Raw genomic sequence first — 57,671 nt, 5'->3', positions numbered from 1 at the left:
CAGCAGGCGGCCGAGTCCAAGCAGAACTCCAAGACCGGTCAGGGCGAGGCCGGTGGCACCACGGGAACCACCCACACCTCTGTCACGTCCAAGGCCACGTCGTCACCGAAGCCATCGTCGACGCCGTCGAAGTCCCCGAGCCCGAACCCGTCCGCGACCACCGCCACTCCCAGCCCCGGCCCCAGCCTCTCGGAGGAGGAGCAGAAGGTCGTCTCGATGTGCGGTAAGCAGTAGGCAAGCCGTGAGAGGCCCCGTCACACGATGAGCAGTACTACGAACACACCGACGCACCACACGTCCACGATCGGCGCCATCGGTGCACCGAGCAGACGCAACACCGAGCTCGCCATGCTGGTGTTCGCCGTCGTCATCCCGGTGTTCGCCTACGCCAACGTGGGCCTGGCCATCGACGACAAGGTGCCGGCCGGTCTGCTCGGCTACGGTCTGGGCCTCGGTCTGCTCGCCGGCGTCGCCCATCTCGTCGTACGGAAGTTCGCCCCGTACGCGGACCCCCTGCTGCTGCCCCTGGCCACGCTCCTCAACGGACTCGGCCTCGTCGCCATCTGGCGCCTCGACCAGTCCAAGCTGCTGCAGTCCATCGGAGTCGCCGGCGGCAAGGCGACCAACCAGCTGATCTACACCGCCCTGGGCATCGCCCTGTTCGTCGTCGCGCTGATCTTCCTCAAGGACCACCGCGTCCTGCAGCGCTACACCTACATCTCCATGGCGGGCGCGCTGGTCCTGCTGCTGCTCCCACTGGTCCCGGGCCTCGGCGCCAATGTGTACGGCGCCAAGATCTGGATCCAGGTCGGCAGCTTCACCATCCAGCCCGGTGAGTTCGCAAAGATCGTGCTGGCCATCTTCTTCGCCGGCTACCTGATGGTGAAGCGGGACGCGCTCGCCCTCGCCAGCCGCCGCTTCATGGGCCTGTACCTGCCGCGTGGCCGCGACCTCGGCCCGATCATCGTCGTCTGGATGATCTCGATCCTCATCCTGGTCTTCGAGACCGACCTCGGTACGTCGCTGCTGTTCTTCGGAATGTTCGTCATCATGCTGTACGTCGCCACCGAGCGGACCAGCTGGATCGTCTTCGGTCTGCTGATGTCCGCGGTCGGCGCCGTCGGCGTGGCGAGTTTCGAGCCGCACATCCAGACCCGTGTCCAGGCCTGGCTCAACCCGCTGCACGAGTACAAGCTCAGCCAGTCCGGCAGCCACGACGGCATCCTCCACTCCGAGCAGGCCATGCAGGCCCTGTGGGCCTTCGGCTCCGGCGGCACTCTCGGCACCGGCTGGGGCCAGGGCCACTCCGAGCTGATCCGCTTCGCCGCCAACTCCGACTTCATCCTCGCCACCTTCGGCGAGGAGCTGGGCCTGGCCGGCCTCATGGCGATCCTGCTGATCTACGGCCTGATCGTGGAGCGCGGTATCCGCACCGCCCTCGCCGCCCGCGACCCCTTCGGCAAGCTGCTCGCCGTCGGCCTCTCCGGCGCCTTCGCCCTCCAGGTCTTCGTCGTCGCGGGCGGCGTCATGGGGCTGATCCCGCTGACCGGTATGACGATGCCGTTCCTGGCGTACGGAGGTTCCTCCGTCATCGCCAACTGGGCCCTCATCGGCATCCTCATCAGAATCAGCGACACCGCGCGCCGGCCGGCGCCCGCGCCCGCCATGAACCCCGACGCCGAGATGACCCAGGTGGTCCGCCCGTCATGAACAAGCCCCTGCGCCGGATCGCCATCTTCTGCGGCCTGCTCGTCCTCGCCCTGCTCGTCCGGGACAACTGGCTCCAGTACGTCAAGGCCGACAGCCTGAAGGACGACAAGCTGAACCGCCGTGTCACGATCGCCCGCTACTCCACCCCGCGCGGCGACATCATCGTCGACGGTGACCCCATCACCGGGTCCACCACGACCAGCACCAGCGGCCTCAACGACCTGAAGTACAAGCGCACCTACAAGAACGGTCCCATGTGGGCGCCGGTCACCGGGTTCGCCTCACAGGCCTTCGGCGCCACCCAGTTGGAGAGCATCGACGACGGCATCCTCTCCGGCACCGACGACCGCCTCTTCTTCCGCAACACGCTCGACATGATCACGGGCAAGGAGAAGCAGGGCGGCAACGTCGTCACCACCCTCAACGCCGCCGCGCAGAAGGCCGCCTACAACGGCCTCAAGGCCCAGGGCGGCAAGGGCGCCGTCGCCGCGATCGACCCGTCCACCGGCAAGATCCTGGCACTGGCCTCGTACCCCTCGTACGACCCCTCCACCTTCGCCGGCAACTCCACGTCCACGGACTCCAAGGCCTGGATCGCGCTCCAGAAGAAGAACAACACCAACGACCCGATGCTCAACCGGGCCCTGCGCGAGACCTACCCGCCGGGCTCCACCTTCAAGGTGGTCACCGCCGCGGCCGCGCTGGAGAACGGGCTGTACAACTCCGCCGACGAGAACACCGACTCGCCGCTGCCCTACATCATGAAGGGCACCCGGACCGAGCTGAAGAACGAGGGCAGCATCCCCTGCAAGAACGCGACGATGCGGATCGCTCTTCGCTACTCCTGCAACACCGTGTTCGGCAAGATCGGCTCCGACCTCGGCAACGCCAAGATGCTGGCCGAGGCGAAGAAGTTCGGCTTCGACGCGGAGCAGTTCACGCCGGTCCGCTCCAGTGCCTCGGTCTTCTCCGACAACATGAACCCGTCGCAGACCGCGCTGTCCTCGATCGGCCAGTTCAACACCGCCGCGACCCCGCTGCAGATGGCCATGGTCGCCTCCGCGGTCGCCAACAACGGCAAGCTGATGAAGCCGTACATGGTCGACAAGCTCCAGTCGTCCAACCTCGACACGATCTCGCAGACCGACCCCGAGGAGCTCAGCCAGCCCCTCTCCGCGAAGAACGCGCAGATCCTGCAGTCGATGATGGAGACGGTCGTCAAGGAGGGCACGGGTACGCGTGCGCAGATCGACGGTGTCACCGTGGGCGGCAAGACCGGTACCGCCCAGCACGGCGTGGAGAACAGCGCGAACCCCTATGCCTGGTTCATCTCCTACGCCAAGCTCAGCGACGGCAGCTCGCCGGTCGCCGTGGCCGTGGTCATCGAGGACGACAAGGCCAACCGCGACGACATCTCCGGCGGCGGCCTCGCCGCCCCGATCGCGAAGAGCGTGATGGAGGCGGTCATCGGCTCCAAGAAGTGACCCCGCTCACGTCGCCTTCACATCGGTGCACGTTGCGATACCGGTCCTGTATCGGCTGACGCACTTGGACAGGTCACACAAACCCAGCCGGGTACGGTAGGCCCGGACGGCAGCCTCCGACCACACACCCGTGTCGGTCGGGACCGACGGAGAGGGCTGGTAGGAAGCTATGGAAGAGCCGCGTCGCCTCGGCGGCCGGTACGAGCTGGGCCAGGTGCTCGGCCGCGGTGGCATGGCGGAGGTCTACCTCGCCCATGACACCCGGCTCGGCCGCACCGTGGCAGTGAAGACGCTGCGCGCGGACCTCGCGCGCGACCCGTCCTTCCAGGCCCGGTTCCGCCGGGAGGCCCAGTCGGCCGCCTCGCTCAACCATCCCGCGATCGTCGCGGTCTACGACACGGGCGAGGACTACATCGACGGGGTCTCGATCCCGTACATCGTCATGGAGTACGTAGACGGCTCGACGCTTCGCGAGCTGCTCCACTCCGGCCGCAAACTCCTGCCCGAGCGCGCGATGGAAATGACCATCGGCATCCTCCAGGGCCTGGAGTACGCCCACCGCAGTGGCATCGTCCACCGCGACATCAAGCCGGCCAACGTCATGCTGACCCGCAACGGCCAGGTCAAGGTCATGGACTTCGGCATCGCCCGCGCCATGGGCGACTCCGGCATGACGATGACGCAGACCTCGGCGGTCATCGGCACGGCGCAGTATCTGTCGCCGGAACAGGCCAAGGGCGAGCAGGTGGACGCCCGCTCCGACCTGTACTCGACGGGCTGCCTGCTCTATGAGCTCCTGACGGTCCGCCCGCCCTTCGTCGGCGACTCCCCGGTCGCCGTCGCGTACCAGCACGTACGCGAAGAAGCGCAGCCGCCGTCGGTCTTCGACCCCGAGATCACGCCCGAGATGGACTCCATCGTCCTCAAGGCACTGGTCAAGGACCCCAACTACCGCTACCAGTCCGCCGACGAGATGCGCGCCGACATCGAGGCCTGCCTCGACGGCCAGCCCGTCGCGGCCACCGCGGCCATGGGCTCGGTCGGCTACGGCGCCTACCCCGACGACCAGCCGACCACGGCCCTGCGCTCCACGGACGCCGGCGCCACGTCGATGCTGCCGCCGATGAACCCGGACGACGGGGGTTACGGCTACGACGACCGCGTCGACCGGCGCCGCCAGAAGAAGTCCAACACCTCCACGATCCTGCTGGTCGTGGCGGGCATCCTGGTCCTGGTCGGAGCGATCCTGATCGGCAAGTGGGCGTTCAGCGGCAACAACGCCGCCGACGACACGGTGTCGGTGCCCAACCTCGTCGGCGTGGCCCAGGCCGACGCCGAGAACCAGCTGAAGAACATCGACCTCAAGGTGGGGACGGTCAAGAAGCAGCCCTGCGAGGCCCAGACCAAGGGCAACGTCTGCTCCCAGGACCCGGGCAAGGGCACGAACCTCAAGAAGGGCGAGGCCGTCAACCTCGTGGTGTCGACCGGCGCCCCGAAGGTCCAGGTGCCCAGCGTGATCGGCCTGAGCCTCGACGACGCCAAGGCGAAGCTCGAGGGCGACGACTACCAGTTCAAGGTCGAGACGAAGACCCGTGAGTCCACGGAGACCGCGAACCAGGTCCTCGACCAGAACCCGATCGGCGGCAAGCAGGTGCAGAAGGGTTCGACGATCACCCTCACCATCGCCAAGGCCGCGGAGACGGTCGCGGTACCGGACGTCTCCGGCCAGAGCTGCGACGACGCAAAGTCCGCACTCTCGGACGTCGGCCTGACCGGCAACTGCGTCAACACGCCCACCACCGACGACTCGCAGGACGGCAAGGTCATCTCGACCAACCCGACGATCGGCACCCAGGTCAAGAAGAACACCGCGGTCCAGCTCAACATCGGCCAGAAGCAGGACACCCAGGTCCAGGTCCCGAACATCCAGGGCCAGACCCTGAAGAACGCCAAGCAGGCGCTTCAGCAGGCGGGCCTCCAGGTCGGCAACATCCAGGGCTCCCAGGACGACAACGCCATCGTCCTCAGCTCGGACCCGAGCCAGGGCAGCACGGTCAACCAGGGCACCTCGGTCAACCTCGTCGCCGTACAGAACGGCGGCAACAACGGCGGAAACAACGGCGGCACCAACTTCTTCGGAGGCGTCACCGGAACCGCGTACCGCACGGAGAACTGACCCACCACCGCCCACAACACCGAGAGCCCCGGCCCCTGTTCACACAGGGTGCCGGGGCTCTCGAATGTCTCGCCGGGGCTCTCGTATGTCTCCAAAGCTGCCCCACCGAACATCCGATGGGCGTCGCCTCGTCGTCCAGTGCAAGAGGTACGCGCTCTACCTCACCATCAGAAACGCTGGAGGAGTGGAGCGCCGGGGAGCCGCTGAAGATCCTGGAGCAGGCACCGCCTGATCGAAAGAGACCATCCCGCAAGGAGCTCAGTCACCGCAGTTCCTTGGGCAGCGTCCGTTTGCTGTCCACCTTCTGCACCCGCACCAACTCTCCCCACACCACATACCGATACCGAGACGTGTACACCGGCGTGCAGGTGGTCAGCGTGATGTAGTGGCCGGCCGTCTTCTTGCCGGACTCCTTGGGGACCTGGGACAGGACCTTCACGTTGTACTTCGAGGTCTCGTCCAGGACGTCGTAGACCTTGTAGACGTACCACTTGTCCCGCGTCTCGAAGACGATCGGGTCGCCCTTCTTCAGCTTGTCGATGTTGTGGAATTTCGCCCCGTGGCCGTCCCGGTGGGCGGCGAGAGTGAAGTTGCCCTTCTTGCCTGTCATGGGGAGCATCGCCTTGACCGGGTCCGTGTAGTAGCCGGCCACGCCCTCGTTGAGGACCTCCGTCGACGTGCCCTTCTCCACCAGGACCTCGCCGTTCTTCATGGCGGGGACGTGCAGGAAGCCGATGCCGTTCTTGGTGTTGAGCGCGCCGGGGCCGCTCGGCTCCTGGGCCCAGGTGTCACGGACCTTGTCGGCCTGTTTGTCCGCGGCCCGGTCGGCGACGACGTTCGTCCACCAGAGCGAGTAGACGACGAAGAGGCCGAGGACCAGGCCCGCCGTGATGAGGAGCTCGCCGAAGACGCTGACCGCCATGGCGATACGGCCCGTGCCACGCCGGCGGCCGGCCGGAGGCACCGTCGGCGCGTCGGTTTCCTCTTGTGTGTCGTCGGTGGTCGCTGCCACAGTCTCATCTGCCCTTACTGGACGAGCGCATCCGGCTTGCCCTTGCTGCGCGGCCGTTCCTCGACCATCTTGCCCCAGACGATCAACCGGTACTTGCTGGTGTACTCCGGCGTACAGGTGGTCAGGGTGATGTAGCGGCCCGGTCCGGTGAAACCCGACTGCGGCGGCACAGGACTGATCACGCTCGTGTTGCTCGGCGCCGTCACCGGCAGCATCGACGTCATCTTGTAGACGTAGTACTCGTCCTGCGTCTCCACGACGACCTCGTCGCCCGCCTTGAGCCTGTTGATGTACCTGAACGGCTCACCGTGCGTGTTCCGATGGCCGGCCAGCGCGAAGTTGCCCGTCTTCGCCGACGGCATCGCCGTCTTCAACTTGCCCTCGCTGTAGTGCCCGACCATGCCCTTGTCCAGAACCTTCTTGTTGCTGACGCCCTCGGCGATCGGCACGACCACGTCCAGCTTGGGAATGTGGAGGATCGCGAAGCCCTGCCCCGGCTCGAACTCCCCCGGTGCACGCTTCCCGCTCGCCCAGTCCTTCTGCAGACTGCTGGTCTCCTTGTCCGCCTGCGCGTGCGCCCGCACGTTCGTCCACCACAGCTGGTAGGAGACGAACAGCAGCATCAGCACACCGGTGGTGATGAACACCTCACCGATCGCCCGGCTCGCCAGAACACCCGCGCTGGGCTTGCGCGCACGAGCCTGCCGACGGGCCTCGACACGGGACAGCGGAGCGTCCGAGGCGGCGGAATCAGCGGATTCGGAGGCCTCGGCGGACTCCGACGCCGCGTGCGCGCCCCCATGGCGCCCATGACGGCGCTTGGCGGCCTTTCTCCGGGCCGCTCGACCACCCGTCGGGGTTCCAGTGGCAGATGTGACTCCCGATGCGTCAGACGGCGACAGGGAGGCTCCGGGCGGCGGATCCGGTATCCGCAGCGCCACCGTCTCCTCGTCGATGGGTGGCAGAAACGTCGGATCGGTCGCCTGCTGCCCGACCGCCCACTCGTCCTGCTGCCCGACCGGACCGACCTGACTCGCCTGATCAACGTGACCAACGTGCCCGACCGGGCCGCCCTGTTGCCCGACGGACCACTCACCCTGCCCGGCAGACCCGCCCGAACCGTCGGCCCACTCCTCGAACGCACCGGACGCCTCGTAGGGCTCCTGCCCGTACAAGGCGTCGGACTCGCGCTCGGGGCGCAGTGCGGTCACGCCGTGGCCCTGCCCACCACCGGGGCGAGCCCCACCGACCTCGCCACCGCACCCTCGTCCCCGCACTCCACCAGCCAGTTGGCCAGCATCCGGTGCCCATGCTCGGTCAGCACCGACTCAGGGTGGAACTGCACACCCTCGACCGGGAGTTCACGGTGCCGCAGCCCCATGATGATCCCGTCGTGCGTACGGGCGGTCACTTCGAGTTCGGCGGGAACCGTCTCCGGTTCGGCCGCGAGAGAGTGGTACCGAGTCGCCGTGAAGGGCGTCGGCAGGCCCGCGAAGACGCCCTTGCCCCCGTGCTCCACCAGCGAGGTCTTGCCGTGCAGCAGCTCCGGGGCACGGTTCACCACACCGCCGTACGCCACCTGCATCGACTGCATGCCCAGGCACACACCGAAGACCGGGACACCCGTCGCCGCGCAGTGCCGCACCATCTCGATGCAGACCCCCGCCTCCTCCGGCGTCCCCGGACCCGGCGACAGCAGCACACCGGCGAAGCCGTCCTGGGCGTGCGCCGTCGACACCTCGTCGTTGCGGAGCACCTCGCACTCGGCGCCCAGCTGGTACAGGTACTGGACCAGGTTGAAGACGAAGCTGTCGTAGTTGTCCACGACGAGAATGCGCGCGCTCACTGGTTGTTCACCGTCACATCGTTGAAGGGCAGCAGCGGTTCGGCCCACGGGAAGACGTACTGGAAGAGGACATAGACCACCAGTAGGACGAGCGCGAGCGAGATCAGCGCCCTCACCCACACGTTCCCCGGCAGATGCCGCCAGATCCAGCCGTACATGCCGTCCCTTCCGTTCCATCACGGCACCAGACTCACGCCGTACTCGCACCAGACTAGCGGCGCAACGCCGCCGGTTTGCCTTCGTCCACAGGCTGTGTGCTGTCCAGATGCCCCCACACGATGAGCCGATGGCTGTGCCCCCACTCCGGATCGCACGTGGTCAGCGTGAGATATCGACCCGCGCGCGTGTACCCCGACTTACGTGGCACGGGGTCGATCACCTCAATGTCCGTGGGAACGGTTTTGTAGGGCCCTTTGTCGATCCGATACGTGTACCAGGTCGTCCCGTCGGTCAGCACCACTGCGTCCCCCGGCCGCAGCTTCGGGAAGTCCACGAACGGATCGCCGTACGTACGCCGATGCCCCGCCACCGCGAAGTTCCCCACCTGCCCGAGCTGCGCGGTGTTGGCGTAGTGCCCGAGCCCCTTCTTCAGGGTGTTCACCGCGGTGTTCTCCAGCACCGGCTTGTTCCACGTGAAACCAAGCCGCGGGATGTACATGATCGCGAACGGCTTCCCCGCCGCGTACGGCGCCGGCATGGCCGGAGCGGCGGAACTCCTGCCCGTACCCCCACCCGTACTCCCCGCCGTACTCCCGGCCGTCGACTTCGGCGCCGCCGTCCGCTTCGCCCACTGATCGTGCAGCACATCGATCTGGTGGTTCATCGCCCCGTCCGCCCGCACCCCGGTCCAGAAGAGCACGTACACGACGAAGAGGCAGATCAGCGCCCCGACGGTGATGCACAGTTCGCTGACCGTCCTGACGACAACGCGCACCGGCAGCTCCTGAACGGCTCAGTTCACTCCACGGGCTGGGCGTAGTGCAGATCCACTGTGCCCGAGTAGCCGGGCAGAGTCACCGTCCCGTCGTGGGTCACTTTCCAGCCGAGACCGTAGACATTCACGTAGACCATGTAGTTCTGGATCGCCGTGGAGTCCGACAGAGCCTTGTTCAGCTTGTCGGGGTCGCCGATCGCCGTGATCTTGTACGGCGGCGAGTAGACCCGGCCCTGCAGGATCAGCGTGTTGCCCACGCAGCGCACGGCGCTGGTGGAGATCAGCCGCTGGTCCATGACCTTGATGCCCTTGGCACCGCCCAGCCACAGGGCGTTCACCACGGCCTGCAGGTCCTGCTGGTGGATGACCAGGTAGTCGGGCTGCGGCTCGGGATAGCCGGGGAGCTTGGCGGTGGCGTTCGGCGGGGCGTCGTTGAGTGTGACGGTGATCGCCGTGCCCTTCAGCTTCTGTGTGCCCGCCTTCTTCTCCAGCTCCGCCAGCTTCTCGTCCTGCGCCTTGCTGCTGCCGTCGTCCCGCTCGGCCAGGGCCTCCACGTCCCGGCGCAGCGACGCGCTGGAGTCGTCCAGCCCCTTGTTCTTGCGGCTGCGCTCCTGGATGAGGTCGGAAAGCTTCAGAAGCGACGTGTCCGTGCGGATATTGGTGCCCTTGGCCGTATTGAAACTGGTGAAGAAGATGAGCCCGGCGAGGGCGAAGACGGCCACCGTGAGCACCCGCACGGGCCGGAAACGGCGCCCTGGGGCAGGACTGGATCCGGCCTGGGGGGAGTCGGCAGAATTGCTCAACGTACCCTTATCTCCTTCGGCGCCGCGGAAGCACTACGCTAACGGACGCCCGGGGGAGCGCTAAGAGTCCCCTTGTACGCTGCCCCGGAGCCAGCCACAGTTCCCTGCGCGGCCACGCAGCGCATCGACAGGAGAGACCCTCGTGCCGAAGTCACGTATCCGCAAGAAGGCCGACTACACGCCGCCGCCGTCGAAGCAGGCGACCGCGATCAAGCTGAACAGCCGCGCCTGGGTCGCGCCTGTGATGCTGGCCATGTTCATCATCGGGCTCGCCTGGATCGTCGTCTTCTATGTGACCGACGGTTCACTGCCGATCGACAGCCTGGACAACTGGAACATCGTGGTCGGTTTCGGCTTCATCGCCGCCGGATTCGGTGTCTCCACGCAGTGGAAGTAAGCGCTGCGCCCCGGTGGACATAGCTCTGCCCAGGGGTATCCGCTGAGTTATCCACAGCTCGAAAAATATCCACAGAGGCCCTGGGGATAAAGAACGACGATCTGTGGATAACTAGTCGGGCGTTGACACCGGTACGACTGTCACACTCATCTTCGCAAGCCTGTTCGCCCCCTGCCTGACCTGCGGAAACACTGGTCAGTGACAGGGGGCACAGCTGTTCCCGCACGCCATGCACAAGATTCGACACCCGCTGTGGACAACCGGGTACGTCAGGTGAGCTGAGCGGTCCTGAGCAGGGTCATCACCACGACGACGACCAGGACGAGCGCGCAGGTGCCGTACTGCACGAGGGCGCGGCGCTCGCGGGGGGCGTGGACCATCGCGTAGCCGGTGACGAGGCCACCGACGAGGCCACCGATGTGGGCCTGCCAGGAGATGCCGCTCCAGCTGAAGGTGAAGATCAGGTTGATCACCAGCAGAGCGATGATCGGCCGCAGGTCGTAGTTGAGCCGGCGCATGAGGACCGCGGTGGCGCCGAACAGTCCGAAGATGGCTCCGGAGGCGCCGAGCGTGGTCGTGGTGGGAGAGGCCAGGAGGTAGACCAGGGCGCTGCCCGCGAGTCCCGAGGTGAAGTAGACCGCGAGGTAGCGGGCGCGGCCGAGGGCGGCTTCGAGGGGGCCGCCCAGCCACCAGAGGCTGAGCATGTTGAAGCCGATGTGCCAGATCTCCTGGTGGGTGAACATCGAGGTCACCATGCGGTAGTACTCGCCTGCGGCGACTCCCTGGGTGGCCTTGAAGGGGGCCGGGGGCCACTCGCCGATGAGGACGAGGTCGCTCAGAAGCGAGGGCCGGACGTGTACCGCGATGAAGACGGCGATGTTGATCCCGACGAGGATCTTGGTGAGCAGGCGCGGGTCAGCCGTGACGGTGCCGCCGGTGATGGTGCGGGGGCGGGACGCGGCCGGCGCGGGCCCGGTGGCGGAGTCGCCGCGGGCGCATTCGGGGCACTGGAAGCCGACAGAGGCGTTGACCATGCACTCGGGGCAGATCGGGCGTTCGCAGCGGGTGCAGCGGATGCCGGTCTCGCGGTCGGGGTGGCGGTAGCAGCCGGGCAGGCTCTGGGCGTCCTGCGAGCTGCCTGCCGCGTGGTCCATGACATCCCCTTGGTCGTCGTACGGGTGCCGTGCAGAAATGCACCGCCCCGCCCATCTTTACGGATGAGCGGGGCGTTTGGTTCCTGCCGTGCGGGGACTCGGCCCTTGTGGGTCCCGTCCCTCGCTGGTCTCAGCCCTCGCGGGTCTCGACGACGACCGACTCGATGACGACGTCGTTGACCGGGCGGTCGGTGCGGGGGTTGGTCTGGGTGGTGGCGATGGCGTCGATCACCTTCTGGCTGGCCGCGTCGGTGACCTCGCCGAAGATGGTGTGCTTGCGGTTCAGCCACGTCGTGGGGGCGACGGTGAGGAAGAACTGCGAGCCGTTGGTGCCCGGACCGGCGTTGGCCATGGCCAGCAGGTAGGGCTTGTTGAAGGAGAGGTCCGGGTGGAACTCGTCCTCGAACTGGTAGCCGGGGCCGCCGGTGCCGTTACCCAGCGGGTCACCGCCCTGGATCATGAATCCGCTGATCACCCGGTGGAAGACCGTGCCGTCGTAGAGCTTGTCCGTGGACTTGGCGCCCGTGGCGGGGTTGGTCCACTCACGCTCGCCCTGGGCGAGCTCGACAAAGTTCCGGACCGTCTTGGGCGCGTGGTTCGGCAGGAGCCGGACTTCGATGTCGCCGTTGTTGGTCTTCAGGGTGGCGTAAAGCTGCTCAGCCACGATCTGCCTTCCGTTGTCTTCCTGTGATCCCCCGATCCTCGCACGCTCCGCGCTCCGCGTCGCCCGGCCCCCGGTTCCCGGCGGACATCCGGCGTGTCCGCTTGCGGGAATTCCGGTCGTGTACCCCCGGGTACCGGCGCGCTGGGCGGCGATCCGTGGCATTGTCGACGACAGGCTCCTGTTGCCCCGTATTCATCCTCATGACCCGGATGCCCGCCCTCGCATGCCTGGCGATCCGTTGGCAGGCATGATCCGTAAAAGGGTGGAAAGTCGAATTACCGTACGCCACCGAGGAGGAGGAACCCGTGACCCGCATCGACAGCGTGCGCGCCGCGACCGGTTCGGCGAAGGACAGCGTGCTGCACGCCGCGGAAGTGGTGGCGCCCTACGCCGAGACGGCCAAGGACAGGACCGCGCACTACGCACATGAGGCCCGCGTACGGCTCGCGCCGAAGGTGTCGCAGGCCGCCGATCAGGCCCGCGTCCAGTACGACGCGCATGTCGCACCCCGCATCGAGCAGGCCCTCACACATGTGCCTCCGAAGGTCGACCAGGCCGCTCAGGAGGCTGCCGTACGTACACGCAAGGCGGCCCGGCAGGCCGCCGAGTACTCCCGGCCGAGGATCGAGCAGGCGGTGGCCGCGGCCGGGCCCGTCAGGGACGAGGCCGCCGCGCGCGGTGTTGCCGCACTGGCGGCGCTGCGTGGTCAGGTCTCGCCGAAGGAGATCCAGAAGCTGGTCCGTAAGCAGGAACGGCGGGCGAGGGCCGGTCGTGCCGCGAAGGTGCTGCTGGTGCTCGGCGCGCTCGCCGGCGGTGCTTTCGCCGCCTGGAAGTGGTGGGACAAGCAGGCCAACCCGGACTGGCTGGTGGAGCCGCCGGCGGCGACGGAGGTTCCGGAGTCGGGCCGGCTGACGTCGGTGGACGGCAGCGGCCAGTCGGTCCTCGACCCCGAGGTCCAGGCCAAGGAGGCCGAGGAGGAGGCTGCGCGCCACGACGAGGATCACTGACGCCCGTCGGGCCGGACCGGCCGAACTGTGCTGTGGGGCGGGAGACTTGAGAGTCTCTCGCCCCACAGCGATGTTTCACGTGGAACATCGCCGCGGATGGCACTGCGAGCACCGGCGCGAACATCGCCGTTGCAACGACCCGGGTGTCCGAGTTCCGCACAACCTCCTCTTGCGGAACATATCCTTCCGGTCGCCGTTTCGCCTTTACACCAGCTCACGCGGGGGTCGACCGTCGATGTGTGCGACCTCTGCGCCCCGCCGGGGCGCCTGGGGGACGGTTTCACGGGCCGACCCCGCTCCTCTTGTTTGCGCAAACTTATGCAACGACGCTGGGGCGGCATGCGTGATGCGCATCACCCCCGGGGCAGCTCAGGGAGGGTCGGCAGGTCACTGCGACCGGTTGGGCCCTCGGGGCATGCCTCGGGGCAGAGTTCGGGAGCGGGGCAGGCGTTCGGGCAGTTCTCCGGCAGATGCGGGTGTTGAGGAAACGGCCCTGTCCGCGGTGGCCGCTGCTCGGGTGTGCCGGGTGGTGCCGGACCGGCGCACCCTGCCGGACCGTCGACGCGGCACAGGGCGCAAAAGACCCCTCCGACCGCGTTTTCCGAGGTCGGAGGGGTTTCGGGGTGGAGCCTAGGGGAGTCGAACCCCTGACATCTGCCATGCAAAGACAGCGCTCTACCAACTGAGCTAAGGCCCCGAAGTGAGGCATCCGGCCGGAGGAACCGCGTCCCGGCGGGCGCCGGAGACCAGAGTACCGGGTCACCCCCGGGATCTCGCAAAAAGATTGGGGGTCCCCGCAGGCGACCACTCTCCGTAAGATGCTCGGCGTGGTTCGCTACAGCGAACCACAGTACTTGGGGAAGCGATGGGGAGACGCAATGGACGCCGCACAGCAGGAAGCGACCGCAAGAGCGCGGGAACTTCAGCGGAACTGGTATGGGGAGCCGCTGGGGGCGCTCTTCCGTAAGCTCATAGACGATCTTGGCCTCAACCAGGCTCGTCTGGCGGGGGTACTCGGTCTGTCGGCTCCGATGCTGTCGCAGCTGATGAGCGGTCAGCGGGCGAAGATCGGCAACCCGGCTGTCGTACAGCGGGTTCAGCTGCTGCAGGACCTGGCGGGGCAGGTCGCGGACGGCAGTGTCAGCGCGGCGGAGGCCACCGACCGCATGGACGAGATCAAGAAGTCTCAGGGGGGCTCTGTGCTCAGCAACACCACGACCACGACGAGCAGTTCGGGTGCGCCGACGGTCAAGCGGGTGGTCCGCGAGATCCAGTCGCTGCTCCGTTCCGTGGCCGCCGCGGGTGACATCATCGACGCCGCGGACACGCTCGCTCCGACCCACCCCGAACTGGCGGAGTTCCTGCGGGTGTACGGCGCCGGCCGCACCTCCGACGCGGTGGCGCACTACCAGTCCCACCAGAACTGAGGCGGTGGCCCGGTTCGCCGAAGGGGGTTCGGCGGCCGGGCCACGGTCGAGGCCGAGGGGGACCGGAACAGGGGGGCGCGAGGGGGAGTCGTATCGCTCGTCGAGGGGGAAGCAAGGGGGGTAGCCGAAGGGGGAGGAGCGACGCACAGCCATGGGTGAGGTCTTCGCCGGCCGGTACGAACTGGTCGACCCGATCGGGCGTGGTGGGGTGGGCGCCGTCTGGCGTGCCTGGGACCACCGTCGCCGCCGCTATGTGGCCGCCAAGGTGCTGCAGCAGCGGGACGCGCACTCACTGCTGCGCTTCGTGCGCGAGCAGGCCCTGCGGATCGATCACCCCCATGTGCTCGCGCCGGCCAGCTGGGCGGCCGACGACGACCAGGTGCTGTTCACCATGGACTTGGTCGCCGGCGGCTCGCTGGTCCATCTGGTCGGCGACTACGGTCCCTTGCCGCCGGCGTTCGTCTGCACGCTGCTCGACCAGTTGCTGTCGGGTCTGGCGGCGGTGCACGCGGAGGACGTGGTGCACCGGGACATCAAGCCGGCCAATGTGCTGCTGGAGGCCACCGGTACGGGTCGGCCGCGCCTCAGGCTGTCCGACTTCGGGATCGCCATGCGGCTGGGCGAGCCGCGGCTGACGGAGACCAACCTCGTGGTGGGGACGCCGGGTTATCTCGCGCCCGAGCAGATGCTGGGCGCGGAGCCGGACTTCCCGGCGGACCTGTTCGCCGTCGGCCTGGTCGCGCTGTATCTGCTGGAGGGCGCCAAGCCGGACGCCAAGGCGCTCATCCAGTACTTCGCGGCGCACGGGACGCCGGGCGCGCCCAAGGGCATTCCCGAGCCGCTCTGGCAGGTCGTCGCGTCGCTGCTGCAGCCCGATCCCGAGGCGCGGTTCCGCACGGCCACGGGGGCGCGCAAGGCGCTCGCCGCGGCGGCGGAGCTCCTGCCGGAGCCGGGCCCCGACGACGAGTCGATCGAGATCTTCGACCAACTCGGCCCACTGCCACCGGGGTTCGTCCCGGAGGGACCTCTGAAACGGGCGCCGGGGGTGGGGGTGAGGGCGAGAACGGGGCCCACCGGGACCTTGCCCACGGGCATGGGCACCGAGTCCGAGTCGGGCTCGGGTGCCGGCCCTTCCGGGAGCGCCGGGCTGGGAACGGGTGCCGGGTCGGGCGCGGGAGCCGGTTCCACTCCGGACGCCGGGGCGGGTGACGGGGCCGATGCCTCTCAGGGTGCCTGGTCGGGCACGGGTGGAGGGCCTTCGGGGAGCGCCGGGTGGGGTACGGGTGCCGGGCCTTCCGGACAAGCCGGGTCGGACAGGGGTGCAGGGTCGGGCGTGGGAGCCGCCTCCTCCGCAGGCGCCGGGTGGGGCATGGGTGCCGGGCCTTCCGAGGGGCTCGGGTCGGGTGTGGGTGCCGGTTTCACCGAGGGCTCCGGTTCGCCCCTCGACCCTGCCTCGTCCGTAGGCGCCGAGCCGCCGGAGGGCATCCAGTCGCCCAGGGGGGCCCAGCCGTCCACCGGCGCCGCGTCCTCCCCGGGGGGCCAGTACCCCATGGGCGCCGCTGCACCGCACGACCCCCACCGGGACAGCGGCCCCCTGCCGGAGCCGCACACGCCCACCCCCACGCCCAGCATGTCGGACACCGGCAGCTTCCATCTGCCCCCGCCGCAGGCCACGGCCTCCTCCCCCCGGACTCCCGCTCCACAGCCACCGCCACAGCACCCGCACTCGCAGCCGCCGTTCGCCGCCGAGCCGCGGTCGCCGTTGCATGCCGAGGCACAGCCCGAGCGGCACGCCGAGCCACGCCACCAACCACACGCCGAGGCCCAGCCCCCCGAGCAGGTCCAGGCACAGCCACGAATACAAGCCCAAGGACAGGCCCAGGCACCGATCCGGCCGCCCCGGCCCACCCAGCCTCCGCCCGCCCACGTCTCCCCCTACGACCCCACGCACGTCCTGCCCTCCCCACGGACCATGCCGCCGGTGCCCCACCACCTCGCCGAACCCTCTACTGCTTCGTACACCGCCCAGGTCCCGCAGGTTCCACATCCCGCGCAAGAAATCCCCGAAGAGGTCACGCGCCGCAACCGCCGCACCGGCCACCACGCACGCCGCCCCGGCCCCCCGGCCAAGGTGGCGATCCCCCTCCTGCTGCTGGCCCTGGCCTGCTACGCCGTGGGGTTCTGGGCACTGACCCGCATCTGAGCCGCCGCCCGACACGGCGTCACCAGCACCGGCGGGCATCTGAACCGCAGCCGCGCAACACTCACCCGGTCAGGGCCCTACCCCGAACCACCGCTCCCAGGAGTCCTCGCGAGCCGCCGCTCCCCACCTGGACCTTCAGCCGAAGCTCCAGCTGAAGCCCTCAGAACCACCGGCTGAAGCGCTCTCACACCGCCCGAGCCCGTCTCCGTGCCGCCGCCGTCCACACCCCCAGCACGGCGAGCACCACCGTCCCCGCGCCGATCCCGCCCGCGGCCAGTGCCTTCATCGCCGTCCCGTCGTCCCCGGTCCCGGTCCCGGCCTCCGCCGCGGTCTCACGGTCCTGTGCCGTGACGTGGAAGGCGTCCTGGGGAACGGACTGCCCTTTGTAGGCGGGGCCGTCCTGCGGGGCGCCCGCGACCCGTACCCGCAGAGTCAGCTCGAAGGGACCGTCGCCGAAGGTGTCGGCGATTCCGGCGGAGAGGTGTACGGCGAGGTAGTAGAAGCCGGCGAACCGCATGGCGCTGACCCTGGGGAGGGCGGCGAAACGGTTGCCGTAGTCGACCGGGGGCAGCGCGGCGAGGGGCGCGGTCAGCTGCTTGCCGTTGTAGCCGCGGCTCGCGCCCTCGACGTCACCGCGCACGGGGTTGTAGAGCGTCATGTCGAGGGCGTCGATGGCATAGCCGCTGCGGTCGCCGCCGGTGGCGCTCAGCTCGGCGGTGGCGGACAGCTGCTGGCCCCAGTCGACGGGGACCTTGTAGAAGAGCGTCCGGCCGGGCGAGAGGGGCGTGCGCCAGACGCCCTGGCCCACGGGGGCGGCCCTGGCGAACCCGCCCCCGCCCGTGCGGGTTTCTGCCTCGCCGGCGAGGGGCGTGGGGGTCGCTGAGTTCCAGGCCTGGGGGGTGTTCGTCGCGCCGTCGCCCGTCAGGCCCGGCTCGGTCGTGGTGGTGAGCTCGAGGTCCCAGTCGCCGGGAGCGGAGTCCGCCGTACCGACGCGTTCGACGACCACGTAGTACGTGCCGCCGTCCGCGCACACGGGAGTGCGCGGGGAGGTGGTGCGTGCCCCCAGTGCCGTGATGGGGTGCGGGCTGCCGGACGTGCCGAAGGTGGCGCTGTCGGTGGAGCAGGTGTGGCTCTCGGTGTTCTGGACGGTCACCTTGATGCCGTCGGCCACGGAGAGCCGGGCGTCCGTGCGCGGGACGGCGGTGACGGAGACATAGGCGTTGGAGGAGGCGTCGAGGTCGAGGCGGTAGTAGCGCTTCGCGGCGCTGGGGAGCGAGCTCCGGTAGTTCTTGCCGGCCTCGAGGAGTTCCGCGTCCGCTGCCCCCGTCGCGCCCTCGACGCCCTGGGCGTCCGGGGCGAAGGCGTAGGAGGACGAGGGGGACGAGGCGTCGGCCGCCATAGCGGGCCCGGTCGGCCCTGACAGCGGCAGCAGCGCCGATATGCACAGCAACGCCGCCTTACGCCATCTCATCTCTCGCGCCACCCCTCGTCGTCGCCCGGGCCACGGGACCGACGCCCATCCTGCCCCGCGGCGGCGCACATCATCCTTGGATCGCGCAACACGGCAACCGGAACGCGAAACCCCGACCGTACGTACGGTCGGGGTTTGTTCAGAATCGGTATCGGTGCTCAGGAACCCGTGGGCACGGAGTCGGTCGCCTCCGTCCACAGATCCTGCTCGGCGCGATCCGCCTGGATCTGGCGGTACACGAGGAGCCCGCCGATGGCGGCCAGTGCGACCAGGAGAAGCTTCTTCACCGCGCGACCTCGTCTTTCCTTGACGTAGGGGACCTCTGGCGCCCGACTATACACACCGACCGATATCGATCGGTGACCTGCGTGCGGCCCCAACTCCCGCTCCCGACAACGCAGTAGAAGCGGAAGCAGTTACTCCAAATTATCCCTTTGGCGGCTTTCTTCAGACTTTACACCCATTCGTGTGGTGTTCATCTGAAGATCGACGCGCCACGGGCGTCGGTCCACCACTTCGCGACCTCCATACACATCATGAGGAAAGTACGCAAATCGCCCAACCCGAAAGTGAGGGAACATGGCTCGCAACCAGCTGATGAAGCTCTGGACCGCCTTCGTCACCGCCCTGCTCGCGCTCTGCTCGGCGCTCGGACTCGTCACGACCACCGCCACCGCCGCCGTGGCGCAGACCGGGGCTACCGGCGACAGCACCAGCAACGCCGCGCGCCACGTGACGCCGCCGACACCCTCCCACCACTGGGTCTGGTCCCACGCCAGGGCCCTACCCCCCACGATGAAGCAGCGCATCCGCGCCGAGGCCCACGGCAAGTCCCCCAGCTGCCGGCACCGCCCCCTCGACGAGACGACGGACGACGCGACCGAGCAGTCCGACCCCGCCTGAAGGACCTCAAGTACCTGAAGTTCCTGAAGTACCTGAAGTACCCGACGTACTTGATCTACCCGATGTACCTGACACACCAAGACTTCTTCCGGAGTCCGTAGCCTGACTCCATGCACCACCGACGCATCGTCATCGTCACCGCTGTCCATGCCCCGTCGGCCGAGTTCCTGGGAGATGCGTACACGTCGTTGTGCGCGCAGGAGCTTCCCGAAGAGTGGGAGTGGCACTGGGTGATCCAGGAGGACGGCACGACGGACGCGGTCCGGCCGTACGTCCCCGAGGACGCGCGCGTGACCTTCCGGCAGGGAAGGCCGGGCGGTCCCGGAGTCGCCCGTACGTTCGCCCTGGCGCACGCGGACGGCGCGTACGTGAAGGTGCTGGACGCCGACGACCAGCTCGCGGCGGGTGTGCTGGCGCGTGACCTGGCTGCGCTCGAGGCCGACCCGACCATCGGGTGGGCGACCTCTCGGGCCCTGGATCTGATGCCGGACGGCTCGACCGTCGGCTTCCCGGGCGATCCCGAGGAGGGGCCGATCGAGCGAGGTGCCGTGCTCGACTTCTGGAAGGCGAACGACTTCCGTGCCCAGGTGCACCCGGCGACCCTCTTCGTCCGCCGGGATCTGCTGCTGGCGCTCGGTGGGTGGATGGCGCTGCCGGCCTCCGAGGACACGGGGCTGCTGCTGGCGCTGAACGCGGTGGGCCGGGGCTGGTTCTCACGCGAGACCGGGCTGCTCTACCGCAAGTGGGAGGGCCAGGCGACCGGGCAGGCGGCGCACGCGGAGACGACGGAGCGCGCGGCCCGGATGGCGGTGGTGGAGGAGCGGGCGACGGCGCTCGCTTCTTTTGCGTGGCACCACCCTGCCGGCACGACGTGACCGACCCGGACGAGACCGGCCGCAGGCCCGCAAGCCCCCTAACGCGCCCCGCCCGCAACCGCGAGCCAGTGGGCGACCCTGCGCACCGTGGTCTCGTCCAGCCGCTCCGCGAGGGCCTGTACGGCATTCCAGTCGTCCGGCCCCAGATCGTGCAGCCCCGCCTTGCCCAGACCGGCCACGAGCACCTGCCTACGGCGGCCGCCCATGCGCTCTGTGAGGCTGATGGGCTGCTCGGTGGCGCCGGCGGGAGGCTCGGGCGCCGTCGGGACGTCGGTCGCGGCGGGCGAGACGTCGTAGCGCTGCCAGGCTCCGTCCTTGGGCCCCCACAGGGCGACCTCGAAATCGCCTCCACGCGCGCGTACCGTCTGCGCCATCTCGCCGAGTGCGTACTGCACGGGAGAACGGTGGGGGGACTCGGCGCACACCTGCCAGGACATGGAGGACGGCCGATAGGCCGTGGCGACCCAGCGTGGCGCTCCTGACGGCTGCGGACTGTGGGGACGTGTCGGCACTGCACTCACCCCTTCGGAGGCTGCACGGCAGAGGGACGATAGCTGACGGTCCGTCAGATGACCAGTGCATGCCTCTGTCCTCTTCACGGCCGCCGTGGCACCCTGCCGACGGTCGTGGACGAGGAGGCGGAGATGACGGGACCCGATGGCGCGGGTACGGCAGAGACGGCTGATACGGCGCAGGTGCTCCGCGAACTCCACGGCACGCGCGCGCGTAGTGCGTACGAACGCGCCCTGGCCGCGTGCCGTCACGCCGGGGTGGACGAGTCCGCCGCCCAGGTCGTCCCGGACAGCCCCGTGGGCCGCGCCGCGCACGCCCTGCGCCTGACGGCCCGCTCGCTCGACGCCCTGGTCACTTCCGTCCCCGACCCCGCCGCGGACGCCCGCTGCGCCCGCAACGCCGCCGCCACGGCCGCCCTGGCAGCCCAGCTGGCCCAGGCGCACGACGACGGAGAAGGCCCGCGTGAAGCGCTGCGGGCCGCCCTCACCGCATCACGGGCGGCCGCGGTCGCGGCGGGCGGAGCGGCGGCCGGGAAGGACACGGCCCTGAACACCGCCGCCGACGAGGCCGAGAAACTGGCGCTGGCGGCGGCGCGCGAGGCGGGGTGGAGGTAGCGGGCGCGGCCCGTGGCGTCCGGCTCCGGTCCCTCCCCTCGTGGGGACCGGCGCCGAACGCCGCGGATCTGTCGGGCTCAGCAGAGACCGTCGCCGTCGCCCGGAGCCTCCTACGGAAGCTGGCCGAGAACGTTCGGCGCTGTGAGCTGTCTCCCCGAGTGCTGAGCCGATGGCCTGCCCGGACGTAGCGTGATGGGTTCGCTACTGGGTCGGGATCCTGCCAGCTGAGGCGCGAACCGAGGAGATTCCGGTCACCCTCCGGACCTTTAACCCGCAGGTCAGCCATATAAAGTGAGTTTTCCGGTCCGGATGTCCAAGCGCGGGGGAAGTAAGGGGTGGAGACCTTGAGTTCCGACTCAGGGGCACGCACAGCCTTCGCGGAGCGCCTTGCGCTGCTCTACAAGGAGGCCGGCAACCCTCCCCTCACGCGCGTGGCCGAGGCTGTCGTACAGCTGCAGCGGAGGGACGAGCGGGGGCGGCCCGTGCGGGTCTCCGCGCAGCGGATCAGCGACTGGCGGCGGGCCAAGAACGTGCCGGCGCAGTTCGCCGCGCTCGCCGCGGTGCTGTACATCCTGATCCCCCAGGCACGGCGGGCCCGGCCGGCTCCGGTCTCGCCGGGGCTGTACGACCTGGCCCAGTGGCAGCGCCTGTGGGAGCGCGCCGTGGCCGACCCGGCCGGCGAGCGTCCCGCGCCGGCGGCGGAGGCCGGGGAGGCGCCGGCCGAGGCCGGTGTGTGCCCGTACCGGGGGCTGGCCTCCTACCGGCAGGAGGACGCCCGCTGGTTCTTCGGCCGGGAGCGCAGCACCGAGGCCCTGGTCGAGCAGTTACGTACGGCGGAGAAGACCGGCGGCCTGGTCATGCTCGTCGGCGCCTCGGGGGCCGGGAAGTCCTCCCTGCTGAACGCCGGTCTGGTGACCGCCGTCCGCGGCGGCGCCCTGAGCGACGAGGAGGGTGTGCCGCAGGCGGTGCTGCAGTGCGTGCCGGGCGCCGATCCACTGGCCGAGTTGACCCGCCGTATTCCCGAACTCACCGAGGCCGTCGCGGGCGGCGCGGAACCGGGCGCCGTACGGGAGGCCGTCACGGCGTGGGCGCGGCGGGAATCGACGTCCACCGCCCGTCCCGTCCTGATCGTGGACCAGTTCGAGGAGGCCTTCACCCTCTGCTCGGACGAGACGAGCAGACGTACCTTCGTCGAGGTCCTGCACGCCACGTGCTCGCCGGCCGGCCCGGGCGCCCTCGCCCCGGTGCTCGTCGTCCTCGGCATCCGTGCCGACTTCTACGAGCAGTGCCTGGCCCATCCCGAGCTGGCGGACGCGCTGCAGCACCGGCACATGGTGCTCGGTCCGCTGACCGCGGCGGAGCTGCGTGAGGCGGTGACCGGTCCGGCGAAGGCCGTGGGGCTGGAACTCGAACCGGGTCTCGCGGAGTTGATCGTGCGGGAGGTGAGTGCGGACGGCCCGCGTGGGGCGCATGACGCGGGTGCGCTGCCGCTGCTGTCGCACGCCCTGCTCGCGACCTGGCAGCGCCGCAAGGCGGGCCGGCTGACGCTGGCCGGGTACCGCGCGGCGGGCGGCATCCAGGGCGCGGTCGCGGCGACCGCCGAGCGGGCCTGGTCCGGCCTGGATCCGGCGGCGCGTGCGGCGGCCCGGCTGTTGCTGCTGCGCCTGGTGCGGCTCGGCGAGGACACCCAGGCCACGCGTCGGCGGGGGACCCGGCGGCAGCTGGCGCAGGAGTCGACGGACCCCGGCAAGACCGAGGAGTCCCTGGAGGCGCTGGTCCGTGCCCGGCTGGTGACGCTGGACGCGGAGACCGTGGAGATCACCCATGAGGCGCTGCTGCACGCCTGGCCCCGGCTGCGCGACTGGATCGACGAGGACCGCGGCGATCATCTGCTGCGCCAGCGGCTCGAGGAGGACGGCCGGGCCTGGGAGGACTCGGGGCGCGACTCCTCTCTGCTGTACCGGGGTTCGCGGCTGGGGCAGGCGCACAGCTGGGCGAAGTCGGCGGGGGACAGGTTCCTGACCCGCAGCGCGGTGGAGTTCCTGGCGGCCTCGGTCCGGTTGCGCCGGCGGATGGTGTGGATCGGACGCGGTGCGGTGGCGGCGCTGGTCGTGCTGGCGGTGCTGGCGGGCGGGGCGGCCGTGGTCGCGTGGCAGCAGCGGGACGACGCCGTGTTCGAACAGGTGCTCGCGGAGGCGGACCGGGTGCAGTACACGGACCCCTCGCTGTCCGCGCAGCTCGACCTGGTCGCCCACAACCTGCGCTCCGGCGAGGCGGGCACCAACAACCGGCTGATCTCGATCGTCAACGCCCCCCTCGCCACCCCGCTCCTCGGCCACACGGGCGCCGTCTACCTGACCACCTTCAGCCCGGACGGCCGGCTTCTGGCGACCGCCAGCGCCGACCGGACCGTACGCCTGTGGGACGTACGGGACCGCACCCGCCCCAAGCCGCTGGGCAAACCCCTGACCGGGCACACCAGTTGGGTCAGCAGCGCGGTCTTCAGCCCCGACGGAAAGACCCTGGCCAGCGCCTCGGACGACGGCACGGTCCGGCTGTGGGACGTGCGCGACCCCAGCCGGCCGAAGGCCCTGGGTACGCCCCTGAACGGCCACGACGGCACGATCTACCTCATCGCCTTCAGTCCGGACGGCCACACCCTCGCCACCGCGAACGAGGACCACACCGTCCGCCTGTGGAACACGACCACCCCCAGCCGCGCGACGTCACTGGCCACGCTGACCGGCCACACGGCCGCCGTGCGCTCTCTCGCCATCAGCCCGGACGGCCGCACGATCGCCGCGGGCGGCGACGACAACACGGTCATGCTGTGGAACACGTCCGACCCGAGCCACCCGGAGCGGACCGGCCCGACCCTGACCGGCCACACGGGCACCGTGCACTCCGTGGCCTTCAGCCCCGACGGAAAGACCCTCGCAAGCGGCAGCGCGGACGACACCGTACGGCTGTGGAACGTGGCCGACCCCGCCGACGCGAAGCCCCTCGGCTCCCCGCTCACCGGCCACACCGGCCTCGTCTGGTCGGTCGCCTTCAGCCCCGACGGCACCATGCTCGCCGCCGGCAGCGCCGACAGCACGGCGAGCCTGTGGAACGTCCGCGACCCCGCCTACCCCTCCCAGGTCGGCGAGCCGCTCGCAGGCGGCAGCGGCGAGATGTACGCCCTCGGCTTCAGCCCCGACGGCAAGACCCTCGCGACCGGCAGCGGTGACAGCAAGGTCCGCCTGTGGTCACTCCCGACCTCGGACATGATCGGCGGCCGCGGCACGTTCCGCCCCGACGGCAAGGTGCTGGCCACGGCCGCGAGCGACGGACGCATGCGGCTGTGGGACGTGCGCGACGCCGCCCACCCCACGCTGATGGGCAAGCCGTTCATGAACGCCGGCGGCGGCGACCCCTCCCCGGCCTTCTCCCCCGACGGCCGCACCCTCGCCGTGCTGACCGGCCACCGCTCGGTGGCCCTGTGGAACGTCGCCGACCCGGCCCACCCGGTCCCCGCCGGCCCGGACATCACCCTGAAGACCCGCTTCATGGGCCCCGAGGCGATCTCCTACAGCCCCGACGGCCGCATCCTCGCCACCGCCTACGACGACCGCACGATCCAGCTGTGGGACGTCGCCGACCCGGCGCATGTGAAGCCCCTCGGCAAGCCCCTCACCGGCCCCAAGGGTTTCATCGACTCCCTCGCCTTCACCCCGGACGGCCGTGCGCTCGCCGCCGGCAGCGAGGAGGGCGTCGTACGCCTGTGGGACGTCACCGCTCCCGACCGCGCCCAGCCCCTCGGCAAACCGCTCACGGGCCACCTCGGCCCCGTCAACGCGCTCGCCTTCACCCCGGACGGCCACACCCTCGCCAGCGGCAGCGACGACGACACCGTCCGCCTGTGGAACACCACGGACCCCGAGCGGGCGACCTCCCTGGGCTCACCGCTCACCGGCCACTCCGAGGCGGTCGTCTCGCTGACGTTCGGCCGGGACGGCCGCACCCTGGCCAGCGGCGGCAACGACAACACGGTCCGCCTGTGGAATGTCGCCGACCCGTCCGACGCGACCCCCATCGGCCAGTCGATGAGCCCCAACGCCAGGACGGGCCACTTCCTCGCCTTCAGCCCGGCCAGCAACCTTCTCGGCGTCTCCAGCGGCTCCGACACGGTCCGCCTGTGGAACCTCGACGTCGACGTGGCGATCCGCCGTATCTGCTCGACCACCAGGGGCGTTCTGACACCGCAGAAGTGGCACGAGTACCTGCCGCGGCTCTCGTACGACCCCCCGTGCGGGACCAAGTGACAGGCGCAGTGACAGCCCCGGTGTACTGACACGCGTGAGCGGAAGCAGGTGATCCGGATCACAACTCTCGGTTCGCACGGAACAGTTGGCTCCCACCGAGCAACCGACCTTGTTACCCTTGGCCATAGCCCGACCGCTGGTGCATCCCCCGTCGCCAGCGGTCGGGTCTTTTCATGCGCCTGCCCTTGGTGTCAGCCGTGGAACGCCACTGATGTCATCCGTGGACGACGAAGACCCCCAACCGACGGTTGGGGGTCTCTTCGCTGGTGGGGCTAACAGGATTTGAACCTGTGGCCTCATCCTTATCAGGGATGCGCTCTAACCAACTGAGCTATAGCCCCGCCGCGCTCTGCGGTGTGTGTCCCGCGCGCTGACTCCTGAAGATTAGCGCACGACGTGGGCAGTCCCAAAATCGGTAATCAGGAGCTGATCAGCGACGTCCGTCACTCGTCCTCGGCGAGCGTCAACTCGATGCCACCGACGAAGCCCGCGGAAAGGTTGTAGATGAACGCGCCGAGGGTCGCCAGCGCCGTCGCGAGGACGACGTCGATGACCGCGATGATCGACGAGAACATCAGGACGTGCGGCAGGGACAGGAAGGACTGCAGGTCGAAGCCGTTCGACTCGTTCGAGCCGGTGGCCTCGGAGATGGTGCCGCCGACCGTCGAGAAGACGCCCATTGCGTCCATGACCATCCACAGCACCGCCGAGGCGACGATCGTGCAGATGCCCAGCGCGATGGAGAGCAGGAAGCTCACCTTCATCACCGACCACGGGTCGGCCTTCGCCACGCGCAGACGTGCCTTGCGGATACGGGGCGTGGTGCGCGCGCCGGTGCGGGGGCGGCGTACCGCGCCCGTCGGTGCGGGGGCGGCGGCCGCCTGGGCCGCCGGGTTCGGGTAGGCCTGCGGCGGGTGGTACGGCCCGGCCGGCTGCTGCGGCTGCCGCTCGCCGGGCAGCGGGGAGGCCGTCGGCGGCGGGGTGGGCTGGGCCGGGGGCTGCGGCCTCGACTGCGCCGAAGGCTGCGCCTGCGGTTGTGCCTTCGGCGGGGCGGCCGGGCCCGCCCCCGTCTGCTGCGGACCTCGCGTGTCCGTCACGGTTCCCCCCTGCGATCCCTCGGAGTCGGTCGAGGGCGGACTGGTCGGGTCCACCTCGACCTTGCGAAGTTGGGTCGTGTGCGGATCCGCCGCACGCGCGGCGGAGCCACGGCCGCCGCCGTCCGACTCCGTACCGGTGGAATTACCGGTGGAGGTACCGGCCGATCCGGCGCCCGTGGCTCCGCTCACGATGACTCACTCCTCGTCCTACTCGGCCGAGGGCGACTCACCCTCGTCCGTGCCGGTGGTCGCGACATCCTCGGCGGTCTCGTCCACGGCATCGTCACCGTCGACCTCCTCCGCCTCGCGCCCCGCCTCGGCGTTACGTGCGATGCCGACCACGGCATCGCGCTTGCCCAGGTTGATCAGTTGGACGCCCATGGTGTCACGGCCCGTCTCCCTGACCTCGCTGACTCGCGTACGAATCACACCGCCCGACAGCGTGATGGCGAGGATCTCGTCGCTCTCCTCGACCACCAGCGCGCCGACGAGCGAGCCGCGATCCTCCACGATCTTGGCGGCCTTGATACCCAGGCCACCGCGACCCTGGACGCGGTACTCGTCGACGGCGGTCCGCTTCGCGTACCCGCCGTCTGTGGCAGTGAACACGAACGTACCGGGTCGAACAACATTCATCGACAGAAGTTCATCGCCCTCGCGGAAACTCATACCCTTGACACCGGACGTCGCACGCCCCATGGGGCGCAGTGCCTCGTCCGTGGCGGTGAACCTGATCGACTGTGCCTTCTTGCTGATCAGAAGCAGATCATCATCGGCCGAAACGAGCTCGGCTCCGATCAGTTCGTCGTCCGAACCGTCCTCCGTCTCCCGGAGGTTGATGGCGATGACACCGCCGGAACGGGGCGAATCGTAATCCTTCAGAGGCGTCTTCTTGACCAGACCCCCCTTGGTGGCCAGGACCAGGTAGGGCACCGCCTCGTAGTCCCGGATCGCGAGGATCTCGGCGATCGCCTCGTCCGGCTGGAAGGCCAGCAGGTTCGCAACATGCTGGCCGCGCGCCTCACGGCCGGCGTCCGGAAGCTCGTACGCCTTGGCCCGGTACACCCGGCCCTTGTTGGTGAAGAACAGCAGCCAGTGGTGGGTCGTCGAGACGAAGAAGTGGTCGACGATGTCGTCCTGCTTCAGCTTCGTGCCGCGAACGCCCTTGCCGCCCCGCTTCTGCGAGCGGTAGTCCTCCGTCTTGGTGCGCTTGATGTAGCCGCCGCGCGTGATGGTGACGACGATGTCCTCCTCGGCGATCAGGTCCTCCATGGACATGTCGCCGTCGAAGGGCACCAGCATCGTCTTGCGGTCGTCGCCGTACTTCTCGACGATCGCGGTGAGTTCCTCGCTGACGATGCCGCGCTGGCGGACCGGGGAGGCGAGGATCTGGTTGTACTCGTTGATCTTCGCCTGGAGTTCGTCGTGCTCCTGGACGATCTTCTGGCGCTCCAGGGCGGCCAGTCGACGCAGCTGCATCTCGAGGATGGCGTTCGCCTGGATCTCGTCGATCTCCAGGAGCTGCATGAGGCCCGTGCGCGCGATCTCGACGGTCTCACTGGCCCGGATGAGCGCGATGACCTCGTCGATGGCGTCCAGGGCCTTCAGCAGACCGCGCAGGATGTGCGCCCGCTCCTCGGCCTTGCGCAGCCGGAAGCGCGTACGGCGGACGATGACCTCGATCTGGTGCGTCACCCAGTGACGGATGAACGCGTCCAGGGAGAGGGTGCGCGGGACCCCGTCGACCAGCGCCAGCATGTTGGCGCCGAAGTTCGTCTGCAGGTCCGTGTGCTTGTAGAGGTTGTTCAGGACGACCTTGGCGACCGCGTCCCTCTTCAGCACGATCACGAGGCGCTGGCCGGTACGGGAACTGGTCTCGTCCCGGACGTCCGCGATGCCGCCGACCTTGCCGTCCTTCACCAGGTCGGCGATCTTCTGCGCGAGGTTGTCGGGGTTGACCTGGTACGGCAGCTCCGTGACCACCAGGCACTGGCGGTTCTGGATCTCCTCGACCTCGACGACCGCACGCATGGTGATCGAGCCACGGCCCGTGCGGTACGCCTCCTCGATGCCCTTGCGGCCGACGACGAGCGCGCCGGTCGGGAAGTCGGGGCCCTTGATGCGCTCGAGGAGGGCGTCCAGGAGCTCCTCGTGCGAGGCCTCCGGGTTGTCCAGGTACCACAGGGCACCGGCCGCGACCTCGCGCAGGTTGTGCGGCGGGATGTTGGTCGCCATGCCGACCGCGATGCCCGCCGAACCGTTGATCAACAGGTTCGGGAAGCGGGCGGGCAGGACGGTCGGCTCCTGGGAGCGGCCGTCGTAGTTGTCCGTGAAGTCGACGGTCTCCTCGTCGATGTCGCGGACCATCTCCATGGACAGCGGCATCATCTTGCACTCGGTGTACCGCATGGCGGCCGCCGGGTCGTTGCCGGGAGAACCGAAGTTGCCGTTGGAGTCCACCAGCGGCATGCGCATCGACCACGGCTGCGCGAGGCGGACCAGCGCGTCGTAGATCGAGGAGTCGCCGTGCGGGTGGTAGTTGCCCATGACGTCGCCGACCACGCGCGCGCACTTGTAGAAGCCACGCTCGGGGCGGTAACCGCCGTCGTACATCGCGTACAGCACACGCCGGTGGACGGGCTTGAGACCGTCCCGGACATCGGGCAGCGCACGGGACACGATGACGGACATCGCGTAGTCCAGGTACGAACGCTGCATCTCCGTCTCGAGCCCGACCGGCTCGACACGCTGGGCGATGTCGCCGCCTTCTTCAGGCGTGAAGGGAGTGTTCTCGTCGGCCATTGCTGGTGAAGATCCTTCCTGGTGCGGTCAGCTGAGACCGACTCAGATGTCGAGGAACCGGACGTCCTTGGCGTTGCGCTGGATGAACGCGCGGCGGGCCTCGACGTCCTCGCCCATCAGGACCGAGAACAGGTCGTCGGCCTGGGCGGCGTCGTCGAGGGTGACCTGGCCGAGGACGCGGTGCTCCTGGTCCATGGTCGTGATGCGCAGCTCCTCGGCGTTCATCTCGCCGAGACCCTTGAAGCGCTGGATCGAGTCCTCGCGGATGCGCTTGCCGCGCTGCCGGCCCGCCTCGATGAGGGCGTCGCGCTCACGGTCCGAGTACGCGTACTCGACGTCGTCCCGGCCCCACTTGATCTTGTAGAGCGGCGGGCGGGAGAGGAACACCTTCCCCTCCTCGACCAGCTTGCGCATGAAGCGGAACAGGAAGGTCAGCAACAGGGTGTTGATGTGCTGGCCGTCGACGTCGGCGTCCGCCATCAGGATGATCTTGTGATAGCGGAGCTTCGCGATGTCGAAGTCCTCGTGCACACCCGTGCCGAAGGCCGAGATCAGCGCCTGGATCTCCTGGTTCTGCAGGATCTTGTCGATCCGCGCCTTCTCCACATTCAGGATCTTGCCGCGGATCGGGAGGATCGCCTGGTACTGCGGGTTGCGGCCGGACTTGGCCGAGCCGCCGGCGGAGTCACCCTCGACGATGAAGATCTCGCACTTGGTCGGGTCGTTCGACTGGCAGTCCGAGAGCTTGCCCGGCAGCGACGCCGACTCCAGCAGACCCTTACGACGCGTCAGGTCACGCGCCTTGCGGGCCGCCACGCGCGCGGTGGCCGCCTGGATGCCCTTGCGGATGATGTCCGCGGCCTCGTTCGGGTTGCGGTCCAGCCAGTCCGCGAGGTGCTCGTAGACGACCTTCTGCACGAAGGTCTTCACCTCGGTGTTGCCCAGCTTGGTCTTGGTCTGGCCCTCGAACTGCGGCTCGCTCAGCTTCACCGAGATGATCGCCGTCAGACCCTCGCGGATGTCGTCGCCCGTGAGGTTGTCGTCCTTCTCCCGCAGCAGCTTCTTGTCGCGCGCGTACTTGTTGATCAGCGACGTCAGCGCGGCCCGGAAGCCCTCTTCGTGCGTACCGCCCTCGTGCGTGTGGATGATGTTCGCGAAGGAGTACACGCCCTCGGTGTAACTGCTGTTCCACTGCATCGCGACCTCGAGGGACAGGAGCTTGTCCTTGTCCTCCGCCTCCAGGTCGATCACGGTGGCGTGCACCACGTCCCCCTTGCGGGAGTTGAGGTACTTCACGAAGTCGACGATGCCGCCCTCGTAGTGGTACTCGACCGACTTGACCTCGGCCTTCTCGTCCGCGCCCGCCTCGTCCGCCCCCGAGGTGGCCTTCGCCGACTCGCGCTCGTCCGTGAGCCTGATCCGCAGACCCTTGTTGAGGAAAGCCATCTCCTGGAAACGCCGCGACAGCGTCTCGAAGGAGTACTCGGTCGTCTCGAAGATGTCCGGGTCGGCCCAGAAGGTGACCGAGGTGCCGTGCTCGCCCGTGGCCTCGTGCTTGGCGAGCGGGGCCGTCGGGACACCGAGCTTGTAGTCCTGCGTCCAGCGGTGACCTTCCGTCTTGACCTCGACGGCCACCTTGGTCGAAAGGGCGTTCACGACGGAGACGCCGACACCGTGCAGACCGCCGGAGACCGCGTAGCCGCCGCCACCGAACTTGCCGCCCGCGTGCAGCACCGTCAGCACGACCTCAAGGGCCGGCTTGCCCTCGGAGGGGACGATGCCGACCGGGATGCCACGGCCGTTGTCGATGACGCGCACGCCGCCGTCGGACAGGATCGTGACGTCGATGGTGTCCGCGTGGCCGGCCAGGGCCTCGTCGACGGAGTTGTCGACGACCTCCTGCACCAGGTGGTGCAGGCCGCGCTCACCGGTCGAACCGATGTACATGCCGGGGCGCTTGCGGACCGCGTCCAGGCCTTCGAGGACGGTGATGGCGCTGGCGTCGTACGAGGCGGTGACCTCGCCGTTCGACGAGGTCACCGCGTCGTGCTCGCCGGCGTCGGTGGACGGGTTGTTCTCGTTGGGGTTGCCGGAATCGGCCACGAAGCGCCCTTTCTGGCACAGCACGAGCCTGGCTCTTCGGCGGGTTGCCGGAGCGGCTGCGGCATGTTGCGTTGGTAAGCCTTGATCAGCGTTGCTCAGCTTGTCCCGGGCGGTCCCCACGAGTGGGGCGGGATTGGCTTCCAGTCTACCGGTAGCGCCGACAGTGATGGGGGTTTGCCGGTACCTGAGTCCTCATGTGGCGCCCTCAACCGGTCTCTCCCGACTCCCCATATACGGAGCGGGGCTCCAAGAGGCTCACGGAGGCACTCAGCGCTTCCGGCTGTCAACCCTTGGCTACTTGGGAGTCAGGTCGCAATTCGCAACCGCGTGCGGGCGCACGACAGCGCGACCGCCGACGGTACGAAGCACCCGCCGACGGCCTGCAGATGTGAGGTCTGTCACCCGTACGTATCGCCGGGTCCGGTGGAGCCCGGGGCGCGCAGGGGGCCGTAGCGACGGGCGGGACCACCGGGGCCCTGCACCTTGATCACCCGCACCGCGCCGTGCCCCAGATCCTCGTTCAGCCGCGCCACGAGCGTCGGCGCGAGCAGCCGCAGATTCGTCGCCCACGCCGTCGAGTCGCACCGCACGACCAGCACCCGCTCGTCCTCGTCGTACCGCTCCGGTACACAGTGCTTGGCCACGTCCTCACCGACGATCTCCGGCCAACGGCCCATCACCCCGCCCACCGCGGCCGGCGTCTCCCAACCCCGCTCGGTGATCAGCCGGTTGATCGCCGCACCGAACGCCATGGGATCGCGCCCATCGGCCCGCGCGCCGGAGCGCAGCCCCCCACGCCGCGCCTGCTTCTTCTGCTGCGCCGCGTCCCCACGCGCGCGTGCGGCCTCCTTCGCCGCCCGCAGCGCCACCCGCGCGAGGTCGACACCAGAGGGTTCGGGGACCTTCGGGGGTGCGGGAGCTTCGGACGCCGGGCGCGCAGAGCGCGGGGCCGGCTCTTCGGTCGTCATACGCGCTCCACCGTCCCGTCCGACACGGCGAACCGCGTCCCCGTCAGTACGTGCGGTACGTCGTCGTCGACCGCGGCCGTCACCAGCACCTGCTCGCCCGGCGCGACCAGCTCCGCCAGCCGCTCCCGGCGCCGCGTGTCCAACTCGGCGAACACGTCGTCGAGCACCAGCACCGGCTCGTTGCCCTCGGCCCGCAACAGGTCGTAGGAGGCCAGCCGCAACGCCAGCGCATACGACCAGGACTCCCCGTGCGACGCGTACCCCTTGGCGGGCAACTGCCCCAGCCTGAGCACCAGATCGTCCCGATGAGGGCCTACGAGGGTCACGCCCCGCTCGATCTCCTGCTTGCGCGCCTCCGCGAGCGCCCCCATCAGCTGCTCGTAGAGATCCTCACGCGTATGCGCCTCACCCGGCGCCGACGGCTTGTAGTCGAGCGCGATCGGGCCACCGCCGGGCGCCAGTTGCTCGTACGCCTTGTCGGCGAGCGGCTGGATCGCGGCGATCAGATCGAGCCGCTGAGCCAGCAACTCGGCGCCCACGCGCGCCAGATGCTGGTCCCAGACGTCGAGCGTGGACAGGTCCATCGAGCGGCCGCCGTGCCGCCGGGCCAGCGCGGCGGACTTCAGCAGGGTGTTGCGCTGCTTGAGGACACGCTCGTAGTCCGAGCGCACGCCGGCCATCCGCGGGGAGCGTGCGGTGATCAGCTCGTCGAGAAAACGGCGCCGCTCACCCGGGTCGCCCTTGACCAGGGCGAGGTCCTCGGGCGCGAACAGCACGGTCCGCACGATGCCGAGCACATCACGGGGTCTGACCTGCGAGGACCTGTTGATGCGGGCGCGGTTCGCCTTGCCGGGGTTCAGCTCCAGCTCGACCAGCTGCTGCCGGTCGCCCTGCTTGACCTGCGCGCGTATGACCGCGCGGTCGGCGCCCATACGGACCAGGGGGGCGTCGGAGGCGACGCGGTGACTGCCGAGGGTGGCCAGGTAGCCGACGGCCTCGACGAGGTTCGTCTTGCCCTGGCCGTTCGGGCCGACGAAGGCGGTGACGCCCGGGTCGAGCGGAACCTCGACCCGGGCGTACGAGCGGAAGTCGGCCAGCGACAGATGCGTGACGTGCATGGTCGGTCGCCGACCTCCCCCAAGTCGTGGGCTGTTCTGGACAGCCCCGTGGATTACTTCGTCTCGACCGCGTGGCCGCCGAACTGGTTCCGCAGCGCCGCGATCATCTTGATCTGCGGAGAGTCCTCCTGGCGCGACGCGAACCGCGCGAAGAGGGAGGCCGTGATCGCCGGGAGCGGCACGGCGTTGTCGATGGCGGCTTCCACAGTCCAGCGTCCCTCGCCCGAGTCCTGTGCAAAACCCTTGAGCCTGTCCAGGTGCTCGTCCTCGTCGAGAGCGTTCACCGCGAGGTCCAGCAGCCAGGAGCGGATCACGGTCCCCTCCTGCCAGGAGCGGAACACCTCCCGGACGTCGGTCACCGAGTCGACCTTCTCCAGCAGCTCCCAGCCCTCGGCATAGGCCTGCATCATCGCGTACTCGATGCCGTTGTGGACCATCTTCGCGAAGTGGCCCGCACCGACCTTGCCGGCGTGCACCGCGCCGAACTTCCCCTCGGGCTTGAGGGCGTCGAAGACCGGCCGCACCTTGGCGACGTTCTCCGCGTCGCCGCCGTACATCAGCGCATAGCCGTTCTCCAGGCCCCAGACGCCGCCCGAGACACCGCAGTCGACGAAGCCGATGCCCTTGGCCGCCAGCTCCTCGGCGTGCTTCTCGTCGTCCGTCCAGCGGGAGTTGCCGCCGTCCACGACGACATCACCCGGCTCCAGGAGCTCGGCCAGCTCGTCGACCGTCTCCTGGGTGGGGGCACCTGCCGGGACCATCACCCAGACCACGCGGGGCGCCTCAAGGTTCTCCACAAGCTCTTTGAGACTGTGGACGTCCGCGAGGTCCGGGTTGCGGTCGAATCCGACGACGGTGTGGCCCGCGCGGCGGATCCGCTCGCGCATGTTGCCGCCCATCTTGCCGAGGCCGACGAGACCGAGCTCCATCAGTTGTTCCTTAGGTTGCGGTGTGGCGTGTGAGGCACGTTCGTACCTATGTCCGAGCCTAAACCCGGACGCTCGCGCACACCTGTGGGCATACCCGCTCAAACGTATGCCCCGACCTGCGACTTCTCCCCAGAACGACGCCCGGTCGTCCACGGCCTGTGGACAACCGGGCGGGATGCTCAGCCGCTCAAGCGCACCGGCATGATCAGGTACTTGTAGGCCTCGTCCGCCTCCGCGTCCAGGGCCGGCTTGCCGCTCAACAGCGCGGGCTTGGTGGACGTCGTGAACGACAGCTGGGCCACCGGGGAGTCGATCGCGCTCAGACCGTCCAGCAGGAAGGTCGGGTTGAAGGCGATCGACACGTCGTCGCCCTCCAACTGCGCGTCCACCCTCTCCACAGCCTGTGCGTCGTCACTGGAACCGGCCTCCAGGATCAGCACGCCCTGCTCGAAGCTCAGCCGCACCGGCGTGTTCCGCTCGGCGACCAGGGCCACACGCTTGACGGCCTCCACGAAGGGCGCGGTCTCGATCACGGCCACGGAGTTGAACTCCGTCGGGAACAGCGAGCGGTACTTCGGGAGGTCACCCTCCAGCAGCCGGGTCGTCGTCCGGCGCCCCGCACCCTCGAAACCGATCAGGCCCTCACCCGCGCCCGAGCCGGACAGCGCCAGGATCACGCTGTCGCCGCTCGTGAGGGCCTTGGCGGTGTCCAGGAGCGTCTTCGCGGGCACCAGGGCGACCGCGGAGGCCTCCGGGTTCTCCGGCTTCCACAGGAACTCACGGACCGCGAAGCGGTAGCGGTCGGTCGAGGCCAGGGTGACGGTGTCGCCCTCGATCTCGATGCGCACACCCGTGAGCACCGGCAGCGTGTCGTCACGGCCGGCCGCGATGGCCACCTGGGCGGCCGCGGAGGCGAAGACCTCGCCGGGGACGGTGCCGGTCGCGCTCGGCATCTGCGGCAGCGCCGGGTACTCCTCCACAGGCAGGGTGTGGAGTGTGAACCGCGAGGAGCCGCAGACCACCGTCGCCCGTACACCGTCTGTGGAAATCTCCACCGGGCGGTTGGGGAGGGCGCGGCAGATGTCGGCGAGCAGCCGGCCCGAGACGAGGACCGTGCCCTCCTCCTCGACCTCCGCCTCGACGCTCACCCGTGCGGAGACCTCGTAGTCGAAGCTGGAGAGGCTGAGAGCGCCGTCCTCGGCCTTCAGCAGGAGGCCGGCGAGGACAGGCGCCGGCGGACGGGCCGGGAGGCTGCGCGCCGCCCAGGCCACTGCCTCCGCGAGTACGTCGCGTTCCACCCGGATCTTCACTGTTGCCGCCTCCTGCTGTTGCCGGCGCTTCTCGGCCTGCGTGGCTTCGTCGTCTGTCTCGGTGTCATCGGCCCCTGTGAAGGGAAGGACACCGGGGAACAGTCTGACGCACCCCACTGACAGTAGGTGCCTCTCGGGGTCAAGTCGTGACGAGGGGCAGCCGGGAGCCGGGCAGCGAGTTGTGCACAGGACCCACTTCGAAACGGATTCCCAGCTCTCTCTAGTTGGGAGTAGTAGTAGGGGCTGTGGAAACGGTGGATAACCGCGTCTTCGCAGGTCAGCCCGGAAATTTTGTCCACTGCCCCTGTGGGCGGAGCCGGTGGACAACTCGGTGTCTCTGTGGAGAACGGAAAGTTCTGCACACACCGTGCACAGGCTGAGGTGAGTTCTCCCCAGCGGCGTCCCCAGCTTTACCCACGTTTCCCACAGCCCCACCCGGCACCTTCGTGTGACGGCTTTCACTCGACCCGGTGATCAGGCGCGTCGGGTTGCCGAACAGTGGACAGGCATGTGGAGAAGCTTGGAATCGCTGGGGACAACGTGGCCAGGTCTGTGGGTTGTCGGTGGACAACTCGATGCACAGGCTGTGGATCTTCTCGCTGTCCACAGTCTGTGGAGATCCTTCATCCACGAATCCACAGCCACTTGACCTGCTGTGATGGTCTTCCGAGGGCTGCCCTGTGGATCGCGATCTGGACAACTTCGTGGTCCCCAGGATGTGGACGGCAAAAAGTCGGCGAATCTGTGGAGAGTGGCCGTAACCCGGCAGCTAATCGAACAGCGGATGGCACGCGTGTGTGCCCACGCATGACCGCGCACATGACGAAGGGCGCCCCGGGATCTCGTCCCGGGGCGCCCTCGGCGTCGTACGACAGGCTCGGTGAGGCGGCCTGTCAGCCGTTCTTGATGCGGTTGGTCAGCTCGGTCACCTGGTTGTAGATGGAGCGCCGCTCGGCCATCAGATTGCGGATCTTGCGGTCCGCGTGCATGACGGTCGTGTGGTCGCGGCCGCCGAACAGCGCGCCGATCTTCGGCAGGGAGAGGTCCGTGAGTTCGCGGCACAGGTACATGGCGATCTGGCGGGCGGTCACCAGCGCGCGGCCGCGGGAGGTGCCGCACAGGTCCTCGACGGTCAGCCCGAAGTAGTCCGCCGTCGCGCTCATGATGGCCGTGGAGGTGATCTCGGGGGCCGAGTCCTCGCCGCCCGGGATCAGGTCCTTGAGGACGATCTCCGTCAGGCCCAGGTCCACCGGCTGCCGGTTGAGCGACGCGAACGCCGTCACCCGGATCAGGGCGCCCTCCAGCTCGCGGATGTTGCGGGAGATGCGGGAGGCGATGAACTCCAGTACCTCCGGCGGGGCGTTGAGCTGTTCCTGCACGGCCTTCTTGCGGAGGATCGCGATGCGCGTCTCCAGCTCGGGCGGCTGGACGTCGGTGATCAGGCCCCACTCGAAACGGTTCCGCAGCCGGTCCTCCAGGGTGACCAGCTGCTTGGGCGGCCGGTCGGAGGACAGCACGATCTGCTTGTTGGCGTTGTGGAGCGTGTTGAAGGTGTGGAAGAACTCCTCCTGCGTCGACTCCTTGTCCGCGAGGAACTGGATGTCGTCGACGAGCAGGATGTCCATCTCGCGGTAGCGCTTGCGGAAGCTGTCGCCCTTGCCGTCGCGGATGGAGTTGATGAACTCGTTGGTGAACTCCTCCGAGCTCACATAGCGCACGCGCGTGCCGGGGTAGAGGCTGCGGGCGTAGTGCCCGATCGCGTGCAGCAGGTGGGTCTTGCCGAGGCCCGACTCCCCGTAGATGAAAAGGGGGTTGTAGGCCTTCGCGGGTGCCTCGGCGACGGCGACCGCGGCCGCGTGGGCGAAGCGGTTGGAGGCGCCGATGACGAACGTGTCGAAGAGGTACTTCGGGTTCAGTCGCGCGGTGGGCTCACCGGGGCCGGTCGCCGGCGCGGGCTTCGCGGCCAGCGGGCCGGGGGCACCGCTTGAGGCGGGCAACGAGGAACCGACCGGGCCGCCGCGGTGGACGTGCCCGGATCCGGACGGCTGCTCGGGCAGTTCCCGGCGGGCGTCCCGCTGGTCGTAGTCCTGGCGGCCGCGGTCGTAGTCGGAGCGCGGCTTGTCGTAGTCGGGGCGGCCCTGGTCGTAGTCCGGGCGCTGGTTGTCGTAGTCGGGGCGCTGGTTGTCGTAGGACGGGCGCTCCATCGACTGCGGGCGGTAGTCCTGGGGCGGCGGGGCGTACGAGTCCTGGGCCGGGGGTGTGTAGGAGTCCTGTGGGGAGCCGTAGGAGTCCTGAGACGGGGAGGCGTAGGGGTCTCGCTCGGGGAAGCCGAGGCGCTGCTGCTGCCAGCTGTACTCGTCCTGCGGGGGGCGCGGCCAGGCGCCGGGTTCGGGGCGCTGGTACTCGCCGGGGTAGGCGGGGCGGGCGGTGGGCAGCTGGTCGCCGGGGGCGCCGGGGAGCTGGTCGGGCCGGGGCGGGCGCGGGTCGTCGGCGCGGTGGCGGCCGTAGCCGTCGTACTGGTTGTTGTCGTACTGGCCGGTGGGGAGCTCGGGCTCCTCGTAGCGCGGCTGGGGGCGGATCGGGGGTGCCGGCGGGCCGGGGGGTTCGCCGGCGGAGTCGTCGACGGTGATCGCGATGCGGATCGGGCGGCCGCATTCGCGGCTCAGGGTCTCGCTGACGACGGGGGCGAGGCGGCCTTCGAGGACGCCTTTCGCGAATTCGTTCGGTACGGCGAGCAGGGCGGTGTCGGCGACCAGCGCGAGGGGCTGGCAGCGGCGGATCCAGTGCTCGTCCTTGGTCTCGACACCCTGTCCGCGGCCCTCGCCGAGGAGTTGCTCGAGTACTCGTGGCCACACTGCGGCAAGATCGGCAGGCACGTCAGCCACAGGGCACGCTCTCTCACGGGTCCCACGAACGTGTGGTTCTGGGACGGGTCGGGATTCAAATGGGGTGGAGCCAAGAACAAGGGGTCAAGGGAACGAATCGGAGTTCAGCCACGGTAGTCAGGGCGACGGGTGCGGTTCAAGTTGTTGTCCCCAGCCTGTGGATAGTGTCTCTCGGTGACCGCTGGTTTGACCGGATGGCGTAGCCCCGCGTACCGTAACCAGGTCGAGTTGTCGATGGCTGCTGCCGCCTGCCTCCGATGGGCACAGATCGCGTCAGGTGATCGGGAAGCGGTGCAATCGGGCGTAACTGCGAGCTACTCGTGGGCGCACGGTGACAGCCAGGACGGCACCCGCCACCACCGATTTGATTTCTGGAGCCCCCGAGTGAGCAAGCGCACCTTCCAGCCGAACAACCGTCGTCGCGCCAAGACCCACGGCTTCCGCCTGCGGATGCGTACCCGTGCCGGTCGCGCGATTCTCGCGAACCGTCGTGCCAAGGGTCGCGCCAGCCTGTCCGCCTGATTCCGGTCAGGTCATGCCGTCGTGCTGCCCACCGAGAACCGGCTGAGGCGGCGCGAGGATTTCGCGACCGCGGTACGACGAGGGCGCCGAGCCGGACGCCCGTGTCTCGTCGTCCATCTTCGTAGCGGTGCCACGAACCCGCACGCGCCTGGGGAGAGCGCTCCCCCGACGCGTGCGGGTTTCGTCGTGAGCAAGGCAGTGGGCGGTGCGGTCGTGCGGAACAAGGTGAAGCGCAGGCTGCGTCATCTGATGCGGGATCGAGTGGCCCTGTTGCCCCCCGGTAGCCTGGTAGTCGTACGAGCGCTGCCCGGTGCGGGCGACGCCGACCATGCACAACTGGCCCGAGACCTGGATGCCGCCATCGAGCGGTTGCTGGGAGGGGGCGCGCGATGAAGTACCCGCTGCTGGCTCTTATCAAGCTGTACCAGTGGACGATCAGTCCGCTGCTCGGGCCGGTGTGCAAGTACTACCCGTCGTGTTCCCACTACGGCTACACGGCCATCGACCGGCACGGTGCCATCAAGGGCACGGCGCTCACCGCCTGGCGCATCCTGCGGTGCAATCCGTGGTCGCTGGGCGGTGTGGACCATGTCCCGCCGCGCAAGCGCCCTCGATGGCACGAAATGCTGCGTGACGCGTGGCGTGCACGCAGGGGCGGGTCCTCCGCCGCCGAACCGGCCCCCGAAGAGAATCCTGTTTCGAGCACCGAAGAGAATCCTCCTTCGAGCCCGGCCGCAGAGACCTCGTCCCATGCCCAAGGAGCATGATTAGTGGACACGATTGCCAGCCTCTTCAGCTTCATCACGACACCCGTCTCATGGGTCATCGTCCAGTTCCACAAGATGTACGGCGCGATCTTCGGCGCTGACACCGGGTGGGCCTGGGGCCTGTCCATCGTGTCTCTGGTGATCCTGATCCGCATCTGCCTGATCCCGCTCTTCGTGAAGCAGATCAAGTCGACGCGCGCGATGCAGACGCTCCAGCCCGAGATGAAGAAGATCCAGGAGCGCTACAAGAACGACAAACAGCGTCAGTCCGAAGAGATGATGAAGCTGTACAAGGAGACGGGTACCAACCCGCTCTCCTCGTGCCTTCCCATCCTGGCGCAGTCCCCGTTCTTCTTCGCCCTGTACCACGTGCTCAACGGCATCGCGACGGGTTCGACGATCGGCGTCATCAACGACTCGCTGCTCGCCAGTGCCCGTAAGGCGCACATCTTCGGTGCCCCGCTCGCGGCGAAGTTCACCGACAGTTCGGCGAAGGTGGAGTCGCTCGGCGCCACCCTCACCGATGTGCGGGTCGTCACCGCGATCATGATCGTCATGATGTCGGCGTCGCAGTTCTACACGCAGCGTCAGCTGATGACGAAGAACGTCGACACCACGGTGAAGACGCCGTTCATGCAGCAGCAGAAGATGCTGATGTACGTCTTCCCGGTGATGTTCGCCGTCTTCGGCATCAACTTCCCGGTCGGTGTCCTCGTCTACTGGCTGACCACCAACGTGTGGACCATGGGCCAGCAGATGTACGTCATCCACAACAACCCGACCCCGGGTTCCAAGGCTCAGGCCGCGTACCTGGAGCGCCTGACGAAGCACGTCACGAACCACGGCAAGGCCCGCAAGCGCAGCGAGCGCACGATCATCAAGGCGATCGTCGCCAAGGGCCGCGACCGCAACGAGTTCGAGCGCAAGTTCATCAACGGTCTGACCAAGGCGGGCCTCGCGGCCCAGACCGACGGTTCCGTGGTGAAGAGCGAGGGTGCGGCCGCGGTCGAGTCCGAGGACGGTACGCCGACGACCGGCACCGCCGCCCCCAAGCGCCAGCAGCCCAAGCGTCAGACCAAGTCTCAGCGTCAGTCCGGTGGTGCGAAGCCGGCGGAGTCCGGTCCGTCCGACTCGGACTCCGGTTCGTCCACCTCGCTGAGCAAGTCCGACGAGCCCCAGGACGCCAAGCCTGCCTCCGCCGCCAAGAAGACCCAGCCCGGCAGCGGTACGCGCAGCAAGGCCCAGTCCGGGCAGCGCAAGGGCCCGCAGCGCCCCAAGTCCCCGTCCAAGAAGTAAGAAGGAGCCCATCCCGTGACGGAAGGCACCACCTCCGCCGCTGCCGAGGGTGCAGACACCCTGACCCGCCTGGAGCAGGAGGGCGAGATCGCGGCGGACTACCTCGAGGGTCTGCTGGACATCGCCGATCTCGACGGCGACATCGACATGGACGTCGAGGCCGACCGCGCCGCTGTCTCGATCATCAGCGACTCGGGCGGCCGAGACCTGCAGAAGCTGGTCGGCCGTGACGGGGAGGTGCTCGAGGCGCTTCAGGAGCTGACGCGCCTGGCCGTGCACCGGGAGACCGGGGACCGTAGCCGGCTGATGCTGGACATCGCGGGTTACCGGGCCAAGAAGCGTGCCGAGCTCTCCGAGCTGGGCGCGAAGGCCGCCGCCGATGTCAAGAACACCGGCGAGCCGGTGAAGCTGCAGCCGATGACGCCGTTCGAGCGCAAGGTCGTGCACGACGCGGTCAAGGCCGCGGGACTGCGCAGCGAGTCCGAGGGCGAGGAGCCGCAGCGGTTCGTCGTCGTACTGCCCGCCTGATCGGTCCGTTCGTCCCTCCGGCCCCGTCTGTAGCGCAGACGGGGCCGGAGTTTGTCAGCCTGTTGGTTCTGGTGGTCGGCGCCTGGTAGCGCTGATGCGGTACGGAAGGACGGTCCCCCGTGACGGAGGCAGCGGAGCTTCCCCCCGCGCCCGAGCAGGCGCGTGAGGTGTTCGGTGATCGCTTCGCGGACGCGGTTCGCTATGCGGAGCTGCTCGCCGAGGCGGGTGTGCAGCGTGGTCTGATCGGCCCACGCGAAGTGCCTCGCCTGTGGGAGCGGCACCTGCTGAACTGCGCGGTGCTCTCCGAGGTCGTGCCCGAGGGGGTGACCGTGTGCGATGTCGGCTCTGGGGCCGGCCTCCCGGGCATTCCTCTGGCGCTCGTCCGCGACGACATCAAGATCACCCTGTTGGAGCCACTGCTGCGGCGCACGAACTTCCTCACGGAGGTCGTGGAGCTGCTGGGCCTGGACCATGTGACGGTCGTGCGGGGCCGGGCCGAGGAGGTCATGGGCAAGCTGCCGCCGGTGCATGTCGTGACGGCGCGAGCGGTCGCTCCGCTGGACCGGCTGGCCACCTGGGGCATTCCGCTGCTGCGGCCGTACGGGGAGATGCTGGCGCTCAAGGGCGACACCGCGGAGGAGGAGCTGAAGAGTGCGGCGACCGCACTGAGCAAGCTCGGCGCGGTGGAGACGTCCATCCTGCATGTGGGTGAGGGAGTGGTGGACCCCTTGTCCACCGTCGTACGGGTCGAGGTCGGGGAGAGCCCCGGCGGTGTGCGCTTCGCCGCGAAGCGCGCGAAGGCGGCCCGGACGGGACGGACACGTCGGCGCCGCTGATCCGCACTGACGACGAGTCGTACTCCACACAAGCTGCCAAACGTACGCATGCCGGAGTGTCGCGACAGTTCGGCCGCCGTGGCTGTGCATCGTGTTTCACGTGAAACGTCGCTCACTGCTGCACGGCATCATCAGTCGTGGCCGCGCCGCGGCCGAACCCCGCGACCGAAAGCCTCTCGGTTCACTCGATGAGGGTGCGGAGTTGTCCACAGAGGTGGATTTCTCCACAGAAGACCAGGCCTCACTGGTTCACGACCCCGAAGGCATGGGAGGCTCTGTTCATTGCGAGCCTGAAGTCGAGGAGAGTGAATCCTTGCGGTCCGACGCCAACATCGCGGGACCGATGACCGATCCGGTCCCCGGTCCCCGTACCGAGTCGATGGGGGAGGATGTTTCACGTGAAACACCGCCCCCGATGGACGACACTCCGATCGGTCGTGCTGCCCAACTGGCGGTAGAGGCTCTGAGCCGTGCCGGCGAGGGCCTTCCACGGCCCGAGCAGACCCGGGTCATCGTGGTCGCCAACCAGAAGGGCGGCGTGGGCAAGACGACGACTACGGTCAACCTCGCCGCTTCGCTGGCTGTGCATGGGGGCCGAGTCCTCGTGGTCGACCTCGACCCGCAGGGCAACGCGTCCACGGCTCTGGGAATCGACCATCATGCCGAAGTGCCGTCCATCTACGACGTGCTCATCGATAGCAAGCCACTGGCCGAAGTCGTCCAGCCCGTCCCGGATGTCGAGGGGCTCTTCTGTGCACCCGCCACGATCGATCTCGCCGGTGCGGAGATCGAGCTGGTGTCCCTGGTGGCTCGTGAGAGTCGACTCCAGCGGGCGATCCAGGCCTACGAGCACCCCCTGGACTACATCCTCATCGACTGCCCGCCCTCACTCGGCCTGCTGACGGTCAACGCGCTGGTCGCCGGCGCCGAGGTCCTCATTCCGATCCAGTGCGAGTACTACGCACTGGAAGGGCTGGGCCAGCTGCTGCGCAACGTCGATCTGGTGCGCGGGCACCTCAACCCTGCCCTGCATGTATCGACGATCCTGCTCACCATGTACGACGGCCGGACGCGGCTCGCGTCACAGGTCGCGGAAGAGGTGCGCACCCACTTCGGCGACGAGGTGCTGCGGACGAGCATTCCCCGCTCGGTCCGTATCTCCGAGGCGCCGAGCTACGGACAGACGGTCCTGACCTATGATCCGGGATCGAGTGGTGCCCTGTCCTATCTTGAGGCGGCACGAGAAATCGCGCTGAAGGGTGTCGGCGTCAGCTACGACCCGACGCAGGCCCATATCGGCGCCCAGAGCAACCCGAGCATGGTGGAGGGTATTCAGTGAGCGAGCGACGGAGGGGTTTGGGCCGTGGGCTCGGCGCACTGATCCCCGCTGCCCCGACGGAGAAGACGCCGGCCCCGGCGGCGGTGGGGAGCGCTGGTTCCTCGTCCCCGGCCTCTGTTCCGGTGCTGACCTCCGACCGCGGGGTGGCCGCGGCGAAGGTGGCCACGTTGCCGCCTGTTTCACATGAAACCGAGGAGCCGTCGGTCAACGGCTATGCGGAGGCGTCCGCGTCTTCCATGGGTGCCCACTTCGCGGAGCTCCCCCTCGACTCCATCACGCCGAACCCGCGCCAGCCGCGCGAGGTCTTCGACGAGGACGCCCTGCAGGAACTGGTCACCTCCATCAAGGAGGTCGGCCTGCTCCAGCCGGTCGTCGTACGGCAGGTCGGTGCCGCACGCTACGAGCTCATCATGGGCGAGCGGCGCTGGCGGGCCAGCCGCGAGGCGGGCCTGGACGCGATCCCGGCGATCGTGCGGGCCACGGACGACGACAAGCTTCTCCTGGACGCCCTCCTGGAGAACCTGCACCGGGCGCAGCTGAACCCGCTGGAAGAGGCCGCCGCCTACGACCAGCTCCTGAAGGACTTCAACTGCACGCACGACCAGCTGGCGGACCGCATCGGCCGTTCCCGCCCGCAGGTCTCCAACACGCTGCGTCTGCTGAAGCTGTCTCCGGCGGTCCAGCGCCGCGTGGCCGCCGGGGTCCTGTCCGCCGGTCATGCCCGGGCGCTGCTGTCCGTCGACGACTCGGAGGAGCAGGACCGTCTGGCTCACCGGATCGTCGCCGAGGGGCTGTCGGTGCGGGCCGTCGAGGAGATCGTGACCCTCATGGGTTCGCGGCCGCAGACGGCTCAGCGTTCCAAGGGCCCGCGCGCCGGCACCCGGGTCTCCCCGGCGCTGTCGGACCTCGCCACCCGGCTCTCGGACCGTTTCGAGACGCGGGTGAAGGTCGACCTGGGGCAGAAGAAGGGCAAGATCACCGTCGAGTTCGCCTCGATGGAGGACCTCGAGCGGATCCTCAGCAGTCTCGCTCCCGGCGAGGGGCCGGTCCTGCAGAAGAGCCTGCTGGACGGCGACTCCGAGGAGGACGGGGGCTGACGAGCCCATGGCCGACCGGGCACTCTCGCTCGGTGGCCGGTGGAGCGGGCGGTGTCCGGTGTGTACCGGAACACAGCCCGCTCTTTGCTTTCAGTCGGTGTCGACCGAATCACATCGTGGATACGATGCGAACGGGTACGGCGCATCCACTGGCAGTACCTCTGAGGGGAGGCAGGGGCCATGCGAACGGTGAGCCGAATCGGACTGGTGAGCGCGGGCCTGGGGCTGGGGGCGGTCGGCGGCTTCGTCGGTAGCCTGCTGAAGGAACGGAGCGCTCTGACAGCCGCCCGCGACGCTGCGGGCGAAGGAAGCGAGGAACAGCCTTCATGGGGCGACGGCTCGTACCGCTCACGCTGGACAACCTTCAGGACCTTCCCAACCGCTGTCGCTCGTGTGTCTTCTGGGAGCTGGACCCAGTCAGCGGAGAAGCCGCAATAAGAGCAGGAACAGCCGCCCTGGAGAAGGAGGCCTGGATCTCGGCCGTCCTGCTGGACTGGGGATCCTGCGGCCGGGTCGTCTATGTCGACGACGTACCGGTGGGCTTCGTGCTCTACGCCCCGCCCGCCTACGTCCCCCGCTCCACGGCGTTCCCCACGAGCCCTGTGTCGCCGGATGCGGTGCAGTTGATGACGGCGTTCATCATGCCCGGATATCAGGGGCAGGGACTGGGCCGGGTCATGGTCCAAACGGTCGCCAAGGATCTGCTGCGGCGGGGCTTCAAGGCCATCGAGGCCTTCGGCGACGCGCGGTGGAAGGAACCCGCCTGTGTCCTGCCGGCCGACCATCTGACGGCGGTGGGCTTCAAGACGGTCCGCCCTCACCCGACGTACCCGCGGCTGAGACTGGAGCTGCGGACGACGCTCTCCTGGAAGGAAGACGTGGAGATGGCGCTCGACCGGTTGCTGGGCGCCGTGCAGAAGGAACCGGCACTCAGGCCGCTGTGAGCTCCGGCCTCACGCTCTGAGATCTCGACTTCAAGACGAATGGGCCGGCCCGTGGGGGCCGGCCCATTCGTGTTTCACGTGAAACGTCACTCGGCGATGAAGTCCTCGAGGTCGCGGACGATCGCGGCCTTCGGCTTCGCGCCGACGATGGTCTTGGCGACCTCGCCGCCCTGGTAGACGTTCAGCGTCGGGATGGACATGACGCCGTACTTGGCGGCCGTACCCGGGTTCTCGTCGATGTTGAGCTTGACGATCTCGATCTTGTCGCCGTACTCGGCGGCGATCGCCTCGAGCGACGGGGCGATCTGGCGGCACGGACCGCACCAGGCGGCCCAGAAGTCCACCAGGACGGGCTTGTCGCTCTTGAGGACGTCCTGCTCGAAGGAGTCGTCGGTCACATTCTTCAGGGTGCCGGCCACGGCGGGCTCCTTAACTGGTTGGTGCGTGGGGCGGAAGGGGGTCAGACAGCGGTCTTCTCGGGCTCGGCCTGCTCCTCGTCCGCGAGGGCGGCGAGGAAACGCTCGGCGTCGAGAGCGGAGGAGCAGCCGGTGCCGGCCGCGGTGATCGCCTGGCGGTAGGTGTGGTCCACCACGTCACCGGCGGCGAACACACCGGTCACGTTGGTCCGGGTCGAGGGCGCGGCGACCTTGAGGTAGCCCTCCTCGTCCAGGTCGAGCTGGCCCTTGAAGAGCTCGGTGCGCGGGTCGTGGCCGATCGCGATGAAGAGGCCGGTGACCGCCAGGTCGCTCAGCTCACCGGTCTTGAGGTTGCGCAGCTTCAGACCGGAGAGCTTCTGCTCGCCCTGGACCTCGGCGACCTCGCTGTCCCACACGAACTTGATCTTCGGGTCGGCGAAGGCACGCTCCTGCATCGCCTTCGAGGCGCGCAGGGTGTCCCGGCGGTGGACGATCGTCACGGACTTGGCGAAGCGCGAGAGGAAGGTGGCCTCCTCCATCGCCGTGTCGCCGCCGCCGATGACGGCGATGTCCTGGTCCTTGAAGAAGAAGCCGTCACAGGTGGCACACCAGGAGACACCGCGCCCGGAGAGCGCGTCCTCGTTCGGCAGACCGAGCTTGCGGTGCTGTGAGCCGGTGGTGACGATGACGGCCTTCGCCCTGTGCACGGTACCCGCGGTGTCCGTGACGGTCTTGATCTCACCCGTCAGGTCAACGGAGACGATGTCGTCCGGGACGAGTTCGGCGCCGAACCGCTCGGCCTGGGCGCGCATGTTGTCCATGAGCTCGGGGCCCATGATGCCGTCCTGGAAGCCGGGGAAGTTCTCCACCTCGGTGGTGTTCATGAGCGCACCGCCGGCGGTGACGGCGCCCTCGAACACCAGTGGCTTCAGCGACGCGCGCGCGGTGTAGAGCGCCGCCGTGTAGCCGGCGGGCCCGGAGCCGATGATGATCACGTTACGGACGTCGCTCACGGCTTGTTTCCTCGTCTCTGGACTGCGTCTTCGGACCGGTGGGAGCCCCTCTCAGAACTCTCACCCCACCCAACGGATCCTAAGGGGCGCGCATTCCCGCTGTGTCCGGGCACACGGGGTTGCGACACCGAACGGGAGACCACATGGAAGGGAGTCGAAGCGTCGGGTTTTACGGCTTGGCGTAGGACTGCTTCAGCAGAACGTTCGCCTTGCCGGACGACGGGTGGCTCACGCAGTTCGTGTCCACGATGTAGGCGTTCACCTTGGTGCTGTCGGACGGGTCGGCGAGAACGACCAGCAGGGCCTTGGTTCCCTTGTAGGTGCCCTCCTCGGTCGCCAGCGCCGCGTCGTTGCGTCCGATGCCCTTCTGGACGCACGGAGGCACCGTGGGCGCCCGGTCGAGCTTGGGGGACACGATGCTCGGGCCTCCCTGAACGCCGACACTGTCGTGCGGTGCGACGGAGCCCCGCCCGGAGTCCTGGCCCTTGGAGAGAAGATTCGAGACCTGCAGGTCGAGCGTCTTCGGGGAGAAGGTGTCGGCCGCGCTGGTCTGTCGACCGTCGTCGTGCGTGGCGATCAGCACGGAACCGAGTCCGAGAGCGGCGACGGCGAAGACACTGCCGAGGACGGCGATCCTGCGGCGTCCGGCCCGCTTGCGGTCCTTGCGGCCCGGTCCGGTGGTCGAGGAGCGCGCGTGTCCGGAAGGCCGGCCGGCGGTGACCGATGTTTCACGTGAAACATGAGCGCTGTCGTCCGCGTCGGTGAAGGAGCGGGATGCGGTGACGCGCGAGGAGGAGGTGTCCTCGGTCCGGGGCGCCGTGGCGCTCAGGAGGGCCTCGGCGGCAAGTGCGGCGTCGATGCGTCCGGCGACGTCGTCGGGCATGCGGGGCGCGCCGGGAAGCGTGCCGAGCAGTCCCCGGATTTCCTCCAGAGAGGCGTGCACATCGGCGCAGAGCTCGCACTCGTCCAGATGCCGGCGTACATCCGCGGTCCGGGACGCGGGGAGCAGGCCCTCGGTGAGGTCGGAGATCTCGGCGACGTCCGGGTGTCCGGCCATGTCCGTCGTGGATGTCACGCTCGCCCACCTCCGCCCTTCACAGCAGCTGAATCACTCGGCCCGGTATCACGTGGACCGGCAGTCGGCGGTCCCGCTGCCGGTGGGACGGATGTCCCCTGGGTCCGGTTCCGCCTCTCACCCTCTTCCTTGCCGCCTCCGGCGTTTTCCGGCCGTAGATGGGTGAGCAGCGGCAGCAGTCTGGCTCTGCCGCGGGCGCAGCGGCTCTTGACCGTTCCGGTCGGGACGTCGAGCATCCGGGCGGCCTCGGCGACCGGGTATCCCTGCATGTCCACGAGGACCAGCGCGGCGCGCTGGTCGGGCGGGAGGGTACCGAGCGCCTCCAGCAGTTGCCGGTGGAGGTCGTTGCGCTCGGCGGGAGCCGAGGCCTCCTCGTGCGGCTCCAGCAGCTGCTCCAGCCGCTCGGTGTCGTCGACCGGAGAGGTCTTCCGTGAGGCCGCCTTCCGGGCACGGTCGAGACAGGCGTTCACCGTGATCCGGTGCAGCCAGGTCGTGACGGCCGACTGGCCGCGGAAGGTGTGGGCGGCCCGGTAGGCCGACACGAGGGCGTCCTGAACGGCGTCAGCGGCTTCCTCGCGGTCTCCCAGCGTCCGCAGGGCCACCGCCCACAGGCGGTCCCGATGACGCCGCACAAGCTCACCGAAGGCGTCCGGGTCGCCCTCTACATGGCGGGCCAGGAGGTCCTGATCGCTCGCGTCGCCGTATGCGGTGTCATCTGCCATCGGACCCCCTCCCCTTGGACGAAGTGCTCAGCCGGTGAACTTCAGATCGGTGATGGCCTGCTTGTAGCCCGTGCCGCTGTACCCGTCGGCTTGTGCGTAGGGCAGCGCTGTGAACCACACCAGCACGTACCGGCTTTTCACCGGCTTCGCGACCGTCACCTTGGCAGACGTTCCCGTGGTGGTCCCGGATCCCAGTTTCGTCATCGAGGTGATCGGAACCGACGAACTCATGGAGTCGGTCGCATATAGCGTGACGGTCGTGTGGTCACCGCCGAACAAGAGCCCTATCGATGCCGCCGAGACCTCCTGCTCGGATCCGAAGTCGTAGACGATGCCGACGCCGGGCTTGAAGGCCGGGTTCATGTCCGGACCGTCCTTGTAGCTAGCGGTGCGCCAGTACGTGGAGCTGTCGCCGTCGTAGGTCTTGTCGACGTCGTTGGGGTGCTGGGCGTCCCCCTTGGCGACGTACTCCTGCGCCCCCTCGACCTTGAGGGTCTTGACCGGCTTCGGTGCCGCGCTGTTCTTGCCGTTGCCGTCCGTCGTCTGGGTCTTGTTGGTGTCGTCGGACTTGTTGCCGTTGTCCATGAGGACTTCGGCGAGCTGCCAACTGCCCAGTCCCAGCGCGGCGATGAGAAGCGCCGAGACGGCCCACTTCAACGCCTTGCCGGTTCGGCTCTCCAGAGGGGCCGGCGGGGCCGGTACGGGCTGGGTGGCGCCGGGGTGCGGTGCCGGGCGGCCGTAGGTGCCCTGCTGATACGTCGTGCGCTGGTACTCCGGCGGCGCTGTGTACGCCGGCTCCGGCGGGCGGATGCGGGGCATCTCGCCGATCGCCTTGACCAGTTCCTCCGGCGTCGTGCACGCCGACTCGTGACGGGAGGCGGTCGCCCCGTCGTTGGCGAGCGCGCGCATGCTGAGCTCGGACAGGCCCCGGTGGACACCGGCCCGCACCTGGTCGGGTGCGATCAGACCGATGTCCTTGGGCAGCCCGGTCAGGCCGTGGGCGTCGTTCTCGTACGGCCAGCGCTGGGTGAGCGCGGCGTACAGGAGCGCGCCGATGGCCTCGGTGTCGGTGCGCTGCGGGGTTTCGGAACCGATGCCGCGCAGCGCGGCGTTGACGGCGAGGCCGCGAATGCGCCACTGGCCGCTCGACGTCCGAAGCACCGCGTTGGGGTTCAGCCGCAGATGGGCGAGGCCCTCACGGTGCGCGGCAGCCATCGCCGAGGCGATCTGACTGACCATCTGGTAGGCGTCGTACGGCTCCAGCGGACCGGAGGCGAGCAACGCGGTCATCTCGGTGGCATCGGGCAGCCACTCGTGGACGACGTAGACGAGGTCGTTCTCCTCGACGGCGTCCAGGACCTGGACGAAGCGCGGATCACCGAGCAGCGCCGAGGATCGAGCCGCGGCCAGCACGGACCGCGCCCGCGCATGGTCCGCGGGCAGGATGTGGACGCCGACGGCACGCCGGAGTTTCTCGTCCACCGCCCGCCAGCTGCTGAATCCGTCCAGACGGGTGACGCATTCCTCGAGCCGATACCGTCTGGCCAGCTTGTGGCCGCTGTGCAGTTCGGGTGGTGAGGCCTTCTCGGGACCCTCGGTCCCGCCACTCCCCTGTGCCTCGTCGATGTCCGTGTCCCGCTCCCGGTTCTGGGCCACCCCGTCGGCCGTGGACTGGTCCGCCTGTGCGGTCAGCGGCTCGTCGCCGCTGTTGTCTGCCACGTCGACGGCAGCCGTGCTCCGTTCCGCCACCGTCGTTCCCTGCCTCCCCATTCGTTGCGCGCCGACCGACCTTCGTGCGCGCCGTCCGACGCCAAAACCAATTGTGCCCACAGTCCGCCGGTATGCACGACACACGGTGGCGGACGATGGTTGTGCGCGTACCCCCGCGTCAGCGCCCCAGACGCCCGCGGACCATGCCGACCAGCGAGTTCAGCTCCTCGATGCGCATCTTGCGTGCGGCTACGAAGAAGATCCCGAGGAGAATCGCCCCGCCCGCCAGCAGCGCCGCGAAGGATCCGACGACACCCTGGCCGAGTGTGTGGCCGATCCCATAACAAGCCGCACCGCTGAGCACCGCCGCGGGCACCGAGGCGATGCAGAGCCTGGCGTATGTCCGCAGCACACGGGCGCCGTCCAGGTCGCCGCCGAGCCGCTTGCGCAGCCGATTCCAGGCGACCCCGACGCCGATCGCGTAGGCGAGGCCGTACGAGGCGGCCATGCCGGCGACGGCCCAGCGAGGCGGCAGCACGATGTAGCAGAGTGCCGATGCGGCTGCGTTGAACCCTGCCACGATGACCGTGTTGTAGAAGGGCGTCCGGGTGTCCTCGTAGGCGTAGAAGGCGCGCAGGACGACGTACTGCACCGAGTACGGGATCAGGCCGAGGCCGAACGCCATCAGCATGTAGCCCATGTTGGTGGCGGCCCCCGTGCCCGAAGTGCCGAAGATCAGGGTGCACATCGGGATGCCCAGGGCGAGGAAGCCGAAGGCGATCGGGACGATGGCGACGGCCGTGGTGCGCAGGCCCTGTGAGATGTCGTCGCGGACGGCACCGGCGTCGCCCTCGGCCGCCGAGCGCGAGATCCGCGGCAGCAGGGCGGCCATCAGGGAGACGGTGATGATGGCCTGCGGCAGACCCCAGATCAACTGGGCGTTGGCGTAGGCGCTGAAGCCGGTGCCGGCGATGTTCGTGTCCTTGACGGCCGCGGTGGCCAGCTGCGTGACGACGAGCGCGCCCGCCTGGTTCGCAAGGACGAACAGCACCGTCCACTTGGCGAGCATCGCCGCCTTGCCCAGACCGTGGCCCTTCCAGTCGAAGCGCAGCCGCAGCCGGAACCCGGTCTCGCGCAGATACGGGATCATCGCCAACGCCTGCACGACGAGCCCGAGCAGGACGCCGATACCGAGAAGCCGCTGGCCCTCCGGCGGGATGGTGGTGACCGTCATGCCGGAGCTCGCCGAGGTGCCGTACACCCACAGGAACATTCCCAACGTCACGATGATGACGATGTTGTTGAGGACGGGGGTCCACATCATCGCGCCGAACTTGCCGCGGGCGTTGAGGATCTGGCCCATCACCACATGGATGCCCATGAAGAAGATCGAGGGCAGGAAGTAGCGGGTGAAGGTGACCGCGACCTCGTTGGCGGCCGGATCGCTGGCCACGGGGTTCGAGAGCACCCGGACGAGCACCGGCGCGGCGAGGACCGCGACCGCGGTGAGCGCCGCGAGCGCCACGATCACCAGCGTCAGCAGCCGGTTGGCGAAGGCCTCGCCGCCGTCCTCGTCCTCCTTCATGGCGCGCACGAGCTGCGGCACGAACACGGAGTTGAGACCGCCGCCGACGGTGAGGATGTAGATCATCGTCGGCAGCTGGTAGGCGACCTGGAAGGTGTCACCGAGGAGTGCCGTGCCCAGCGCGGAGACGATCAGGGCCGAGCGGACGAAGCCGGTGAGGCGGGAGACCATCGTGCCCGCGGCCATCACGGCGCTCGACTTGAGGAGGCCGCCGGCCTTCCCGCTCTTCTTCGCCGCGGCCGGCGCTGCCGCCGCGGCGACGGCGGGCGCGGTGCCGAGGTTCATGGTTTCGTCGGCCCCCGCGGGCGCGGGGGCCGAGGGCGCCTGGTACTGCGGCACCGGTGGCGGGCCTCCGGGGGCGACCGCGGGGCCCGGCACCGACGGGGGATCCGTCGGCCGTCCGCTCTGCTGCTGGTCCCGGAAGAGGTGGGCGAAGGCGTCCGGCTCGTGGCGCTCCTCGCCGGCCTGGGTCACCAGGTCGTCGACGCCCACGAACTGGGTCGTGCGCGGATTGTCGCCGTAGGGCAGGTACTGGGTGGGGCCGTCCGGCTCCGGTGCCGGGGTCTGGGCCCACACCTGCGGATCGGGGGCGTACGCCGACTGCGGCGGCTGTGCGTACAGCGGCTGCTGCGGCTGGTAGGTGCCCGGGGGCGGCGGAGGGTGCGCGGCGCGGTCGTAGAGGGCCTCGGCGACCGGGTCCTGCGCGGAGAGGTCCTGCGCACGGTACGGGTCCTGGTCGTAGGCGTCCTGGAGGTACATGTCGGCGGGCGGCTGCGCCGGCACCTGGCCGGGCTCGGGCGGCGGGCCCTCGGGGCGGCCCGAGCTGCCCGCGGCCCGGCCGCGGTCACCGTCGTACGGCGCGTTCATGGTTACCCCACCTCATCGTCCCGGGCCCACCGGCCACGACTTCGTTCAACGGTCCACTCTCTCACCCGTGCCGGACGGGTCGGCGCTTTCCGCTGCGGTGTCCGGTGTCGGGTCACTCGGCTGCTCCGGGTCGTCTGCCCGGGCATCCGTGTCGGACTCCTCCTTGAGACGGTCGTCGGGGTCCTCCGGGTTCTGGGGCACGTCGGTGCCCTCGCCCGCCTCGTCGTCGCCGCCGTTCTCCTCGGCTTTCCGGGCGGCCCGCTTGCGCTGGGTGTACATCCGGAAGCCGGCGAGGACGAGCAGAAGGAAGCCGCCACCGATGACCAGCATCACGGTGGCCGTGAACTCGGTGACCTTGACGTCGAAGCTGACGGGGTTGCCGTACTCCTGGCCGTCCTCGGTGTACAGCTGGGCGTACACCGTCGCCTGGCCGTTGGCCTTGGCCGACGTGGTGAACTTCACGGTCGTGCTGTGCCCGCCCGAGACCGTGATGGGCTGCTCGTAGTAGGCCTTGCCGCCGATCTGGAGGCGGGTGGGGTTGCTCGAGGTGAGGCGCAGCACCAGATGCTGGACCCCCTGCACCAGGTTGTTCTGCACGGTGACGGGGATCGTGGCGCTGCGTCCCGACAGTTTGGTGGGCGACTTGTCAATCAGCTTGACCTGGCTGGTCAGCTCTCCGAGGTGGTCCTCCACGCTGGTGCGGAAGCTCGCCGCGGAGCCGGCGCGGCCGCGCCACGACGTGGACATCTCGCGGTTCATGGCCCGCCCGAAGGGGGTCACCACCCGGGACTCGTTGGTGAGGATCACCCTGAAGTTGTCGAGGGTGTCCTGCGTTCGCGCGATCTGGTCGAAGGCCGAGTGCGGCAGCTCCTGCCGGCGCAGCGACGAGGGATAAGCGGACGTCGACGGCACCTTGGTGGTGGCGCCCGCGTCCGGCTTGGCCTTGGCGGCCGAGGCGAGCTTCTGGGTCTGGGACCAGTTGCCGCCCTCGAGGGCCGTCAGCGCCGCCGCCATCGACTGGGCCTGGCGGGTCGTCGGCATGCGCTGCGGGGCGACGACGATGCTGCGCTGCCTGTCCGACTGGGTGTTGAGCGCCAGGCTCTGGGCGAGGAACTGCTGCACGGCCAGCGTGGAGGCGGAGGCCCTCGTCAGGTCGCCCTGGAACGCCGTGGACAGACGGGCGTCCGCGACGACCGCCGTGGTGCCGCCGCCGATCGGGCGGGCCGCGGAGGGCGTGTAGGGCAGGCCACCGGTCTCCTGGAGGCTGTCGCTGCGGGCGATCACTTTGTCGGCGCCGGCGGAGGTGGCGACCTTGACGATCGACGGGTCCACGGCGCCGTTCACGGGCCAGGCGAAGTCGGTGTCCGGTGTCACGTGCAGCACCGTTTTCACGGTGGTGGCGGCGACGTCGGTGGCTTCCTTGAGGTGGCTCAGCGAGCCGGTGACGGTCGTGCCGGTGTGGGCCAGGGAGGCCAGGTCCGGGTCGGCGAAGGGCAGGGCGACGACCTCCTGGCCCGCCACCGCCTTCTGCAGCTCAGCGAGCCACTGCTTGGCGATCGCCTGGTGGGTGCCGGTCGTGGTGGTGTTGTTGTCGGCCTTGACCCGGTAGGTGCCGGTCATCGCGTCGACGGAGGCCAGCAGGTCCGGGTCGATCACCCAGGTGACGTCGAGCTCCTTGCCCAGCGTCAGCATCTCGTCCAGGCGGCCACCCGGGGAGATCTCCTTGGCGAGGTCGTCGTTGAGGAAGACCGGCGTCTGCTGGTCGTTCGACCCTGTCTCCGCCGTCATGTGGACCGTGGAGACGAGCGGCCACAGGAACGTCGTCTTCGTCTTGGTGCCGGCCTCGTCGGGCTGCCACGGCAGGAAGGTCCGCTGGATGCCGAGCATCTGGTCCCACTGCTGCGCCGACGTCTGGCCGGACAGGGAGACGGCGAACTCGTAGACCCCGTCGTCGCCGAGGTTCAGCTTGTCGACCGGCACGGAGATGCTGAAGTGCTCGGCCACCCCGGGCGTGAGCTTCGAGAACTTCTCCACGTACTTGCCGCCGACTTCCGCGGCGGTGGCCGTCTGGAGGCTGTCGCTGTTCTTGGCGGCGGTCTCGACGTCCGAGCGCGTGCTGAGCTGAGGGCCGACCCGCAGACCCACATGGGCGCCGGTGACCGTCTGCTTGCCGTTGTTGGTCACCGTGCCGGACACGGTCAGCGTGTCCCCGTCGGTGGGGACGCTGGGGCTGAGGGAGTCGAGGGCGACCGACACCGAGCCGGCGCCGGATGCATCCCGCAGGGAGGCCTGCCCGGCCGCGTCCGCCGGTCCGGCGGCGGGCAGCAGCAGGCCGGCCAGCAGGGGCGCCCCGGCGAGCAGTGCTCCGGAGCGCCGCAGGCGGCGGCGGGCAGGTGAGGGACTCGTCCCCTGGAAGTCTGCCGCCTCGGCCACGCGCTCGCCCGTCCCTCGTCGTCGTCAGTGGTCGTCGCAATGTGCGTCCACGCATGGTAACGATGCGCGCTGAGGGGAAGTGCCGCGGTCTGCTCCACAAGATCGGTGAACAAGAGCGAGGCGTCCCATATGTGCCTGTATAAGGGTGAGCGCTGCGGTAAGCGAGTGAGCAGTGCACTTGGACAGTTATATGCGGAGGCGTCCCGGCGGAGTTGTGCACGTTTAATGGAGGCGCTCACGGTCGCCCGGGCCACGTACCCTCTTCTGTTGTGCCGAACGCCAACGAAGACACCACCAGCGCCCTGAACCGGGCCCCCGCGTCGAGCGAACCGCTGCGGGTGGCCCCGGTCGCCGACGACCTCGCCCGCCGCTTCCAGGAGGCCGGGTTCTCCCTCGCCCTGGTCGGCGGCTCGGTCCGGGACGCGCTGCTCCGCCGGCTCGGCAACGACCTCGACTTCACGACCGACGCACGGCCCGAGGACGTCCTCAAGATCGTCCGTCCTTGGGCGGACGCCGTGTGGGAGGTGGGTATCGCCTTCGGCACGGTCGGCGCGCAGAAGAACGCCCGCGTCGGAGACGCTCATAAGAGCTTTCAGATCGAGGTGACGACCTACCGGTCGGAGGCGTACGACCGAACCTCCCGCAAGCCCGAGGTGTCGTACGGCGACTCCATCGAGGAGGACCTCGTCCGGCGTGACTTCACCGTGAACGCGATGGCCCTCGCGCTCCCGGAGAAGAAGTTCATCGATCCACACGGCGGCCTCGACGACCTCGCCGCCCGCGTACTGCGCACCCCGGGGACGCCCGAGGCGTCCTTCTCCGACGACCCGCTGCGGATGATGCGTGCCGCGCGTTTCGCCGCCCAGCTCGACTTCGAGGTGGCTCCCGAGGTCGTGACGGCCATGAAAGAGATGGCGGGACGGATCGAGATCGTCTCGGCGGAGCGGGTGCGGGACGAGCTGAACAAGTTGATCCTGTCCGCGAACCCGCGCAAGGGTCTGACCCTGCTCGTTGAGACGGGCCTCGCCGACCACGTCCTGCCCGAGCTTCCGGCCCTGCGTCTGGAGAGCGACGAGCACCACCGCCACAAGGACGTCTACGAGCACACTCTGATCGTGCTGGAGCAGGCCATGGCGCTGGAGGAGGACGGCCCTGACCTGACCCTCCGGCTGTCCGCGCTTCTGCATGACATCGGCAAGCCGCGCACACGCCGCTTCGAGAGCGACGGGCGGGTCTCGTTCCACCACCACGAGGTGGTCGGAGCGAAGATGACGAAGAAGCGCATGACCGCGCTGAAGTACTCCAACGAACTGGTGAAGGACGTCTCACGTCTGGTCGAACTCCACCTGCGCTTCCACGGGTACGGTGCCGGGGAGTGGACGGACTCCGCCGTCCGCCGCTACGTCCGTGACGCCGGCCCTCTCCTCGACCGACTGCACAAGCTGACCCGCTCGGACTGCACCACGCGGAACAAGCGCAAGGCCGCGACGCTCTCGCGGGCCTACGACGGCCTGGAGGAGCGCATCGCCCAACTCCAGGAGCAGGAGGAGCTGGACTCGATCCGCCCGGACCTCGACGGCAACCAGATCATGGAGACCCTGGGCGTCGGACCCGGTCCGGTCGTCGGCCAGGCGTACCAGCACATGCTGGAACTGAGGCTGGAGAACGGGCCGATGGACCATGACGCGGCGGTGGCCGCGCTCAAGGAGTGGTGGGCCGCGCAGGGCTGAGGTCGTGAAGGAGGGTCATGTTTCACGTGAAACATGACCCTGGATGCGCTGTGGGGGCGGTGTTTCACGTGAAACACCGCCC

At 68.9% G+C, this 57,671-nt stretch carries 48 protein-coding genes and 2 tRNA genes (1 of these 50 running past the window's edge); 22 read left to right on the top strand and 28 right to left on the bottom strand.

The features are described 5' to 3' along the window. From ACWC09_RS03190 to pknB, 4 genes are all read left to right on the top strand, one after another. Nucleotides 1-234, top strand: the final stretch of a protein-coding gene (locus ACWC09_RS03190; protein WP_450848285.1) for a Stp1/IreP family PP2C-type Ser/Thr phosphatase. The gene continues 1,341 nt to the left of window position 1, outside the view; only the last 234 of its 1,575 coding nucleotides appear in the window; its start codon lies off the left edge, out of view; it ends in the stop codon at nt 232-234. 27 nt (nt 235-261) lie between these two features. Then, the gene (locus ACWC09_RS03185; protein ID WP_450847952.1) at nt 262-1,710 is read left to right on the top strand and encodes an FtsW/RodA/SpoVE family cell cycle protein; all 1,449 of its coding nucleotides are present in this window, start codon (nt 262-264) and stop codon (nt 1,708-1,710) included. After that, a complete protein-coding gene (locus tag ACWC09_RS03180) occupies nt 1,707-3,194 on the top strand; it encodes a peptidoglycan D,D-transpeptidase FtsI family protein (RefSeq protein WP_450847950.1) in 1,488 nt (495 codons plus the stop codon). The genes ACWC09_RS03185 and ACWC09_RS03180 overlap by 4 nt, the downstream gene beginning before the upstream one ends. A gap of 169 nt (nt 3,195-3,363) precedes the next feature. Continuing rightward, nucleotides 3,364-5,370 (top strand): Stk1 family PASTA domain-containing Ser/Thr kinase, encoded by a 2,007-nt coding sequence (gene pknB / locus ACWC09_RS03175; RefSeq protein ID WP_450847948.1) that lies wholly within the window; start codon nt 3,364-3,366, stop codon nt 5,368-5,370. Between the two features lie 262 nt (nt 5,371-5,632). Here pknB and ACWC09_RS03170 read toward each other — a convergent pair whose 3' ends face one another. Genes ACWC09_RS03170 through ACWC09_RS03145 form a run of 6 tightly spaced genes read right to left on the bottom strand, consistent with a single transcriptional unit; the run spans nt 5,633 to nt 9,965 of the window. Further along, nucleotides 5,633-6,382, bottom strand: coding sequence for a class E sortase (locus ACWC09_RS03170; RefSeq protein WP_450847947.1), 750 nt, complete (start codon nt 6,380-6,382; stop codon nt 5,633-5,635). Nucleotides 6,383-6,396: 14 nt separating this feature from the next. Continuing rightward, nucleotides 6,397-7,593: a class E sortase gene (locus ACWC09_RS03165; RefSeq protein ID WP_450847946.1), complete on the bottom strand. Its 1,197-nt coding sequence runs from the start codon at nt 7,591-7,593 to the stop codon at nt 6,397-6,399. Further along, a complete protein-coding gene (locus ACWC09_RS03160; RefSeq protein WP_450847945.1) occupies nt 7,590-8,228 on the bottom strand; it encodes an aminodeoxychorismate/anthranilate synthase component II in 639 nt (212 codons plus the stop codon). The genes ACWC09_RS03165 and ACWC09_RS03160 overlap by 4 nt, the downstream gene beginning before the upstream one ends. After that, nucleotides 8,225-8,386: a hypothetical protein gene (locus ACWC09_RS03155; protein WP_450847943.1), complete on the bottom strand. Its 162-nt coding sequence runs from the start codon at nt 8,384-8,386 to the stop codon at nt 8,225-8,227. The genes ACWC09_RS03160 and ACWC09_RS03155 overlap by 4 nt, the downstream gene beginning before the upstream one ends. A 53-nt stretch (nt 8,387-8,439) precedes the next feature. Beyond that, nucleotides 8,440-9,162, bottom strand: coding sequence for a class E sortase (locus ACWC09_RS03150; RefSeq protein WP_450847941.1), 723 nt, complete (start codon nt 9,160-9,162; stop codon nt 8,440-8,442). A 23-nt stretch (nt 9,163-9,185) separates the two neighbouring features. Next, the gene (locus tag ACWC09_RS03145) at nt 9,186-9,965 is read right to left on the bottom strand and encodes a DUF881 domain-containing protein (RefSeq protein ID WP_450847939.1); all 780 of its coding nucleotides are present in this window, start codon (nt 9,963-9,965) and stop codon (nt 9,186-9,188) included. A gap of 142 nt (nt 9,966-10,107) precedes the next feature. Between ACWC09_RS03145 and crgA the strand changes: the two genes are divergently transcribed. Next, on the top strand, nt 10,108-10,362 hold the full coding sequence (crgA, locus tag ACWC09_RS03140; protein WP_356352659.1) for a cell division protein CrgA: 255 nt from the start codon (nt 10,108-10,110) through the stop codon (nt 10,360-10,362). A gap of 269 nt (nt 10,363-10,631) precedes the next feature. Here crgA and ACWC09_RS03135 read toward each other — a convergent pair whose 3' ends face one another. Together ACWC09_RS03135 and ACWC09_RS03130 are read right to left on the bottom strand one after the other, a co-directional pair. Then, nucleotides 10,632-11,516, bottom strand: a complete 885-nt coding sequence (locus ACWC09_RS03135; protein ID WP_450847937.1) for a rhomboid family intramembrane serine protease — start codon at nt 11,514-11,516, stop codon at nt 10,632-10,634. Nucleotides 11,517-11,646: 130 nt separating this feature from the next. Continuing rightward, entirely contained in the window at nt 11,647-12,180 is a 534-nt protein-coding gene (locus tag ACWC09_RS03130) for a peptidylprolyl isomerase (protein WP_450847935.1), read from the bottom strand. Nucleotides 12,181-12,485: 305 nt separating this feature from the next. Here ACWC09_RS03130 and ACWC09_RS03125 point away from each other — a divergent pair, with 305 nt between their 5' ends. After that, nucleotides 12,486-13,187: a DUF5324 family protein gene (locus tag ACWC09_RS03125; protein WP_450847933.1), complete on the top strand. Its 702-nt coding sequence runs from the start codon at nt 12,486-12,488 to the stop codon at nt 13,185-13,187. 624 nt (nt 13,188-13,811) lie between these two features. Here the strand turns inward: ACWC09_RS03125 and ACWC09_RS03120 are convergent. Beyond that, nucleotides 13,812-13,884 (bottom strand) — tRNA-Ala (locus ACWC09_RS03120). Nucleotides 13,885-14,065: 181 nt separating this feature from the next. Between ACWC09_RS03120 and ACWC09_RS03115 the strand changes: the two genes are divergently transcribed. Both ACWC09_RS03115 and ACWC09_RS03110 read left to right on the top strand, forming a co-directional pair. Next, on the top strand, nt 14,066-14,614 hold the full coding sequence (locus ACWC09_RS03115; protein WP_450847932.1) for a helix-turn-helix domain-containing protein: 549 nt from the start codon (nt 14,066-14,068) through the stop codon (nt 14,612-14,614). Nucleotides 14,615-14,765: 151 nt separating this feature from the next. Further along, the gene (locus ACWC09_RS03110) at nt 14,766-16,817 is read left to right on the top strand and encodes a protein kinase domain-containing protein (protein ID WP_450847930.1); all 2,052 of its coding nucleotides are present in this window, start codon (nt 14,766-14,768) and stop codon (nt 16,815-16,817) included. 184 nt (nt 16,818-17,001) lie between these two features. On the opposite strand, the gene ACWC09_RS03105 is transcribed toward ACWC09_RS03110, so the two are convergent. Beyond that, on the bottom strand, nt 17,002-18,288 hold the full coding sequence (locus ACWC09_RS03105) for a hypothetical protein (protein ID WP_450847928.1): 1,287 nt from the start codon (nt 18,286-18,288) through the stop codon (nt 17,002-17,004). Nucleotides 18,289-18,446: 158 nt separating this feature from the next. Continuing rightward, nucleotides 18,447-18,575 (bottom strand): DLW-39 family protein, encoded by a 129-nt coding sequence (locus ACWC09_RS03100; RefSeq protein ID WP_003999697.1) that lies wholly within the window; start codon nt 18,573-18,575, stop codon nt 18,447-18,449. 292 nt (nt 18,576-18,867) lie between these two features. Between ACWC09_RS03100 and ACWC09_RS03095 the strand changes: the two genes are divergently transcribed. Together ACWC09_RS03095 and ACWC09_RS03090 are read left to right on the top strand one after the other, a co-directional pair. Continuing rightward, complete coding sequence (locus ACWC09_RS03095) at nt 18,868-19,191, top strand: DUF6344 domain-containing protein (protein WP_450847926.1); 324 nt, start codon at nt 18,868-18,870, stop codon at nt 19,189-19,191. A gap of 110 nt (nt 19,192-19,301) precedes the next feature. Further along, a complete protein-coding gene (locus tag ACWC09_RS03090; protein WP_450847924.1) occupies nt 19,302-20,066 on the top strand; it encodes a glycosyltransferase family 2 protein in 765 nt (254 codons plus the stop codon). 38 nt (nt 20,067-20,104) lie between these two features. Here ACWC09_RS03090 and ACWC09_RS03085 read toward each other — a convergent pair whose 3' ends face one another. Then, nucleotides 20,105-20,461, bottom strand: a complete 357-nt coding sequence (locus tag ACWC09_RS03085; RefSeq protein ID WP_450847922.1) for a hypothetical protein — start codon at nt 20,459-20,461, stop codon at nt 20,105-20,107. Nucleotides 20,462-20,710: 249 nt separating this feature from the next. Between ACWC09_RS03085 and ACWC09_RS03080 the strand changes: the two genes are divergently transcribed. Together ACWC09_RS03080 and ACWC09_RS03075 are read left to right on the top strand one after the other, a co-directional pair. Next, a complete protein-coding gene (locus ACWC09_RS03080; protein WP_450847921.1) occupies nt 20,711-21,193 on the top strand; it encodes a hypothetical protein in 483 nt (160 codons plus the stop codon). A 335-nt stretch (nt 21,194-21,528) separates the two neighbouring features. Then, nucleotides 21,529-25,497, top strand: a complete 3,969-nt coding sequence (locus ACWC09_RS03075; protein WP_450847919.1) for an nSTAND1 domain-containing NTPase — start codon at nt 21,529-21,531, stop codon at nt 25,495-25,497. Nucleotides 25,498-25,761: 264 nt separating this feature from the next. Here the strand turns inward: ACWC09_RS03075 and ACWC09_RS03070 are convergent. From ACWC09_RS03070 to dnaA, 9 genes are all read right to left on the bottom strand, one after another. After that, nucleotides 25,762-25,838, bottom strand: a tRNA-Ile gene (locus ACWC09_RS03070). A 102-nt stretch (nt 25,839-25,940) separates the two neighbouring features. Continuing rightward, the gene (locus tag ACWC09_RS03065) at nt 25,941-26,783 is read right to left on the bottom strand and encodes a DUF3566 domain-containing protein (protein ID WP_450847917.1); all 843 of its coding nucleotides are present in this window, start codon (nt 26,781-26,783) and stop codon (nt 25,941-25,943) included. Nucleotides 26,784-26,801: 18 nt separating this feature from the next. Next, nucleotides 26,802-29,396: a DNA gyrase subunit A gene (gene gyrA, locus ACWC09_RS03060; protein ID WP_450847915.1), complete on the bottom strand. Its 2,595-nt coding sequence runs from the start codon at nt 29,394-29,396 to the stop codon at nt 26,802-26,804. A gap of 42 nt (nt 29,397-29,438) precedes the next feature. After that, nucleotides 29,439-31,499, bottom strand: coding sequence for a DNA topoisomerase (ATP-hydrolyzing) subunit B (gene gyrB, locus ACWC09_RS03055; RefSeq protein ID WP_450847913.1), 2,061 nt, complete (start codon nt 31,497-31,499; stop codon nt 29,439-29,441). Nucleotides 31,500-31,897: 398 nt separating this feature from the next. After that, complete coding sequence (locus ACWC09_RS03050) at nt 31,898-32,467, bottom strand: DUF721 domain-containing protein (RefSeq protein ID WP_450847911.1); 570 nt, start codon at nt 32,465-32,467, stop codon at nt 31,898-31,900. Beyond that, nucleotides 32,464-33,585 (bottom strand): DNA replication/repair protein RecF, encoded by a 1,122-nt coding sequence (gene recF, locus ACWC09_RS03045; protein ID WP_450847909.1) that lies wholly within the window; start codon nt 33,583-33,585, stop codon nt 32,464-32,466. The genes ACWC09_RS03050 and recF overlap by 4 nt, the downstream gene beginning before the upstream one ends. A gap of 53 nt (nt 33,586-33,638) precedes the next feature. Further along, the gene (gene gnd / locus ACWC09_RS03040; RefSeq protein WP_450847907.1) at nt 33,639-34,514 is read right to left on the bottom strand and encodes a phosphogluconate dehydrogenase (NAD(+)-dependent, decarboxylating); all 876 of its coding nucleotides are present in this window, start codon (nt 34,512-34,514) and stop codon (nt 33,639-33,641) included. Nucleotides 34,515-34,693: 179 nt separating this feature from the next. Continuing rightward, a complete protein-coding gene (gene dnaN / locus ACWC09_RS03035; protein WP_266520453.1) occupies nt 34,694-35,824 on the bottom strand; it encodes a DNA polymerase III subunit beta in 1,131 nt (376 codons plus the stop codon). Between the two features lie 893 nt (nt 35,825-36,717). Beyond that, nucleotides 36,718-38,709 carry a chromosomal replication initiator protein DnaA gene (gene dnaA, locus ACWC09_RS03030; protein ID WP_450847904.1) on the bottom strand — a complete coding sequence of 664 codons (1,992 nt, stop codon included), beginning with the start codon at nt 38,707-38,709 and terminating at the stop codon, nt 36,718-36,720. A gap of 384 nt (nt 38,710-39,093) precedes the next feature. Here dnaA and rpmH point away from each other — a divergent pair, with 384 nt between their 5' ends. From rpmH to ACWC09_RS02985, 9 genes are all read left to right on the top strand, one after another. After that, the gene (gene rpmH / locus ACWC09_RS03025; RefSeq protein ID WP_015659252.1) at nt 39,094-39,231 is read left to right on the top strand and encodes a 50S ribosomal protein L34; all 138 of its coding nucleotides are present in this window, start codon (nt 39,094-39,096) and stop codon (nt 39,229-39,231) included. 21 nt (nt 39,232-39,252) lie between these two features. Continuing rightward, nucleotides 39,253-39,624: a ribonuclease P protein component gene (gene rnpA / locus ACWC09_RS03020; protein WP_450847902.1), complete on the top strand. Its 372-nt coding sequence runs from the start codon at nt 39,253-39,255 to the stop codon at nt 39,622-39,624. Next, the gene (gene yidD, locus ACWC09_RS03015) at nt 39,621-39,998 is read left to right on the top strand and encodes a membrane protein insertion efficiency factor YidD (protein WP_361268001.1); all 378 of its coding nucleotides are present in this window, start codon (nt 39,621-39,623) and stop codon (nt 39,996-39,998) included. Before rnpA ends, yidD begins: the two co-directional genes overlap by 4 nt. A 3-nt stretch (nt 39,999-40,001) precedes the next feature. Further along, nucleotides 40,002-41,294: a membrane protein insertase YidC gene (gene yidC, locus ACWC09_RS03010; RefSeq protein WP_450847900.1), complete on the top strand. Its 1,293-nt coding sequence runs from the start codon at nt 40,002-40,004 to the stop codon at nt 41,292-41,294. A 15-nt stretch (nt 41,295-41,309) separates the two neighbouring features. Continuing rightward, the gene (locus ACWC09_RS03005) at nt 41,310-41,822 is read left to right on the top strand and encodes a Jag family protein (RefSeq protein WP_450847898.1); all 513 of its coding nucleotides are present in this window, start codon (nt 41,310-41,312) and stop codon (nt 41,820-41,822) included. Between the two features lie 119 nt (nt 41,823-41,941). Then, nucleotides 41,942-42,658 carry a 16S rRNA (guanine(527)-N(7))-methyltransferase RsmG gene (rsmG, locus tag ACWC09_RS03000; RefSeq protein ID WP_450847896.1) on the top strand — a complete coding sequence of 239 codons (717 nt, stop codon included), beginning with the start codon at nt 41,942-41,944 and terminating at the stop codon, nt 42,656-42,658. A 265-nt stretch (nt 42,659-42,923) separates the two neighbouring features. Further along, a complete protein-coding gene (locus ACWC09_RS02995) occupies nt 42,924-43,997 on the top strand; it encodes a ParA family protein (RefSeq protein WP_450848283.1) in 1,074 nt (357 codons plus the stop codon). Then, nucleotides 43,994-45,094, top strand: coding sequence for a ParB/RepB/Spo0J family partition protein (locus ACWC09_RS02990; RefSeq protein WP_450847894.1), 1,101 nt, complete (start codon nt 43,994-43,996; stop codon nt 45,092-45,094). Before ACWC09_RS02995 ends, ACWC09_RS02990 begins: the two co-directional genes overlap by 4 nt. Before the next feature lie 326 nt (nt 45,095-45,420). Continuing rightward, the gene (locus tag ACWC09_RS02985; RefSeq protein WP_450847892.1) at nt 45,421-46,038 is read left to right on the top strand and encodes a GNAT family N-acetyltransferase; all 618 of its coding nucleotides are present in this window, start codon (nt 45,421-45,423) and stop codon (nt 46,036-46,038) included. A gap of 86 nt (nt 46,039-46,124) precedes the next feature. On the opposite strand, the gene trxA is transcribed toward ACWC09_RS02985, so the two are convergent. The 7 genes from trxA to ACWC09_RS02950 all read right to left on the bottom strand — a co-directional run bounded on the left by trxA (nt 46,125) and on the right by ACWC09_RS02950 (nt 55,859). Beyond that, a complete protein-coding gene (gene trxA / locus ACWC09_RS02980; RefSeq protein ID WP_007383275.1) occupies nt 46,125-46,457 on the bottom strand; it encodes a thioredoxin in 333 nt (110 codons plus the stop codon). A gap of 41 nt (nt 46,458-46,498) precedes the next feature. Beyond that, entirely contained in the window at nt 46,499-47,467 is a 969-nt protein-coding gene (gene trxB / locus ACWC09_RS02975) for a thioredoxin-disulfide reductase (RefSeq protein ID WP_450847890.1), read from the bottom strand. Between the two features lie 169 nt (nt 47,468-47,636). Next, entirely contained in the window at nt 47,637-48,542 is a 906-nt protein-coding gene (locus ACWC09_RS02970; protein ID WP_450847888.1) for an anti-sigma factor family protein, read from the bottom strand. Beyond that, nucleotides 48,539-49,264, bottom strand: a complete 726-nt coding sequence (gene sigM / locus ACWC09_RS02965; protein WP_450847886.1) for an RNA polymerase sigma factor SigM — start codon at nt 49,262-49,264, stop codon at nt 48,539-48,541. The genes ACWC09_RS02970 and sigM overlap by 4 nt, the downstream gene beginning before the upstream one ends. 27 nt (nt 49,265-49,291) lie before the next feature. After that, a complete protein-coding gene (locus tag ACWC09_RS02960; protein ID WP_450847884.1) occupies nt 49,292-51,013 on the bottom strand; it encodes a serine/threonine protein kinase in 1,722 nt (573 codons plus the stop codon). A gap of 139 nt (nt 51,014-51,152) precedes the next feature. Continuing rightward, nucleotides 51,153-53,426, bottom strand: coding sequence for a murein biosynthesis integral membrane protein MurJ (gene murJ / locus ACWC09_RS02955; protein ID WP_450847883.1), 2,274 nt, complete (start codon nt 53,424-53,426; stop codon nt 51,153-51,155). A 45-nt stretch (nt 53,427-53,471) separates the two neighbouring features. Next, a complete protein-coding gene (locus ACWC09_RS02950; protein ID WP_450847881.1) occupies nt 53,472-55,859 on the bottom strand; it encodes a DUF6049 family protein in 2,388 nt (795 codons plus the stop codon). Between the two features lie 269 nt (nt 55,860-56,128). Between ACWC09_RS02950 and ACWC09_RS02945 the strand changes: the two genes are divergently transcribed. Continuing rightward, the gene (locus ACWC09_RS02945) at nt 56,129-57,589 is read left to right on the top strand and encodes a CCA tRNA nucleotidyltransferase (RefSeq protein ID WP_450847879.1); all 1,461 of its coding nucleotides are present in this window, start codon (nt 56,129-56,131) and stop codon (nt 57,587-57,589) included. Nucleotides 57,590-57,671: the final 82 nt, after the last annotated feature.

The sequence above is a fragment of the Streptomyces sp. NPDC001617 genome (assembly GCF_053596855.1).
The sequence above is the reverse complement of the archived record's forward strand: the minus strand, read 5'-3'. Positions and strand labels throughout refer to the sequence as shown.

Excerpts from the sequence above, each read along its gene's own strand:
- ACWC09_RS03050 (WP_450847911.1), bottom strand. The coding sequence starts at position 32,467 with ATGACGACCGAAGAGCCGGCCCCGCGCTCTGCGCGCCCGGCGTCCGAA.
- yidD (WP_361268001.1), top strand. The coding sequence starts at position 39,621 with ATGAAGTACCCGCTGCTGGCTCTTATCAAGCTGTACCAGTGGACGATC.
- gyrA (WP_450847915.1), bottom strand. The coding sequence starts at position 29,396 with ATGGCCGACGAGAACACTCCCTTCACGCCTGAAGAAGGCGGCGACATC.
- ACWC09_RS03095 (WP_450847926.1), top strand. The coding sequence starts at position 18,868 with ATGGCTCGCAACCAGCTGATGAAGCTCTGGACCGCCTTCGTCACCGCC.
- gnd (WP_450847907.1), bottom strand. The coding sequence starts at position 34,514 with ATGGAGCTCGGTCTCGTCGGCCTCGGCAAGATGGGCGGCAACATGCGC.
- ACWC09_RS03135 (WP_450847937.1), bottom strand. The coding sequence starts at position 11,516 with ATGGACCACGCGGCAGGCAGCTCGCAGGACGCCCAGAGCCTGCCCGGC.
- ACWC09_RS02985 (WP_450847892.1), top strand. The coding sequence starts at position 45,421 with ATGGGGCGACGGCTCGTACCGCTCACGCTGGACAACCTTCAGGACCTT.
- recF (WP_450847909.1), bottom strand. The coding sequence starts at position 33,585 with ATGCACGTCACGCATCTGTCGCTGGCCGACTTCCGCTCGTACGCCCGG.
- ACWC09_RS03110 (WP_450847930.1), top strand. The coding sequence starts at position 14,766 with ATGGGTGAGGTCTTCGCCGGCCGGTACGAACTGGTCGACCCGATCGGG.
- ACWC09_RS03105 (WP_450847928.1), bottom strand. The coding sequence starts at position 18,288 with ATGAGATGGCGTAAGGCGGCGTTGCTGTGCATATCGGCGCTGCTGCCG.
- ACWC09_RS03080 (WP_450847921.1), top strand. The coding sequence starts at position 20,711 with ATGACGGGACCCGATGGCGCGGGTACGGCAGAGACGGCTGATACGGCG.
- ACWC09_RS03180 (WP_450847950.1), top strand. The coding sequence starts at position 1,707 with ATGAACAAGCCCCTGCGCCGGATCGCCATCTTCTGCGGCCTGCTCGTC.
- ACWC09_RS03185 (WP_450847952.1), top strand. The coding sequence starts at position 262 with ATGAGCAGTACTACGAACACACCGACGCACCACACGTCCACGATCGGC.
- ACWC09_RS03115 (WP_450847932.1), top strand. The coding sequence starts at position 14,066 with ATGGACGCCGCACAGCAGGAAGCGACCGCAAGAGCGCGGGAACTTCAG.
- ACWC09_RS03155 (WP_450847943.1), bottom strand. The coding sequence starts at position 8,386 with ATGTACGGCTGGATCTGGCGGCATCTGCCGGGGAACGTGTGGGTGAGG.
- pknB (WP_450847948.1), top strand. The coding sequence starts at position 3,364 with ATGGAAGAGCCGCGTCGCCTCGGCGGCCGGTACGAGCTGGGCCAGGTG.
- murJ (WP_450847883.1), bottom strand. The coding sequence starts at position 53,426 with ATGAACGCGCCGTACGACGGTGACCGCGGCCGGGCCGCGGGCAGCTCG.
- sigM (WP_450847886.1), bottom strand. The coding sequence starts at position 49,264 with ATGGCAGATGACACCGCATACGGCGACGCGAGCGATCAGGACCTCCTG.
- ACWC09_RS02995 (WP_450848283.1), top strand. The coding sequence starts at position 42,924 with ATGGGAGGCTCTGTTCATTGCGAGCCTGAAGTCGAGGAGAGTGAATCC.
- ACWC09_RS03090 (WP_450847924.1), top strand. The coding sequence starts at position 19,302 with ATGCACCACCGACGCATCGTCATCGTCACCGCTGTCCATGCCCCGTCG.